At 73.8% G+C, this 56940-nt stretch carries 54 protein-coding genes and 1 pseudogene (1 of these 55 running past the window's edge); 34 read left to right on the forward strand and 21 right to left on the reverse strand.

Going from position 1 to position 56940, the window contains the following annotated elements; translation table 11 throughout:
* The 6 genes from whiA to ACVMYR_RS17995 form a co-directional block, all read left to right on the forward strand.
* Positions 1-651, forward strand: partial view of a DNA-binding protein WhiA gene (gene whiA / locus ACVMYR_RS17970; protein WP_043967505.1) — the 3' portion only. 330 nt of this gene lie to the left of the window's left edge; the window shows 651 of its 981 coding nt (coding positions 331-981); its start codon lies off the left edge, out of view; its stop codon occupies positions 649-651.
* Between the two features lie 315 nt (positions 652-966).
* Complete coding sequence (gap, locus tag ACVMYR_RS17975) at positions 967-1971, forward strand: type I glyceraldehyde-3-phosphate dehydrogenase (protein WP_043967506.1); 1005 nt, start codon at positions 967-969, stop codon at positions 1969-1971.
* The gene (locus ACVMYR_RS17980) at positions 1968-3167 is read left to right on the forward strand and encodes a phosphoglycerate kinase (RefSeq protein WP_077939158.1); all 1200 of its coding nucleotides are present in this window, start codon (positions 1968-1970) and stop codon (positions 3165-3167) included. Before gap ends, ACVMYR_RS17980 begins: the two co-directional genes overlap by 4 nt.
* Positions 3167-3958, forward strand: coding sequence for a triose-phosphate isomerase (gene tpiA / locus ACVMYR_RS17985; RefSeq protein WP_077939159.1), 792 nt, complete (start codon positions 3167-3169; stop codon positions 3956-3958). Before ACVMYR_RS17980 ends, tpiA begins: the two co-directional genes overlap by 1 nt.
* A 95-nt stretch (positions 3959-4053) precedes the next feature.
* Positions 4054-4320, forward strand: coding sequence for a preprotein translocase subunit SecG (secG, locus tag ACVMYR_RS17990; protein ID WP_043967510.1), 267 nt, complete (start codon positions 4054-4056; stop codon positions 4318-4320).
* Between the two features lie 133 nt (positions 4321-4453).
* On the forward strand, positions 4454-4798 hold the full coding sequence (locus ACVMYR_RS17995; protein WP_077939160.1) for an RNA polymerase-binding protein RbpA: 345 nt from the start codon (positions 4454-4456) through the stop codon (positions 4796-4798).
* 99 nt (positions 4799-4897) lie between these two features.
* Here ACVMYR_RS17995 and pgl read toward each other — a convergent pair whose 3' ends face one another.
* From pgl to tkt, 6 genes are all read right to left on the reverse strand, one after another.
* The gene (gene pgl / locus ACVMYR_RS18000; protein WP_457122268.1) at positions 4898-5668 is read right to left on the reverse strand and encodes a 6-phosphogluconolactonase; all 771 of its coding nucleotides are present in this window, start codon (positions 5666-5668) and stop codon (positions 4898-4900) included.
* A 122-nt stretch (positions 5669-5790) separates the two neighbouring features.
* Positions 5791-6807, reverse strand: a complete 1017-nt coding sequence (locus tag ACVMYR_RS18005) for a glucose-6-phosphate dehydrogenase assembly protein OpcA (protein WP_077939162.1) — start codon at positions 6805-6807, stop codon at positions 5791-5793.
* Positions 6808-6838: 31 nt separating this feature from the next.
* Positions 6839-8353, reverse strand: coding sequence for a glucose-6-phosphate dehydrogenase (zwf, locus tag ACVMYR_RS18010; protein ID WP_077939163.1), 1515 nt, complete (start codon positions 8351-8353; stop codon positions 6839-6841).
* Between the two features lie 124 nt (positions 8354-8477).
* Positions 8478-10118, reverse strand: a complete 1641-nt coding sequence (locus ACVMYR_RS18015; protein ID WP_457122269.1) for a glucose-6-phosphate isomerase — start codon at positions 10116-10118, stop codon at positions 8478-8480.
* Positions 10119-10239: 121 nt separating this feature from the next.
* On the reverse strand, positions 10240-11442 hold the full coding sequence (tal, locus tag ACVMYR_RS18020) for a transaldolase (protein ID WP_431898127.1): 1203 nt from the start codon (positions 11440-11442) through the stop codon (positions 10240-10242).
* Between the two features lie 17 nt (positions 11443-11459).
* A complete protein-coding gene (gene tkt, locus ACVMYR_RS18025) occupies positions 11460-13598 on the reverse strand; it encodes a transketolase (protein WP_363629761.1) in 2139 nt (712 codons plus the stop codon).
* Positions 13599-13862: 264 nt separating this feature from the next.
* Between tkt and ACVMYR_RS18030 the strand changes: the two genes are divergently transcribed.
* The 3 genes from ACVMYR_RS18030 (at position 13863) to ACVMYR_RS18040 (ending at position 16305) form a co-directional block, all read left to right on the forward strand.
* Positions 13863-14822, forward strand: a complete 960-nt coding sequence (locus ACVMYR_RS18030; protein WP_043967523.1) for a heme o synthase — start codon at positions 13863-13865, stop codon at positions 14820-14822.
* A gap of 209 nt (positions 14823-15031) precedes the next feature.
* The gene (locus ACVMYR_RS18035) at positions 15032-15367 is read left to right on the forward strand and encodes a hypothetical protein (protein WP_043967526.1); all 336 of its coding nucleotides are present in this window, start codon (positions 15032-15034) and stop codon (positions 15365-15367) included.
* Positions 15368-15375: 8 nt separating this feature from the next.
* Entirely contained in the window at positions 15376-16305 is a 930-nt protein-coding gene (locus ACVMYR_RS18040) for an ATP-grasp domain-containing protein (RefSeq protein ID WP_457122304.1), read from the forward strand.
* A gap of 19 nt (positions 16306-16324) precedes the next feature.
* On the opposite strand, the gene ACVMYR_RS18045 is transcribed toward ACVMYR_RS18040, so the two are convergent.
* The gene (locus ACVMYR_RS18045; protein WP_198956680.1) at positions 16325-17293 is read right to left on the reverse strand and encodes a COX15/CtaA family protein; all 969 of its coding nucleotides are present in this window, start codon (positions 17291-17293) and stop codon (positions 16325-16327) included.
* A 98-nt stretch (positions 17294-17391) separates the two neighbouring features.
* On the opposite strand from ACVMYR_RS18045, the gene ACVMYR_RS18050 reads away from it, so the two are divergent.
* The 10 genes from ACVMYR_RS18050 (at position 17392) to ACVMYR_RS18095 (ending at position 25944) form a co-directional block, all read left to right on the forward strand.
* On the forward strand, positions 17392-18180 hold the full coding sequence (locus ACVMYR_RS18050; protein WP_457122270.1) for a helix-turn-helix transcriptional regulator: 789 nt from the start codon (positions 17392-17394) through the stop codon (positions 18178-18180).
* A complete protein-coding gene (gene sufB, locus ACVMYR_RS18055) occupies positions 18177-19607 on the forward strand; it encodes a Fe-S cluster assembly protein SufB (RefSeq protein ID WP_077939169.1) in 1431 nt (476 codons plus the stop codon). The genes ACVMYR_RS18050 and sufB overlap by 4 nt, the downstream gene beginning before the upstream one ends.
* 49 nt (positions 19608-19656) lie before the next feature.
* Positions 19657-20802, forward strand: coding sequence for a Fe-S cluster assembly protein SufD (sufD, locus tag ACVMYR_RS18060; protein ID WP_457122271.1), 1146 nt, complete (start codon positions 19657-19659; stop codon positions 20800-20802).
* The gene (locus ACVMYR_RS18065; RefSeq protein ID WP_077939171.1) at positions 20802-21146 is read left to right on the forward strand and encodes a non-heme iron oxygenase ferredoxin subunit; all 345 of its coding nucleotides are present in this window, start codon (positions 20802-20804) and stop codon (positions 21144-21146) included. Before sufD ends, ACVMYR_RS18065 begins: the two co-directional genes overlap by 1 nt.
* Complete coding sequence (gene sufC / locus ACVMYR_RS18070) at positions 21146-21919, forward strand: Fe-S cluster assembly ATPase SufC (protein ID WP_074474328.1); 774 nt, start codon at positions 21146-21148, stop codon at positions 21917-21919. The genes ACVMYR_RS18065 and sufC overlap by 1 nt, the downstream gene beginning before the upstream one ends.
* Before the next feature lie 6 nt (positions 21920-21925).
* Positions 21926-23230: a cysteine desulfurase gene (locus ACVMYR_RS18075; RefSeq protein ID WP_457122272.1), complete on the forward strand. Its 1305-nt coding sequence runs from the start codon at positions 21926-21928 to the stop codon at positions 23228-23230.
* On the forward strand, positions 23230-23703 hold the full coding sequence (sufU, locus tag ACVMYR_RS18080; protein WP_043967542.1) for a Fe-S cluster assembly sulfur transfer protein SufU: 474 nt from the start codon (positions 23230-23232) through the stop codon (positions 23701-23703). The genes ACVMYR_RS18075 and sufU overlap by 1 nt, the downstream gene beginning before the upstream one ends.
* A complete protein-coding gene (locus ACVMYR_RS18085) occupies positions 23700-24179 on the forward strand; it encodes a metal-sulfur cluster assembly factor (RefSeq protein ID WP_228986978.1) in 480 nt (159 codons plus the stop codon). Before sufU ends, ACVMYR_RS18085 begins: the two co-directional genes overlap by 4 nt.
* 320 nt (positions 24180-24499) lie before the next feature.
* Entirely contained in the window at positions 24500-25123 is a 624-nt protein-coding gene (locus ACVMYR_RS18090) for a LysE family transporter (RefSeq protein WP_457122273.1), read from the forward strand.
* Between the two features lie 179 nt (positions 25124-25302).
* Positions 25303-25944, forward strand: a complete 642-nt coding sequence (locus tag ACVMYR_RS18095) for an acVLRF1 family peptidyl-tRNA hydrolase (protein WP_077939175.1) — start codon at positions 25303-25305, stop codon at positions 25942-25944.
* 109 nt (positions 25945-26053) lie between these two features.
* Here ACVMYR_RS18095 and ACVMYR_RS18100 read toward each other — a convergent pair whose 3' ends face one another.
* Both ACVMYR_RS18100 and ypfJ read right to left on the reverse strand, forming a co-directional pair.
* Positions 26054-27109 (reverse strand): polysaccharide deacetylase family protein, encoded by a 1056-nt coding sequence (locus ACVMYR_RS18100; protein ID WP_457122274.1) that lies wholly within the window; start codon positions 27107-27109, stop codon positions 26054-26056.
* Between the two features lie 227 nt (positions 27110-27336).
* On the reverse strand, positions 27337-28257 hold the full coding sequence (gene ypfJ / locus ACVMYR_RS18105) for a KPN_02809 family neutral zinc metallopeptidase (protein ID WP_077939187.1): 921 nt from the start codon (positions 28255-28257) through the stop codon (positions 27337-27339).
* Between the two features lie 243 nt (positions 28258-28500).
* Here ypfJ and ACVMYR_RS18110 point away from each other — a divergent pair, with 243 nt between their 5' ends.
* Positions 28501-30105, forward strand: coding sequence for an ABC-F family ATP-binding cassette domain-containing protein (locus tag ACVMYR_RS18110; protein ID WP_091278516.1), 1605 nt, complete (start codon positions 28501-28503; stop codon positions 30103-30105).
* 122 nt (positions 30106-30227) lie between these two features.
* Here ACVMYR_RS18110 and ACVMYR_RS18115 read toward each other — a convergent pair whose 3' ends face one another.
* Positions 30228-30830, reverse strand: coding sequence for a cadmium resistance transporter (locus ACVMYR_RS18115; protein ID WP_228986979.1), 603 nt, complete (start codon positions 30828-30830; stop codon positions 30228-30230).
* Between the two features lie 204 nt (positions 30831-31034).
* Here ACVMYR_RS18115 and ACVMYR_RS18120 point away from each other — a divergent pair, with 204 nt between their 5' ends.
* The 3 genes from ACVMYR_RS18120 to ACVMYR_RS18130 all read left to right on the forward strand — a co-directional run bounded on the left by ACVMYR_RS18120 (position 31035) and on the right by ACVMYR_RS18130 (position 34255).
* Positions 31035-31262, forward strand: a complete 228-nt coding sequence (locus ACVMYR_RS18120; protein WP_007072022.1) for a helix-turn-helix domain-containing protein — start codon at positions 31035-31037, stop codon at positions 31260-31262.
* Between the two features lie 46 nt (positions 31263-31308).
* Positions 31309-32076: an enoyl-CoA hydratase/isomerase family protein gene (locus ACVMYR_RS18125; protein ID WP_043967551.1), complete on the forward strand. Its 768-nt coding sequence runs from the start codon at positions 31309-31311 to the stop codon at positions 32074-32076.
* A gap of 199 nt (positions 32077-32275) precedes the next feature.
* A complete protein-coding gene (locus tag ACVMYR_RS18130; protein WP_077939179.1) occupies positions 32276-34255 on the forward strand; it encodes an ABC transporter ATP-binding protein in 1980 nt (659 codons plus the stop codon).
* A 29-nt stretch (positions 34256-34284) separates the two neighbouring features.
* Here the strand turns inward: ACVMYR_RS18130 and mug are convergent, their stop codons facing one another.
* From mug to ACVMYR_RS18160, 6 genes are all read right to left on the reverse strand, one after another.
* Complete coding sequence (gene mug, locus ACVMYR_RS18135; protein ID WP_256091887.1) at positions 34285-34932, reverse strand: G/U mismatch-specific DNA glycosylase; 648 nt, start codon at positions 34930-34932, stop codon at positions 34285-34287.
* Positions 34932-35693, reverse strand: coding sequence for an SDR family oxidoreductase (locus ACVMYR_RS18140; protein WP_457122275.1), 762 nt, complete (start codon positions 35691-35693; stop codon positions 34932-34934). Before ACVMYR_RS18140 ends, mug begins: the two co-directional genes overlap by 1 nt.
* Before the next feature lie 51 nt (positions 35694-35744).
* Positions 35745-36236 (reverse strand): hypothetical protein, encoded by a 492-nt coding sequence (locus ACVMYR_RS18145; protein ID WP_457122276.1) that lies wholly within the window; start codon positions 36234-36236, stop codon positions 35745-35747.
* Positions 36233-37057, reverse strand: coding sequence for a DUF692 domain-containing protein (locus ACVMYR_RS18150; RefSeq protein ID WP_457122277.1), 825 nt, complete (start codon positions 37055-37057; stop codon positions 36233-36235). The genes ACVMYR_RS18145 and ACVMYR_RS18150 overlap by 4 nt, the downstream gene beginning before the upstream one ends.
* Positions 37054-37986 carry a TIGR04222 domain-containing membrane protein gene (locus tag ACVMYR_RS18155; protein ID WP_457122278.1) on the reverse strand — a complete coding sequence of 311 codons (933 nt, stop codon included), beginning with the start codon at positions 37984-37986 and terminating at the stop codon, positions 37054-37056. The genes ACVMYR_RS18150 and ACVMYR_RS18155 overlap by 4 nt, the downstream gene beginning before the upstream one ends.
* 64 nt (positions 37987-38050) lie before the next feature.
* Positions 38051-38623 (reverse strand): TetR/AcrR family transcriptional regulator, encoded by a 573-nt coding sequence (locus ACVMYR_RS18160; protein WP_043967560.1) that lies wholly within the window; start codon positions 38621-38623, stop codon positions 38051-38053.
* Between the two features lie 253 nt (positions 38624-38876).
* Here ACVMYR_RS18160 and ACVMYR_RS18165 point away from each other — a divergent pair, with 253 nt between their 5' ends.
* The gene (locus tag ACVMYR_RS18165) at positions 38877-39521 is read left to right on the forward strand and encodes an HAD family hydrolase (RefSeq protein WP_043967562.1); all 645 of its coding nucleotides are present in this window, start codon (positions 38877-38879) and stop codon (positions 39519-39521) included.
* A gap of 335 nt (positions 39522-39856) precedes the next feature.
* Positions 39857-40798 carry a serine protein kinase RIO gene (locus ACVMYR_RS18170; RefSeq protein WP_457122279.1) on the forward strand — a complete coding sequence of 314 codons (942 nt, stop codon included), beginning with the start codon at positions 39857-39859 and terminating at the stop codon, positions 40796-40798.
* A gap of 102 nt (positions 40799-40900) precedes the next feature.
* On the opposite strand, the gene ACVMYR_RS18175 is transcribed toward ACVMYR_RS18170, so the two are convergent.
* Positions 40901-41146, reverse strand: coding sequence for a DUF2630 family protein (locus tag ACVMYR_RS18175; protein WP_077939191.1), 246 nt, complete (start codon positions 41144-41146; stop codon positions 40901-40903).
* Positions 41147-41251: 105 nt separating this feature from the next.
* On the opposite strand from ACVMYR_RS18175, the gene ACVMYR_RS18180 reads away from it, so the two are divergent.
* The 8 genes and pseudogenes from ACVMYR_RS18180 (at position 41252) to ACVMYR_RS18215 (ending at position 50530) form a co-directional block, all read left to right on the forward strand.
* Positions 41252-42166, forward strand: coding sequence for a GNAT family N-acetyltransferase (locus tag ACVMYR_RS18180; RefSeq protein ID WP_457122280.1), 915 nt, complete (start codon positions 41252-41254; stop codon positions 42164-42166).
* Between the two features lie 162 nt (positions 42167-42328).
* Positions 42329-43708 (forward strand): cytochrome P450, encoded by a 1380-nt coding sequence (locus ACVMYR_RS18185; RefSeq protein WP_457122281.1) that lies wholly within the window; start codon positions 42329-42331, stop codon positions 43706-43708.
* On the forward strand, positions 43705-44619 hold the full coding sequence (locus tag ACVMYR_RS18190) for a terpene synthase family protein (RefSeq protein ID WP_457122282.1): 915 nt from the start codon (positions 43705-43707) through the stop codon (positions 44617-44619). The genes ACVMYR_RS18185 and ACVMYR_RS18190 overlap by 4 nt, the downstream gene beginning before the upstream one ends.
* Positions 44616-46324, forward strand: a pseudogene (locus ACVMYR_RS18195) (prenyltransferase). Before ACVMYR_RS18190 ends, ACVMYR_RS18195 begins: the two are co-directional and overlap by 4 nt.
* Before the next feature lie 97 nt (positions 46325-46421).
* A complete protein-coding gene (locus tag ACVMYR_RS18200; protein ID WP_077939194.1) occupies positions 46422-49016 on the forward strand; it encodes a sensor histidine kinase in 2595 nt (864 codons plus the stop codon).
* A gap of 110 nt (positions 49017-49126) precedes the next feature.
* Positions 49127-49549 (forward strand): roadblock/LC7 domain-containing protein, encoded by a 423-nt coding sequence (locus tag ACVMYR_RS18205; protein ID WP_007072006.1) that lies wholly within the window; start codon positions 49127-49129, stop codon positions 49547-49549.
* Between the two features lie 5 nt (positions 49550-49554).
* Positions 49555-49941, forward strand: coding sequence for a DUF742 domain-containing protein (locus ACVMYR_RS18210; protein WP_043967572.1), 387 nt, complete (start codon positions 49555-49557; stop codon positions 49939-49941).
* Complete coding sequence (locus ACVMYR_RS18215) at positions 49922-50530, forward strand: GTP-binding protein (RefSeq protein WP_043967574.1); 609 nt, start codon at positions 49922-49924, stop codon at positions 50528-50530. The genes ACVMYR_RS18210 and ACVMYR_RS18215 overlap by 20 nt, the downstream gene beginning before the upstream one ends.
* 62 nt (positions 50531-50592) lie before the next feature.
* On the opposite strand, the gene ACVMYR_RS18220 is transcribed toward ACVMYR_RS18215, so the two are convergent.
* A complete protein-coding gene (locus tag ACVMYR_RS18220) occupies positions 50593-53436 on the reverse strand; it encodes an aconitate hydratase (protein ID WP_077939195.1) in 2844 nt (947 codons plus the stop codon).
* 241 nt (positions 53437-53677) lie between these two features.
* Here ACVMYR_RS18220 and ACVMYR_RS18225 point away from each other — a divergent pair, with 241 nt between their 5' ends.
* Positions 53678-54337 carry a DedA family protein gene (locus ACVMYR_RS18225; RefSeq protein WP_396787940.1) on the forward strand — a complete coding sequence of 220 codons (660 nt, stop codon included), beginning with the start codon at positions 53678-53680 and terminating at the stop codon, positions 54335-54337.
* Positions 54338-54365: 28 nt separating this feature from the next.
* Here ACVMYR_RS18225 and ACVMYR_RS18230 read toward each other — a convergent pair whose 3' ends face one another.
* The 3 genes from ACVMYR_RS18230 to ACVMYR_RS18240 are packed head-to-tail and all read right to left on the reverse strand — an operon-like array spanning position 54366 to position 56915.
* On the reverse strand, positions 54366-54965 hold the full coding sequence (locus ACVMYR_RS18230) for a hypothetical protein (protein ID WP_077939197.1): 600 nt from the start codon (positions 54963-54965) through the stop codon (positions 54366-54368).
* A complete protein-coding gene (locus ACVMYR_RS18235) occupies positions 54962-55870 on the reverse strand; it encodes an ATP-binding cassette domain-containing protein (RefSeq protein ID WP_077939198.1) in 909 nt (302 codons plus the stop codon). Before ACVMYR_RS18235 ends, ACVMYR_RS18230 begins: the two co-directional genes overlap by 4 nt.
* Positions 55871-55874: 4 nt before the next feature.
* The gene (locus ACVMYR_RS18240) at positions 55875-56915 is read right to left on the reverse strand and encodes a glycerophosphodiester phosphodiesterase family protein (RefSeq protein ID WP_457122283.1); all 1041 of its coding nucleotides are present in this window, start codon (positions 56913-56915) and stop codon (positions 55875-55877) included.
* Between the last annotated feature and the right edge of the window lie 25 nt (positions 56916-56940).

A 56940-nucleotide genomic window follows, 5' to 3' on the forward strand; every position in this document is an offset into this window, starting at 1 on the left:
GTGCGCGGCCTGCCGCCGCACGTGGTGGCCGCGAACGTCTGCTGCGCGGTCTCCGCGTGGCGGGGGGCGTTCATGGCGCACGGCTCGCTGACCGAGCCGGGGCGCTCCAGTGCGTTGGAGATCACCTGCCCGGGCCCGGAGTCGGCGCTGGCGCTGGTCGGCGCGGCCCGGCGGATCGGCATCACCGCGAAGAACCGCGAGGTGCGCGGGGTCGACCGGGTGGTGGTCAAAGACGGTGACGCCATCGCGGCGCTGCTCACCCGCATAGGAGCACACTCCAGCGTGCTGGCCTGGGAGGAGCGCCGGGTGCGCCGCGAGGTGCGGGCCACCGCCAACCGGCTGGCCAACTTCGACGACGCCAACCTGCGCCGCTCGGCGCGGGCGGCCGTGGCCGCCGCCGCCCGGGTGACGCGGGCGCTGGAGATCCTCGCCGACGACGCGCCCAACCATCTCACCTCCGCCGGCCGGCTGCGCCTGGAGCACCGGCAGGCGTCCCTGGAGGAGCTGGGCGCGCTCGCCGACCCGCCGCTGACCAAGGACGCCATCGCCGGGCGGATCCGCCGGCTGCTGGCCCTGGCCGACAAGCGGGCCCGTGACCTGGGCATCCCGGATACGGAAGCGGCCGTCACGCCCGACATGCTCGTGGTCTGATAGGACGGTGGCGGTGGGCGGGCGGCGGGCCCGTCCCGCCGCGCGTCAACCGGAGCGCGCGCCGGCCCCGGGAGCGCGCAGCGGATCACCACCCGGCGCACCGCGCCGCCACGCGCTCGGATAGGGTCGTTGCGTACGGCAAGGGGGCCGGCACCGGCACTCTCGCCGTGCACACCGCCTCCGGCGGTCAGGTTCTCTCGGGCCGCGGCGGGGTGGCCGACACGAACTGTCAACGGCCGACTCCAACGGTCGGCGCACACCACTTCGCCGGTCCGATTCCACGCCGGCGGATCAGAACGCGAGGAGATGGGACCTGTGACCATCCGGGTTGGCATCAACGGCTTCGGCCGCATCGGCCGTAACTTCTTCCGGGCCGTGCTGGCGTCCGGCGCGGACATCGAGGTCGTGGCCGTCAACGACCTGACCGACAACGCGACGCTCGCCCACCTGCTCAAGTACGACAGCATCCTGGGTCGCCTCCCGCACGAGGTCAAGGCGACGGCCGACGAGATCACCGTCGGTGGCAAGACCATCAAGGCGTTCGCCGAGCGCGACCCGGCCAAGCTGGCGTGGGGCGAGGTCGGGGCCGACGTGGTCATCGAGTCGACCGGCTTCTTCACCGACGGCACCAAGGCGAAGGCGCACGTCGACGGCGGGGCCAAGAAGGTCATCATCTCCGCCCCGGCGAAGAACGAGGACGTCACGGTCGTCATGGGCGTCAACCACGACCAGTACGACCCGGCCAAGCACACGATCATCTCGAACGCCTCCTGCACCACCAACTGCCTCGCCCCGATGGCGAAGGTGCTGCACGACACGTTCGGCATCACCAAGGGTCTGATGACCACCATCCACGCGTACACCCAGGACCAGAACCTCCAGGACGCGCCGCACAAGGACCTGCGTCGCGCCCGGGCCGCCGCGCTGAACATCGTCCCGACCTCCACGGGCGCCGCGAAGGCCATCGGCCTGGTGCTGCCGGAGCTGAAGGGCAAGCTGGACGGGTACGCGCTGCGGGTGCCGATCCCCACCGGCTCGGCCACCGACCTCACCGTCGAGGTGGGCCGGGAGACCTCGGTCGACGAGGTCAACGCCGCGCTGAAGGCCGCCGCCGAGGGCCCGCTCAAGGGCGTCCTGGTCTACAACGAGGACCCGATCGTCTCCGCCGACATCGTCACCGACCCGGCGTCGTGCATCTTCGACGCGCCGCTGACCAAGGTCATCGGCAACCAGGTCAAGGTCGTCGGCTGGTACGACAACGAGTGGGGCTACTCGAACCGCCTGGTGGACCTGGTCAAGCTGGTGGGTCAGTCGCTGTGACCATCCGCAACCTCGACGACCTGCTCGCCGAGGGGGTGTCGGGTCGGCGCGTGCTCGTGCGCGCCGACCTGAACGTCCCGCTCGACAAGCAGACCGGCGCGATCACCGACGACGGCCGCATCCGCGCGGTGCTGCCGACGTTGACCGCCCTGACCGGGGCGGGCGCGAAGGTCGTGGTCTTCTCGCACCTGGGCCGCCCGAAGGGCGCGCCCGACCCGCAGTTCAGCCTGCGTCCGGTCGCGGCCCGCCTCGGCGAGCTGCTCGGCGCGCAGGTGCGGTTCGCCGAGGACACCGTCGGCGAGTCCGCCCGGTCCACGGTCGACGCGCTCGCCGACGGCGAGGTCGCCCTGCTGGAGAACCTGCGCTTCAACAAGGGCGAGACCAGCAAGGACGAGGCGGAGCGCGGCGCGTTCGCCGACCAGCTCGCCGCGCTCGGCGAGGCGTACGTCGACGACGCGTTCGGCGCGGTGCACCGCAAGCACGCCAGCGTCTTCGACGTGCCGGCCCGGCTGCCGCACGTCGCGGGCCGCTTGGTGCTGCGCGAGGTGGAGGTGCTGGCCAAGCTGACCGGCGAGCCGGAGCGCCCGTACGTGGTGGTGCTCGGCGGCTCGAAGGTCTCCGACAAGCTCGCGGTGATCGAGGCGCTGCTGCCGAAGGTCGACCGGCTGCTCATCGGCGGCGGGATGTGCTTCACGTTCCTCAAGGCCCAGGGCCACGAGGTGGGCACGTCGCTGCTGGAGGAGGAGATGGTCGAGACCTGCCGCAACCTCCTGGAGCGCGCCGACGGCAAGATCCTGCTCCCGGTCGACGTGGTGGCGGCGGACGCCTTCGCCCCCGACGCGGCGCACGACACGGTCCGCGCGGACGCCATCCCGAGTCACCGGCTCGGGCTGGACATCGGCCCGGAGACGGTGGCCGGCTTCGCCGCCGCCCTCGCCGACGCGAAGACGATCTTCTGGAACGGCCCGATGGGCGTGTTCGAGATGGCGGCGTTCGCGAACGGCACCCGGGGCGTCGCCGAGGCGATCACCAAGGCCGACGCGTTCAGCGTGGTCGGCGGCGGCGACAGCGCGGCGGCGGTCCGCGCGCTGGGGCTCGACGAGTCGTCGTTCGGGCACATCTCCACCGGCGGCGGCGCGTCGCTGGAATACCTGGAGGGCAAGACCCTCCCCGGCATCGCGGCGCTGGAGGACTGATGGCGGCGATCACCCGCCGGCCGCTGATGGCCGGCAACTGGAAGATGAACCTCAACCACTTCGAGGCCAACCTGCTGGTGCAGAAGCTGGCCGCGAGCCTCACCGCGCAGCAGCTCACCGACGTCGAGTGCGTCGTGCTGCCGCCCTTCACCGACCTGCGCACCGTGCAGACCGCGATCGAGGGCGACAAGCTGCTCATCGGCTACGGCGGGCAGGACCTGTCGCCGTACCCGTCGGGGGCGTACACCGGGGACATCTCCGGGGCGATGCTGGCGAAGCTCGGCTGCACGTACGTGGTGGTCGGCCACTCCGAGCGGCGGCAGTACCACCACGAGGACGACGCGCTGGTCAACGACAAGGTGACCGCCGCGCTGTCCCACGGGCTCACCCCGATCCTGTGCATCGGTGAGGGCCTGGAGGTGCGCGAGCAGCTGCGGCACGTGCCGCACTGCTGCGACCAGCTCGACGGCGCGCTGCGGGGGCTCACCCCGGAGCAGGTCACCAAGGTCGTCGTTGCGTACGAGCCGGTCTGGGCGATCGGGACGGGCAAGACCGCCACCCCGGAGGACGCCCAGGAGGTGTGCGGGGAGGTGCGCAAGCGCCTCGTCGAGACCTACGACCAGGCGACCGCCGACCAGGTGCGCATCCTCTACGGCGGCTCGGTGAAGTCCTCGAACGTGGCCTCGATCATGGCCCAGCCGGACGTGGACGGGGCCCTGGTGGGCGGCGCGAGCCTCGACGGCGAGGAATTCGCGAAGATCTGCCGGTTCCCGGAGCACATCAGCCGCTGAAGGCTCGCTATCCTTGACTCCGCCCGTCCACCGGCCGGTGCCGCAGTGCCCGACCTGTCCGGGCGAGGATCGCTACGAGAGGACTGACCCCAGCCATGCCGATCTGGTTCGCATACACGTTGATCGTGTTGCTGACGATCACGAGCATCATGCTCACCATGCTGATCCTGCTGCACCGCGGCAAGGGCGGCGGTATGTCGAGCATGTTCGGCGGCGGGGTCAGCTCCAGCCTTGCCGGCTCGTCCGTGGCCGAGAAGAACCTCGACCGCTACACGGTCCTGGTGGGCATCGTCTGGTTCGCCTGCATCGTCGGGCTGGGGCTCTGGTTGCGCCTCCAGGTCGGCAGCGGCAGCGGGGCCTGAGAGCGAGCCCGCCGAGTCGTACAATCTGCGCGCGGTCCGTCACCGACGGACCGCGCGCAGTTGTTTGTGTGCTGCACCGCGTCGCCGCCGCCCGCCCGCGCGGTGGTCCCCTCCGACGACAGGAGCGAGCAGCGTGACGAGTGGCAACGTCATCCGGGGCACCCGGGTCGGTTCGGGGCCGGAGCGTTTCGGCGAGCGGCACGTGCCCGCCCCGCGCCGGCCGGTCAGCTACTGGTGCCGCAACGACCACCGGGTCGACGTGCCCATCGCGGCCGACGCGGCGCCGCCGACGCTGTGGGACTGCCCGCGCTGCGGGCTCCCCGCCGGTCAGGATCCGGCGGACCCGCCGGGTCGGGCCCGCCCCGAGCCCTACAAGACCCACCTGGCGTACGTGAAGGAGCGGCGCACCCCCGAGCAGGGGGAGGCGCTGCTGGCGGAGGCCCTGGCCGCCCTGCGCCGCCGCAGGGGCGGCTCCTGAGCGGGGCCCCGCCGCGCCCGGCCGGTTGCCGGGCCGGGAGCGTTAAGAAGGGCCCCCTGCTATGCGGAAAGCGTTAACAGGGGGCCCTTCCTTACCGCCTCAGCGGAGGCTGCGCAGGCGCGGCGGCACCTCGGCCGCCGCCGCCCGGTCCAGCAGCCACAGGGTGCGGCTGACGCCCTGCACCCCGGCCGCCGGGAGCTGCACCGGGCCGGCCCCGGCCAGCGCCATGCCCACCGCGCGGGCCTTGTCCGCGCCACTGGCGACCAGCCAGACCTCCTCGGCCGTGTTGATCGTCGGCAGGGTCAGCGTGGTGCGCACCGGCGGCGGCTTGGGGCTGCCCCGCACGGCGCTCACCGGCCGCGTGTCGTGGTGCACCGGGTGCTCGGGGAAGACCGAGGCGACGTGCCCGTCCTCGCCCACCCCGAGCATCAGCACGTCGAAGTGGGGGAGCGCGGCGTGCCCCGGGCGGGCCGCGCGGGCCAGCTCGGCGGCGTACCCGGCGGCCCCGGCCTCCGGGTCGTCGCCGGTCGGGCCGTCCGAGGCGGGCATCGGGTGCACCCGGGCCGGGTCCAGCGGCAGCGCGTCCAGCAGCGCCGCGCGGGCCTGCGTCTCGTTGCGCTCCGGGTCGCCGGCGGGCAGGAACCGCTCGTCGCCCCACCAGACGTCGACGCGGGACCAGTCGATCGCGTCCCGGGCCGGCAGCGCGGCCACCGCGCGGTAGACGGCCGCGGCGATCCGCCCGCCGGTCAGCACCATCGACGCCTGGTCCCGGTCCGCCTGCGCGTCGAGCAGCCTCACCACCAGCCGGGCCGCCACCGCCTGCGCCAGCAGGTCGGCATCGGCGTGCACGGCGACACTCGCCTCACTCATCTATGTGCCTTCGCCTCCCGACCGCCCTCGCGGTCCGTCGTGCCCTCGGGCCGCACGGCCCTTTGTCGTGTCGGCGACGGCGTGGCCCGGGCCGACCGCCGTGGTCGACCCGGGCCACCCCGTCACTCGTTGGTGCTCGTGCCGGCGTGGGCGGTGACGCCCGCCTCGGCCCGCTTCGCCGTCGCCGGGTCCTTCCAGACGTGCACCCGCTGGGCGGGTCGCTGCTGCAACCCCCGGAGGCCGGCCATCGCCCCCAGCGCCTCGGCGTAGACCTGGTCGGCGTCGAGCCGGCGCAGCTCCTCGGCCAGCTCGTCGCCGAGCGGCCGGCGGGTCAGCGGCAGCTGCCGGTCGTCCTGCCCGGTGCGCCGGAAGGTCGCCACGCTGTCGTCCCGGGTGAGGGTCAGCTCGTCGCCGTTGGCGCACCTGAGCTGCACCTCGCGCATCCTGGGTGCCTCCGGCGCGGGCTCCCAGCGCGGGGCGATGCCGAGCCGGCTGTTCAGCCAGCCGCACATCAGCGCCGCCGTCGGGTCGGTCGGCGGGGCCACCACCCGGGCCTCGGTCACCCGCTCCTCGGTGGTGTCGAACGCCCCCGCGACCAGGGTGCGCCACGGGGTGATCCGGGTCCACGCCAGGTCCGTGTCGCCCGGCGCGTAGTCGCGGGCCCGCTGGCGCAGCGCCGCGATCGGGTCGTCGGCCTGCGCCGAGTCGGTGATCCGCCGGTCGGCGACCACGCCGAGGAAGTCCGTCGCGATCTCGGCCGGCGGCTCGCCGTGCCACCACGTCACCACGGGCACGTCCGGCACCAGCAGCGGCATCACCACCGACTCGGCGTGCAGCGCCAGCCGGCCGTACATCCGGGTGACCACGGCCTCGCACGGGCCGAGCCGCCCGCCGACGACGATCTCCGCGTCGAGGCGGTTGCGGTCCCGCTCGACGTCGGAGCGCACCACCACGAGCAGCCGGCACGGGTGGGCGGCGGCGGCGATGGTCGCCGCCGCCTCCGCCTCGCGGACCCGCTTCTCGTCGACCACCACGATCAGGGTGAGCGCCATGCCGCTGGCCACCCCGCCCGCGCTGCGCCGCTCGGCGGCGAGCGCCTTGACCACCTCGTTGCCGGTGGTGTCCCACAGCCCGATCAATGGAGCCTCCTGGTTCGCTCGCTGTGCTCGCTCACGCTCTGCGCCACGCCCGGCCCTCGCGGGCCAGCATCTCGTCGGCGGCGCGCGGACCCCACTCACCGGACCGGTACGGCTCCGGCTTCGTGCCCTCCCAGGCGTGCTCCAGCGGGTCCACCACCGCCCAGCTCTGCTCGACCTCGGCGGCGTCCGGGAAGAGGGTACGGTCGCCGATCAGCACGTCCAGCACCAGCCGCTCGTACGCCTCGGGGCTGGACTCGGTGAACGCCTCGCCGTACTGGAAGTCCATCGCGATGTCGCGGACCTCCATCGTGGTGCCCGGCACCTTGGAGCCGAACTTGAGCACCACGCCCTCGTCGGGCTGTACCCGGATGACGAGCTGGTTGGGGCCGAGGGACTCCATGTCGGCCGGGTTGAACGGCAGGTGGGGGGCCTTCTTGAACATGATGGCGACCTCGGTGACCCGCCGGGGCAGCCGCTTGCCGGCCCGGATGTAGAACGGCACCCCGGCCCAGCGTCGGTTCTGGATGCCCAGCTCCACGGCCACGTACGTCTCGGTGGTCGAGTCGGCCGGCACGCCGTCCTCGTCGAGGTAGCCGACGGCCCGCTGGCCGCCCACCCAGCCGGGCAGGTACTGGCCGCGCACGGTGCCCCGCGAGACGTCCTTCGGCAGGGTGATCGCCTTGAGCACCTTCAGCTTCTCGGCGCGGATCTCGTCGGCGTCGAAGCTGGTCGGCTCCTCCATCGCCACCAGCGCGAGAAGCTGGAGCAGGTGGTTCTGGAGCACGTCGCGGGCCGTGCCGACCGAGTCGTAGAAGCCGGCCCGACTGCCGATGCCGACGTCCTCGGCCATCGTGATCTGCACCGAGTCGACGTACTTGGAGTTCCACAGCGGCTCGAACAGGCTGTTGGCGAACCGCAGGGCCAGGATGTTCTGGACGGTCTCCTTGCCCAGGTAGTGGTCGATCCGGAAGACGTCCTGCCGGGTGAAGACGTCGTCGACGAGGTCGTTGAGCTCCTTGGCCGACGGCAGGTCGTGCCCGAACGGCTTCTCCACCACCACCCGACGCCAGCCGCCGCACTTCTCGTTGTCGGCCATCCCGGTGCGGGCGAGCTGCTTGAGCACCACGGGGAACGCCGCCGGGGGGATCGAGAAGTAGAACGCCGCGTTGCCGTGGATGCCGTGGCTGTCGCGCAGGTTGTTCAGGGTCTGGGCGAGCTTGTCGAAGGCGGCGTCGTCGTCGAACGAGCCGCCGACGAACTTGATGTTGCCGGCCAGCCGGCCCCAGACCTCCTCCCGCCACGGTGTCCGGGCGTGTTCCTTCGCCGCGTCGTGGGCCAGCGACTCGAAGTCGCCGTCGCACCAGTCGCGCCGGGCGAAGCCCAGCACCACGAAGCCGGGCGGCAGCAGCCCCCGGTTCGCCAGGTCGTAGACCGCCGGCAGCAGCTTCTTCCGCGCCAGGTCACCGGTCACGCCGAAGATCACCAGAGCGCAGGGCTCCGGGATCCGCGGCAGCCGCCGGTCCTGTGGGTCGCGCAGCGGGTTCACCGGATCACCTCCGGACCCACCAGGGTCACCTCGGTCCGCGACTGCGGGGCTCGCAAGACCGGCCCACTCCTCGCACGCACGGTGCCTCCTAGCTCCGCTGATTCCACATCGTCCATCGTCACGCTCACAGTTGCCGGGCCGCGTCGAGCAGCTGGGCCACCCCCGCCGACCGGTCGGTCAGGTGCAGCCGCAGCACCGGGCGGCCCCGGCGGGCCAGGGCCCGCCGATCGCCGGCGGCCTGGGCTTCCTGGAGCCTCCCGAGGGAGTACGGTTTTCCGGGCACCGGCAGATCATCCCCGACCGTACCGGTCAACTGAAGGAAACTCCCTACCTGTGGACCACCCTTGTGGTACTGGCCGGTGGCGTGCAGGTAGCGCGGCCCCCAACCGAACGTCACCGGCCGGGCGGTCAGCCCGGCGAGCAACGCTCGCAGCCCGGCGACGTCGGCGTCGCCGATCCGGTCCAGGTACGCCAGGACCGCAAGATATCCGCCGGCGTCGATTCCGTCGACGAGCTGGCGCAGCGCGCCGGCCAGGTCGGCCGGGCCGCCCGCCGGGGCGTAGACCTCGATCGCGCCCTCGGTCGCCGACGGTGGCCCGGCCGGCGCGGCCGAGGCGAGGAACCGGTCGGCCTGCTCCCCGCCCTCGGCGGCCGGCTGGTCGAACGGGTTCACCCCGAGCGTCACCCCGGCGATCGCCGTGGCGTACTCCCAGGTCAGGAACTGGGCACCCAGCGGGCCGTTGACCGCCACGTCGGGCGCGCGGCCTGCGCCGGGCACCGCGCCGGGGGCCAGCGACCCGCCGTAGCTGACGGTGAGCACGTCGGGCCCCGCGCCGCCGGGTGCGGTGGGGGACTCCAGCACCACCGGCAGGAGGCCGAGCCCCGCCTTGCCGGTCGACTCGGCGAGGAGCTGCTCGATCCAGTCGCCGAGCCCGTCGAGCCCCGTGCCGTCGGGCACGAGGGCCACCTTGTCCCGCCCGCCGGTGGCCGCCGCGCCGAGGGCGGCGCCGAGCGCCAGCCCGGGGTTGTCGGCGTCGCGGCCCAGCGAGGCGGCGAGCGCCTCGGCCTGCTCCAGCAGCTCGTCGACGGCCACGCCGGCCAGCGCCGCCGGCACCAGCCCGAACGCGGTCAGCGCCGCGTACCGGCCGCCCACCCGAGGGTCCGCGGGCACGGTGACCGCGCCCAGCTCGGCGGCCACCGCCTCCAGCGGGGAACCGGGGTCGGTGACCACCACGAAGTGCCGGCCGGCCTCCGCCGCGGTCAGCCCGGAATCCAGGAACGCCTGCCGGTAGACCCGCCAGTGGCTGTCGGTCTCCACGGTGCGGCCGGACTTGCCGGCCAGCACCACCACCGTGCGGTCGAGGCGGTCGGTCAGCGCCCGGCGGACTTGGCCCGCGTCGGTGGTGTCGAGCACGGTCAGCGGCCGGCCCAGGGCCCGGGTGACCACCTCGGCGGCCAGCGAGGAGCCGCCCATCCCGGCGACCACCACGTGGTCGAGGTCGCCCAGCTCGGCGGTCAGCTCGGCGAGCTGGGGCAGCAGCTCGACGCTGCGCCGGTGGGTGTCCAGCCAGCCGAGCCGGGTCCGCGCCGTCGCCTCGGCCGCCGGCCCCCACAGCGTGGGGTCCTGCGCCGCCAGCCGCGCCGGCACGCCCCCGGTGACGAGGGCCTGCCGGACGGACGCGGGCGCGGACCGGTCGACCGGGTCCGCACCGTGCACGACCAGCCCGGCGGACGCGTCCGCCGGGCCGGTCAGCGCGTCGCTCACGTCGCCACCCCGGCCCACCACGGGCACGCCGGGGGAGGGCCGCCGGGGCGACCCGGAGGGGACGGGTCGACGGCGCGGGACGCCCCGGGGTAGTGCCCCGGGGCGTCGCCACGACCGTCGGTCACGCGTTGCCCCCCACCTTCTGTGCCTTGTCCGCGTTGCCCTGGGCGGCCTGGCCGGGCCGCCCGGTGCCCTGGCCCGCCGCGGCGAGCGACTTGCGCACCCCGTCGAGCAGCTCCTGCCAGCTCGCCTCGAACTTCTCCACGCCCTCGCGCTCCAGGACGGCGATCACGTCGGACATGTCGACGCCGACCGACTCCAGGTCGGTGAAGACCTGGCGGGCCGCCTCGTACGCCCCGGTGACGGTGTCCCCGCGCGTCTCGCCGTGGTCGGCGTACGCGTGGATCACCGACTCCGGCATCGTGTTGACCGTGCCGGGGGCGATCAGCTCCTCGACGTAGATGACGTCCCGGTAGTCCGGGTTCTTCGTCGAGGTGGACGCCCACAGCGGGCGCTGCGGGTGCGCCCCGGCGTCGGCGAGGGCCCGCCACCGGTCGGAGGAGAACACCTCGCTGTAGCGCTCGTAGGCGAGCTGGGCGTTGGCCACGGCGGCCCGGCCCTTCAGTCCCAGCGCGCGTTCTTTGCCTGCGGGGTCGGAAGCCTCACCGGCCATCCGATCCAATCGCTTGTCGACCTCGCTGTCGACGCGGGAGACGAAGAACGACGCCACCGAGCCGATCTTCGACAGGTCGTGGCCGTTGGCCTTCGCCTGCTCCAGGCCGGCGAGGAACGCCTCCATGACCTGCGAGTAGCGGTCCAGGCCGAAGATCAGCGTGACGTTGACGCTGATCCCCTCGGCCAGGGTCGCGGTGATCGCCGGCAGGCCCGCCTCGGTGGCCGGGATCTTGATGAAGAGGTTGGGCCGGTCGACCAGCCACCACAGGGCCTTGGCCTCGGCGACCGTCTTCTCCGTCTCGTGCGCCAGCCGCGGGTCCACCTCGATGGAGACCCGGCCGTCGACGCCCTGGCTGCCGTCGTACGACGGGCGCATCACGTCGCACGCCCACCGCACGTCGTACGTGGTGAGCATGCGCACCGCCTCCTCCACCTCCACCCCACGGGTGGCGAGGTCGCGCAGCTGCCCGTCGTAGGTGTCGGCGTCGGCGAGCGCCTTCGCGAAGATCGTCGGGTTGGTGGTGACCCCGGCCACGTGCTGCTCCCGGCGGAGCTGGTCCAGCCCGCCGGAGCTCAGCCGTACGCGGGAGAGGTCGTCGAGCCAGACCGCCACCCCGGCGGCGGTGAGTTCGCTGAGCCTGTCCGTCATGTCGTCCTCGCTCCCCTTCAGTTGCCGGTCGTGAAACCGGTGATGTCGCCCACCCGGGTGAGCGCCGCGTGCGCGGCGGCCACGATCCGGTCGGGGGTGAAGCCGAACTGCTCGAAGAGCACGGTGTGCGGGGCGCTCGCGCCGTAGTGCTCGATGCTGACGCTCTCGCCGGAGTCGCCGACGATGCCGCGCCAGGACATCGCGATGCCCGCCTCCACGCTCACCCGGGCCTTTACCCCGCGCGGCAGGACCGACTCGCGGTACGCCTCGTCCTGCTCGTAGAACCACTCCTGGCACGGCATCGACACCACCCGGGTGGGGGTGCCGTCGGCCTCCAGCCGCTCCCGGGCGGTGAGGCAGAGCTGCACCTCCGAGCCGGTGCCGATGATGATCACCTGCGGCTTGCCGTTGGACGCCTCGGCCAGCACGTAGCCGCCCTTGGCGACGCCCTCGGCGCCGGCCAGGGTCGACCGGTCCAGCGTCGGCAGGGCCTGCCGGCTCAGCGCCAGCGCGGTCGGCCGGTCGGTGTGCTCCAGGGCCTGCCGCCACGCCCACGCGGTCTCGTTGGCGTCGGCCGGGCGGACCACGTCCAGGCCGGGGATGGCGCGCAGCGCGGTCAGGTGCTCCACCGGCTGGTGGGTCGGGCCGTCCTCGCCGAGGCCGATCGAGTCGTGCGTCCAGACGTAGACCACCGGCAGCTTCATCAGCGCGGCGAGCCGCACCGACGGGCGCATGTAGTCGCTGAACACCAGGAACGTGCCGCCGTACGGGCGGGTCCCGCCGTGCAGGGCGATGCCGTTGAGGATCGCGCCCATCGCGTGCTCGCGGATGCCGAAGTGCAGCGTACGGCCGTACTCGTGGCCCGGGAAGTCCTTGGTGGCGTGCACCGCCGGGACGAACGACGGCTCGCCCTTCATGGTGGTGTTGTTGCTCTCGGCCAGGTCGGCCGAGCCGCCCCACAGCTCCGGCAGCACCGGGGCGAGGGCCTCCAGCACCTTGCCGGACGCGGCCCGGGTGGCCACGCCCTTGGCGTCGGCCGGGAACGTCGGCAGCGCCTCGGTCCAGCCCTCCGGCAGCACCCGCTGCGACATCCGGTCCCACAGCGCCTTGCGCTCCGGGTTGGCCTTGGCCCAGCCCTCGTACGTCCGCTCCCACTCCTGCTGCGCCGCCGCGCCGCGCTCCAGGACCCGGCGGGCCTGCCCGAGGACGTCCTCGTCGACCTGGAAGCTCTGCGCCGGGTCGAAGCCGAGCAGCTCCTTGGTGGCGGCCACCTCGCTCGCGCCGAGCGCCGAGCCGTGGATCTTGCCGGTGTTCTTCTTGTTCGGCGCGGGCCAGCCGATGATGGTGCGCAGCGCGATGAAGGAGGGCCGGCCGGTCTCGGCCTTCGCCGCCAGCAGCGCCCGGTGCAGCGCCTCGACGTCCTCGTGGTAGTCGCCCTGGTCGGCGTCGCCGGCCCGCCAGTCGACGGTCTGCACGTGCCAGCCGTACGCCTCGTAGCGGGCCGCGACGTCCTCGCTCTTGGCGATGCGGGTGTCGTCCTCGATCGAGATCTCGTTGTCGTCGTAGATCACGCAGAGGTTGCCCAGCTGCTGGTGCCCCGCGAGGGCGCTGGCCTCGTGGGTGATGCCCTCCTCGATGTCGCCGTCGGAGGCGATGCACCACACGTCGTGGTCGAAGACCGACGCGCCCGGCTCGGTCTCCGGGTCGAACAGGCCGCGCTCGCGGCGGGCGGCCATGGCCATGCCGACCGCGTTGCCCAGGCCCTGGCCGAGCGGGCCGGTGGTGGTCTCCACGCCCGGGGTGTGCCCGTGCTCGGGGTGGCCCGGGGTGAGCGAGCCCCACTGCCGCAGCGACTTGAGGTCGTCCAGGGCCAGCGGGTAGCCGGCGAGGAAGAGCTGGATGTAGAGGGTGAGGCTGGAGTGGCCGGCGGAGAGCACGAACCGGTCCCGGCCCGGCCAGTTCGGGTCGGCCGGGTTGTGCCGCATCACGCGGTTGAACAGCAGGTAGGCCGCGGGCGCGAGGCTCATCGCGGTGCCCGGGTGACCGTTGCCGGACTTCTCCACGGCGTCCATGGCCAGCACGCGGACGAGGTCCACGGCCCGGCGGTCGAGGTCGGACCAGTTGAGTGCGGGTTGCTCAGGTCGGTTGGCAGCCACGATGTGTCGTACTCCTCGGCAGTTGGGCGGAACCCTCTCGGATGACCCTATCGAGCGGGGGTAAACCCCCGCCCCGGGATCTGTGCATGCTCTTCTTTACGCGGTTGGGCGTTTCCGCCGTTCAACCGGGGGTGTGACGGTCCGCACCGTGGTCGGGTCGCGCGGGCAGCGAAAACGACGACGCGTAGTGTGTGGGGACGGTGTGTGGGCCCCGACGGGTCCGACCGACCCGACTCCCCCTGCCGACGCCGGAAGGTGGCATCCGTGAGCATGATCACCGAGCGCCCCGTCAGCAACTCTGCCGGGCAACCGCCGGTGCGCACGGTGACCGGCGCCCCGGTGGCGCCCCGGCGGGACGTCCGGGCGGTGGTCTCGGCGTACGTCTCGCTGACCAAGCCGCGGATCGTCGAGCTGTTGCTGGTGACCACCGTCCCGGCGATGATGCTCGCCGAGGGCGGGCTGCCGTCGCTGTGGCTGATGGCGGTGGTCCTGGTGGGCGGCTCGCTCGCCGCCGGTGCGGCCAGCGTGCTCAACTGCTACATCGACCGGGACATCGACCAGCTCATGCGGCGCACCAAGCGGCGTCCGCTGCCGACGCACACGGTGTCCCCGCGCAACGCGCTGGTCTTCGGCCTGGTGCTCGCGGTGGTCTCGGTGACGCTGATGGCGGTGTTCACCAACCTGCTGGCCGCGGGGCTCACCCTGGCCGCGATCGCCTACTACGACCTGGTCTACACGCTGTGGTTGAAGCGGACCACGCCGCAGAACACCTTCTGGGGCGGCGCGTGCGGGGCCGCGCCGGTGCTGATCGGCTGGGCGGCGGTGACCGGCTCGCTGGCCCCGGCGGCGTGGGCGCTGTTCGCGGTGGTCTTCTTCTGGCAGATGCCGCACTTCTACCCGCTCGCGATGAAATACAAGGCGGACTACGCCCGCGCCGGCATCCCGATGCTGCCGGTGGTGGCCTCGGCCCGCCGGGTCAACGCCGAGATCATCGGCTTCGCCTGGCTGACGCTGCTCTCCTCGCTGGCCGTCTGGCCGCTCGGGATGAGCGCGATCTACGGCGTGACCGCGCTGCTGTCGGGCGGGGTCTTCGTGTACGAGGCGCACCGGCTGTGCCGCCAGGTGGCCCGGGGCGGCGCGGTCCGCCCGATGCGGCTGTTCCACTGGTCGTACGTCTACCTCACCATCCTGTTCGCGGCCGTCGCCGTCGACGCGCTGGTCTGATCCATCGATCCTGGGCGACATTCCCGACTTGCGTCGGGCGCGCGCGAGTTGTGACGATCGTGTAACTTCGACCGGCCGCTTTGGTGCCCTGAGTCCTCATATAACCGGGCAAAATACCTGTGGGTTTGCTTAAACGCAGGGGTAATTGGCATCACAAATAGTTCATGGTTCTCGCACGTCCGGATGCAACTCTGCTTAGGCTTCGCGTCATGGCAGATGGTTCCGATACGACGCTGACGGCTCAGCAGACCGTCGCCGACCAGACCCCTGACGGCCTGGTCGCGGGCATCAAGTCGTTCGCCGCCGGGCACGGCGGGGCGAAGGCGGTCATCGAGTACGTCGGCAAGCGCGGCGCGCGCATCGTCCTCGTCGGGTCCGACGGGGCCTGGGGCGACCAGTTCGCGGACGACACCGTCGTCGCGCGGGAGGCATGCGCCAAGGCGGGAGTCACCGTCGAGAACGCCTGGGAGCGCGAGCTGATGGACCAGATGCGCCCGAGCAACGACCTCTGGCGGTCGATGGCCCGGCGCACGATGGCCCGTTGACCGATAACTTGACCGACCACCACCAGTCGACCCGGGGGGAACCCCGGGTCGCTATCGTCACCTGCGCCGACCTGCCCGACCTGGAGCCCGACGACCGGCTGCTGCTGGCCCCGCTCGCCGGGCGGGGGATCGCGGCCACCGTCGCCGCCTGGGACGACCCGGCAGTCGACTGGGCCGCGTACGACCTGGTCGTGCTCCGGTCGCCGTGGGACTACGCGCTGCGCCGCGACGAGTTCGTGGCCTGGGCCGACACCGTCCCCCGGCTGGTCAACCCGGCCGACGTGGTGCGCTGGAACACCGACAAGCGCTACCTCGACGAGCTGTCGGCCGCCCGCGTGCCCACGGTGCCGACCGGCTGGGTGGCGCCGTGGCAGCCCTGGACGCCGCCCGCCACCGGCGGCGAACACGTGATCAAGCCGGCGGTCAGCGCCGGCAGCCAGGACACCGGCCGCTACGACCTCGCCGACCCGGAGCACCGCGAGCTGGCCCTGGCCCACCTGCGCCGCCTGTCGGACGCCGGCCGGGTCGCGATGGTCCAGCCGTACCTCGCGGCGGTGGACACCGCCGGGGAGACGGCCCTGCTGTTCCTGGCCGGCCCCGACGGGCTCGCCTTCAGCCACGCGATCCGCAAGGGCCCGATGCTCACCGGCCCCGACCTCGGCCCCGACGGGCTCTACAAGGCCGAGGAGATCACCCCCCGCACGGCCACCCCCGCGCAGCTCGCCGTCGCCGAGCGGGTGCTCGCGGCGGTCCCCGGCGGCACGCGGCGGCTGCTCTATGCCCGGGTGGACCTGATCCCGGGCCCGGACGGCGCGCCCGTCCTGGTCGAGCTGGAGCTGACCGAGCCGTCGCTGTTCCTCGGGTACGCCGACGGGGCCCCCGAGCGCCTCGCCGACGCCGTCGTCACCCACCTCACCCGCCTGCCCCGTCCCCGCTAGGGCGGCCGGGGCGGGGGCGTCAGGCGCCGACCGGGACGGGGGCCTCGGCCGGCGGCGTCGCGGTCTCCCACGCAGGCTGGACCGGCCGGCGCTCCCGGGTCGACCACTGCACGGCGAGGGTGGCCAGCAGGACCAGGCACGAGCCGAGCATGTGCGCGCCGACCAGCACGGCGGGCAGGTGGGTGAAGTACTGCACGAAGCCGATCACGCCCTGCCCCAGCTCCACGGCGACCAGCACGACGGCGGCCCGTTCCGCCCGGCGCGCGCCGACCGCGCGGAACGCGAAGACCAGCGCCACCGACAGCCCGACCAGCAGGAACACCCCGTCGGCGTGCACCTGGGAGATCGCCTCCGGGTCGAGGCCGTTGCGGGCCGCGCCGTGGTCGCCCGCGTGCGGGCCGCTGCCGGTGACCCAGGTGCCGATCACCAGCACCGCGGCGCTGACGACGGTGGTGACCAGCGCCAGCGCCCGCAGCGGCCCCGGCACGGTGGGCACCACGGGGCCGTCCGGCTCGCCGACGCGCCGCCAGAGCGCGTACGCGGCCGCGATCACCACCATCGAGGCGAGGAAGTGCAGCCCCACCACCCACGGGTTGAGGTTGGTCAGCACGGTGATCCCGCCGATCACGGCCTGCAACGGGATGCCGAACAGCACCGCCACCGCGAGCGGCAGCAGCTCCCGCCGCCGTGCGCCGTGCAGCAGCACCCCCACCACCACGGCGAGGGCGATGAGGCCCACGGCGAAGGTGAGCAGCCGGTTGCCGAACTCGATCACCCCGTGCACGCCCATCTCCTGGGTCGTCGTGTACGACGCGTCGGTGCACCGGGGCCAGGTGGGGCAGCCGAGGCCGGAGGCGGTCAGCCGGACCGCCCCGCCGGTGACCACGATGGCCACGTTCGCGATGATCGAGGCGAGCGCGAGGCGGCGCAGCAGGGTGGCGGAGACCGGGAACCGGACGGATCGCTTCACGGAGCGAATCCTACGCACCGTAGTGGAACCCGATCGGGTGACTCTGGCGCTGCGGTGGTTCGGATCACCGGCACCCGGGTTTGCGGCCCCCCGGCGAATTACGTAACGTGGGCGTTGTGAAAAACGCGGCGGCGCTCTCCGGGCAGCAGCCGGCGGCCGGTCCGGTCGCCGGTGCGTCCGCGTCCGCCCGCCCGGAGTCTGCTCCGCCCGCGCCCGCGGCCGGTTCCGCCGCGGCCGACCTGTCGACCCGGGACCGGGTCACCCAGCTGCTGCTGGAGCGCGGGGCGACCACCGCCGGGCAGCTCGGCTCGGCGCTGGGCCTGAGCCCGGCGGCGATCCGCCGGCACCTCGACGCGATGCTCGCTGACGGTGACGTGATCGCCCGCGAGCAGACCGTCCGGGGCAGCCGGGGGCGGGGCCGCCCGGCGAAGGTCTTCGTGCTGACCGACGCGGCCCGGGGCCGCTGCGGCACCCACCACTACGACAACATCGCCACCGCCGCGCTGCGCTGGATCTCCCGCAACGGCGGCTCGGCGGCGGTGGAGGCGTTCGCCGCCGACCAGGTCGCCGCCCTGGAGGACCGCTGCCGCGCGGCCATGGAGGACGCCGGCGACGATCCCCTGGCGCGGGCCGAGGCGCTCGCCGGGGCGCTGACCGCCGAGGGCTACGCTGCCAACGCGTCCACGATCGCCTCCGGCGGCCAGCTCTGCCAGCACCATTGCCCGGTGGCGCACGTGGCCGCCGAGTTCCCCCAGCTGTGCGAGGCCGAGACGGCGGTGATCTCCCGCCTGGTCGGCACCCACGTGCAGCGTTTGGCCACCATCGCGCACGGCGACGGGGTGTGCACCACGCACATCCCGGCCCAGTCCCGTAACACCGTCACCACTGTGAGGACAGATAGATGACCGAGCAGATCGTCCAGCCCCTGACCCAGGAGGAGCAGCTCGCCGCCCTCGGTCGCTACGAGTACGGCTGGGCCGACCCCGACGTCGCCGGGGCCGCCGCCCAGCGCGGCCTCAACGAGGCGGTGGTGCGGGACATCTCGGCGAAGAAGAACGAGCCCGCCTGGATGCTCGACCTGCGCCTGAAGGGCCTGCGGCTGTTCGGCCGCAAGCCGATGCCGGCGTGGGGGGCCGACCTCACCGGGATCGACTTCGACAACATCAAGTACTTCGTGCGTTCCACCGAGAAGCAGGCCACCAGCTGGGAGGACCTGCCCGAGGACATCAAGAACACCTACGACCGGCTGGGCATCCCCGAGGCGGAGAAGCAGCGGCTGGTCGCCGGCGTCGCGGCGCAGTACGAGTCCGAGGTCGTCTACCACAAGATCCGCGAGGACCTGGAGGAGCAGGGTGTCCTCTTCCTGGACACCGACACCGCCCTCAAGGAGCACGAGGACGTCTTCAAGGAATACTTCGGCACGGTGATCCCGGTCGGCGACAACAAGTTCGCCGCGCTGAACACGTCCGTGTGGTCCGGCGGCTCGTTCATCTACGTGCCGAAGGGCGTGCACGTGGAGATCCCGCTGCAGGCGTACTTCCGGATCAACACCGAGAACATGGGCCAGTTCGAGCGGACCCTGATCATCGTCGACGAGGGCGCGTACGTGCACTACGTCGAGGGCTGCACCGCGCCGCTCTACTCGTCCGACTCGCTGCACAGCGCGGTCGTGGAGATCATCGTCAAGAAGAACGCCCGGTGCCGCTACACGACCATCCAGAACTGGTCGAACAACGTCTACAACCTCGTCACCAAGCGCGCCGTGTGCCACGAGGGCGCGACGATGGAGTGGGTCGACGGCAACATCGGCTCCAAGGTCACCATGAAGTACCCGGCGGTCTACATGACCGGCGAGCACGCCAAGGGCGAGGTGCTCTCGGTGGCCATGGCCGGTGAGGGCCAGCACCAGGACGCGGGCGCCAAGATGGTGCACGCCGCGCCGCACACCAGCAGCACCATCGTGTCGAAGTCGATCGCCCGGGGCGGCGGCCGCACGTCCTACCGGGGCCTGGTGCAGGTGCTGGAGGGCTCGCACAGCAGCCGCAGCACGGTCAAGTGCGACGCGCTGCTGGTCGACACCATCTCCCGCTCCGACACCTACCCGTACGTCGACATCCGCGAGGACGACGTGTCGATGGGGCACGAGGCGACCGTCTCCAAGATCAGCGACGACCAGCTCTTCTACCTGATGAGCCGGGGCCTGAGCGAGGACGAGGCGATGGCGATGATCGTCCGCGGCTTCATCGAGCCGATCGCCAAGGAACTCCCGATGGAGTACGCCCTGGAGCTCAACCGCCTGATCGAGCTCCAGATGGAGGGCGCGGTCGGCTGACGCCGCCGCCCAGCCAGACACCGTCGCCTTAGAACAGACCAAGGAAGAGATGACTACCCAGGCTTCCGCGCCGCCCAGCACCAAGTCGCAGGCGCTCCGCTCGTACGACGTCGCCGACTTCCCGGCCCTGACGGGCCTGGAGGAGGAGTGGCGCTTCACCCCGCTCAAGCGCCTGCGCGGCCTGGTCGGCGGCGACGCGCAGGCCGCCACCGGCGTCGTCCGGCACGAGCACGGCGACCTGCCGGCCGGCGTCACCGTGTCCCGGGCCGGCTCCGACGACCCCCGGGTGGGCAGCGTGCTCACCCCGGTCGACCGGGTCAGCGCCCTGGCGTACGGCGGGGCCGGGCAGGCGCTGCTGGTCGAGGTGGCCCGCGAGGCGGTCGTCGCCGAGCCGGTGCGCCTGCGGGTGGTCGGCGACTCCGCCGAGGGGCTCGCGTTCGGCCACACCTTCGTCGAGGTGGGCCGGTTCGCCGAGGTGACCCTGGTGCTGGAGCACGCCGGCTCGGCCACCCTGGCCGACAACGTCGAGGTGTCGGTGGCCGACGGTGCGAAGCTGACCCTGGTCACGGTGGCCGACTGGGCCGCCGACGCCGTGCAGGCCCAGCACCTGAAGGTCCGGCTGGGCCGGGACGCCAGGGTCGTGCACGTCCAGGTCACCCTCGGCGGCGACCTGGTCCGGCAGTACACCTCGGTGGAGTACACGGGCCGGGGCGGCGAGGCCGAGCTGTACGGGCTCTACTTCGCCGGCGGCGGCCAGCACCTGGAGCACCGCCAGCTCGTCGACCACAACGTGCCCGACTGCCGCAGCTACGTCGGCTACCGGGGCGCGTTGCAGGGCGCCGACGCGCACACCGTCTGGGTGGGCGACGTGCTGATCCGCGCCGAGGCGACCGGCACCGAGACGTACGAGATCAACCGGAACCTGCTGCTCAGCGACGGCGCGCGGGCCGACTCGGTGCCCAACCTGGAGATCGAGACCGGCGAGATCGCCGGCGCCGGGCACGCGAGCGCGACCGGCCGGTTCGACGACGAGCAGCTGTTCTACCTGATGGCGCGCGGCATCCCGGAGACCGAGGCCCGCCGCCTCGTGGTCCGCGGCTTCTTCGCCGAGCTGATCAACAAGATCCCGGTCGAGGAGCTGCGCGACCGGCTCGGCGACGCCATCGAGGCCCGGCTGGCCAAGGGCGGCGTCTGATGATCAGGATCTGCGCGGCCGACGACGTGCCGAAGGGCACCGTGGTCAGCGCCGACGTCGACGGCACCCCGATCGCGCTGGTGCACGGCGAGGACGGGGAGTTCTACGCCGCGTACGACGAGTGCTCGCACGCAGCTGTGGCCCTGTCGGAGGGCGAGGTCGAGGGCTGCACGCTGGAGTGCTGGCTGCACGGCTCCCGCTTCGACCTGCGCACCGGCGAGCCCACCGGGCTGCCCGCCACCGAACCCGTTCCGGTCTATGCCGTCGAGGTCCGCGACGGCGACATCTACCTTCCCGTGGGCGCCGACGGCCGCCCGACGCCGAGCAATGGAGTGACCCGATAATGAGCACCCTGGAGATCCGCGACCTGAAGGTGTCGGTCAAGCTGCCCGAGGGTGAGCTCAAGCCGATCCTGTCCGGCGTCGACCTGACCGTGCGGTCGGGGGAGACCCACGCGATCATGGGCCCCAACGGCTCCGGCAAGTCCACCCTGGCCTACTCGATCGCCGGCCACCCGAAGTACGAGATCACCGGCGGCTCGGTGACCCTCGACGGCGTCGACGTGCTGGCCATGTCCGTCGACGAGCGGGCCCGCGCCGGCCTCTTCCTGGCCATGCAGTACCCGGTCGAGGTGCCCGGCGTGTCGGTGGCCAACTTCCTGCGCACCGCCAAGACCGCGATCGACGGCGAGGCGCCGAAGCTGCGCACCTGGGGCGGCGAGCTGCGCGGCGCGATGCAGCGCCTCCAGATGGACCCGGCCTTCGCCCAGCGCAACGTCAACGAGGGCTTCTCCGGCGGCGAGAAGAAGCGGCACGAGATCGTGCAGCTGGAGCTGCTCAAGCCGAAGGTGGCGATCCTCGACGAGACCGACTCGGGCCTCGACGTCGACGCGCTGCGCGTGGTCAGCGAGGGGGTCAACCGGGTCCGCGACACCGGGGACACCGGCCTGCTGCTGATCACCCACTACACCCGCATCCTGCGCTACATCAAGCCCGATTTCGTGCACGTCTTCGTCGCCGGGCGGATCGTCGAGCAGGGCGGCCCGGAGCTGGCCGACAAGCTCGAGGACGAGGGCTACGAGCGGTACGTCGCCGGGGCCGGCGCGGCGCGGGCCTGACCGACGATGTCCTCTCTGACCATCCCGGCCGGCATGCCGCAGTTCGACGACGTGCCGCGCTTCGACGTGGCGGCGGTGCGCGCGGACTTCCCGATCCTCGACCGGGAGGTCAACGGGCACCCGCTGGTCTATCTCGACAGCGCGAACACCTCGCACAAGCCGCGGCAGGTGCTCGACGTCCTCGCCGAGCACTACGCGCGGCACAACGCCAACGTTTCGCGCTCGGTGCACACCCTGGGCACCGAGGCGACGGAGGCGTACGAGGGGGCCCGGGCCAAGATCGCCCGGTTCGTCAACGCGCCCAGCGTGGACGAGGTGGTGTTCACCAAGAACTCGACCGAGGCGATCAACCTCGTGGCGTACGCGTTCTCCAACGCGTCGCTGCGCGCGGACGCCGACCCCCGGTTCCGGCTGGGCCCCGGCGACGAGATCGTGATCTCCGAGATGGAGCACCACTCCAACATCGTCCCGTGGCAGCTCCTCGCGGAGCGCACCGGCGCGACCCTGCGCTGGTTCCCGGTCACCGACGCCGGGCGGCTCGACGAGTCCGGGCTGGACGACCTGGTCACCGAGCGGACGAAGATCGTCTCGCTGGTGCACATGTCCAACATCCTCGGCACCGTCAACGCCACCGCCCGGATCACCGCCCGGGTGCGCGAGGTGGGCGCGCTGCTGCTGCTGGACTGCTCGCAGTCCGTGCCGCACCTGCCCATCGACGTGGTTGACCTCGACGCCGACTTCGTCGTCTTCACCGGGCACAAGATGTGCGGCCCGACCGGCATCGGGGTGCTGTGGGGCCGCGGCGAGCTGCTCGCGGCGATGCCCCCGGTCATGGGCGGCGGCTCGATGATCGAGACGGTCACCATGGCCCGGTCGACGTTCGCCGCGCCGCCGGCCCGGTTCGAGGCGGGCACCCCGCCGATCGCCGAGGCGGTGGCGCTCGGCGCGGCGGTGGACTACCTCACCGGCCTGGACATGCGGGCGATCCAGTGGCACGAGAAGGAGCTGACGGCGTACGCGCTGGACGCCCTCGCCACCGTGCCCGGCCTGCGGATCTTCGGGCCGACCGTGCCGGTGGGCCGGGGCGGGACGATCTCGTTCGCGCTCGGCGACATCCACCCGCACGACGTCGGGCAGGTCCTCGACTCGCTCGGCGTGCAGGTGCGGGTCGGGCACCACTGCGCGAAGCCGGTGTGCACCCGGTTCGGCGTGCCGGCCATGACGCGGGCCTCGTTCTACCTCTACACCACCACCGGCGAGATCGACGCCCTGGTGGGCGGCCTGGAGCAGGTGCGGAAGGTGTTCGACTGATGCAGCTCGACCAGCTCTACCAGGAGATCATCCTGGACCACTACAAGCGCCCCCACGGCCGTGGCCTGCGCGACGCCGACGACCCGACGGACCGGGTCGCCGAGGCGCACCACGTCAACCCGACCTGCGGCGACGAGGTGACCGTCCGGGTCGCCACCGACGGCGTCGTGCTGCACGACGTCTCGTACGACGGCATGGGCTGCTCGATCAGCCAGGCGTCGGCGAGCGTGCTGCACGAGCTGCTGCGCGGCCGGGAGGCGGGGGAGGCGTTCGCCGTGCACGAGGCGTTCGTCGAGTTGATGTCCGGCCGTGGCCAGGTCACGCCGGATGAGGACGTGCTCGGTGACGGGGTGGCGTTCGCGGGTGTCGCGCGCTACCCCGCCCGGGTCAAGTGCGCGCTGCTGCCGTGGATGGCGTTCAAGGACGCGGCGGCGCGCGCCGGGGTGGGCGCGAGCCCGGAGGTGAAGGCATGAGTTCTGACCAGACCGCCGGCGCGCCGCAGGACGGCGCCGTGGCGACCGACGCCGCGACCCCGGCCACCGAGGGCACGGCCCCGTCGGCCGCCGGCAGCGGTGGTGACGCCGGTGCGGCCGGCGTCGCCGACGCCGGCAGCGGCGCGGGCGGGAAGGCCGCCGTCGCCGACGTCGAGGAGGCGATGAAGGACGTCGTCGACCCCGAGCTGGGCATCAACGTGGTCGACCTCGGCCTGGTATACGGCGTGCACGTCGACGACGAGAACGTCGCCACCCTGGACATGACGCTGACCTCGGCGGCCTGCCCGCTGACCGACGTGATCGAGGACCAGGCCAGGCAGGCGCTGACCACCGGCCCCGGCGGGGGACTGGTGAACGACATCCGGATCAACTGGGTCTGGCTGCCGCCGTGGGGCCCTGACAAGATCACCGACGAGGGGCGCGACCAGCTCCGCTCCCTCGGCTTCAACGTCTGATCCCCGTCGAGGTCCGACGCTCGCCTGCGTCGTTGCTTCCCGTCGAGCGCGGCACCCGCCCGGGTGCCGCGCTCGACCCGTTCCGGACCGGGGACTCCCGATCGGGGGTCGAGCGGCCGCCGACTGCGCCCGAGGGCCACTCGACCCATGATCGGCACGGTCTCGGCCCGCGATAAACCGCTGGTCAGGCGGGTGGGCGCGACGCACCATGGGCGGATGATCGAGACGTACCGGATGATGCCTGCCCCTGTCCCCACGGCCGTGGCCGGCGGTCGACAGCGGGCGGTGCCGCCGGCCGCCCCGGTCCTGCGCCGACCGTCGTGACCGGGGCGTTCCTGGCCGGTCTCGCGGCCGGCTACGGCGTCGCCGTGCCCGTGGGCGCGATCGCCGTGCTGATCATGGGGCTGAGCGCGCGGACCTCGTTCCGGGTCGGTGCCGCCGCCGCCCTCGGGGTGGCCACCGCCGACGGCGTCTACGCGGCCGTGGCCACCCTCGGCGGGGCGGCGGTCGCCGGCCTCGTCGCCCCGGTCGCCGGGCCGCTGCGGCTGGTGGCGGCGGCCGTGCTGCTCGCCATCGCGGTGCGTGGCGCGTGGCAGGCGCTGCATCCCCGCCCGGTGGGTGCGGCGGGTCGGCGGCGCGGCCTGGAGAGCCCGGGCCGCGCCTTCGCCGGGTTGCTGGCGCTGACGATGCTCAACCCGGCGACCGTGGTCTACTTCGCCGCGCTCGTGCTCGCCCGCAACGACGGCCACGGGGTCGGCCCGGCCGCGGCGGCGGCCTTCGTGGCCGGCGCCTTCCTCGCCTCGGCGAGCTGGCAGCTGCTGGTCGCCGGCGGTGGCAGCGTGGTCGGCCGGGCCCTCACGGGCCCGCGCGGTCGCCGGGTGACCGGCCTGGTGTCCAGCGCGATCATCGCCGCGCTGGCCGTCGTCATCCTGCTGACCGCCTGACCGCACTTTCGGCTCCGCCGGCTGCGCCGCCCCGTCTCCCGCCGCCCCGTCTCCCCGCCGGCTGCGCCGGCGTGATGCTCCGGACCTTGGACAGTTGACGTTCGAGCGGAACGGTGATTGTCCAAGGGCCGGGGCGGGTGGGGCGGACGGTCGGCTGCCGGTGCCGTAGGTTCGGGGCCATGAGCAGCAGACCGGCGGCCGGCGGCGGACGCTGGGTCGAGGTGGCACCGGCCCGCGTCGACCGCTGGGTGGACGGCTTCGCCGACCGGCACGGCCCACCCACCGCGACGGCCCAGGAGTACGGCCTGCTGCTCACCGCCCCGGACGGGGCCACCGCCGCCCTGCACACCCCGCCGGGCGCGCCGCCCGGGGCCGACGTGCCCGGGTTCGTGGCCGCCGCCCGCGCGCCGCGCCGGATCGGCCTGCTGCTCGCCCGCAAGGGCGCGGTGGCCGTCGGTGTCGCCGAGGGGGAGAAGCTGGTCGTGTCGAAGGTGGACACCCGCTACGTGCAGGGCCGCACCGCCGCCGGCGGATGGTCCCAGCAGCGGTTCGCCCGGCGGCGGGACAACCAGGCGAAGGCGGCCCTCGGCGACGCGGCCGAGCTGGCCGTCCGGCTGCTCCTGCCGGAGGCGGCCCACCTCGCCGCCGTGGTCTGCGGTGGCGACCGCCGGGCGGTGGACGGTGTGCTGGCCGACCGGCGGCTCGCCCCGCTCGCCGAGTTGCGCGCCGACCGCCTCCTCGACGTCCCCGAGCCCCGCCTCGCGGTGCTGGTCGACGCGATCGCCGCCGCCCGCGCCGTCCGAATCCTGGTCCGGGGGTAAGGAAGGGCACCTTGTTAACGCATTCTGCATAGGAAGGGGCCCCTGCAATCACCCCGCGCCGGCTTCCCGCCCGGGCCGACGGGAACGGCCCGGGCGGGAAGCTCCGGGGTCAACCGGTGGTGCAGGAACGGATCTGCGGCCGGGCGCTGCTGTTGCCGTTCATCATCGTGGTGAAGCCGAACGTGTTGCCGCTGCCGTTGGACCGCATCGTCATCACGTAGCCGGTGCTGTCCCAGCTGGCGGTGCCGTTCCAGGTGGTGCTGACGCGCTGCGGCGCGGTCACCGCCACGACCACCGTCCAGTTGCTGGCCCCCTGGACCGTCACCGAGGTGTTGTACCGGTCGCCCCAGACGTTGGGGAAGGTCGCCGTCGCGGTGCATCCGCCGCCGGGCGGCGGCGTGGTCGGGGAGCCGGTCGGCGGCGCGGTGGTCGGCGGCGGGGTGCCGTCGGGGGCCACCGCCCGGCCGGTGCTCGGGGAGATCATGCCGGGGCAGAGGCCGCGGCTGTTCAGGTTTGCCATGATCTGCGGGATCGCGTCGCGGGTGTTCTGGATGCCGTCGTGCATCAGGATGACCTGGCCGTCCTGGAGCCGGCTGGCGTTGGAGACGATCTGGCTGACGCTGGCACCGTTCCAGTCCTGGGAGTCGACGTCCCAGATCACCTGGCGCAGGCCGAGCGAGGAGGCGACCGACTGGAGGGTCGAGTTGGTCTCCCCGTAGGGCGGGCGGAACAACTGCGGCCGGACGCCGGTCGCCGACTGGATCGCCGAGTTGGTCTGGGAGAGGTCCGACTGCATCTGGCTCTGGTTCATCGAGGTCATGTGGGCGTGGTTCCAACTGTGGTTGGCGACCCACATGCCGGCGTCGACCTGGGCCCGCGCGGCGGACGGATTGCCCTGCACGTTCTGCCCGACATTGAACATGGTCGCCCGGACGTTGTTGGCCCGGAGCACGGACAGCAGGGCATTGGTGCTGCCCGTCGGCCCGTCGTCGAAGGTGAGGCCGACGTAGCCGTTGCAGGCTGCGGCGCTGGACGGGGTGGCGGCGACCGCGAGACCGGTCGCTGCCAGCGCCACGGCGGCGGTGGCGAGCACCGCCAGTCGGTGGGCGTGGCGCGCTGCTCGGGGTGGTGACGGGCGGCGGGGGCCGCTGATGCTGGCGAACATGCGCAGGTCCTCCCGGGGGCGGTGACGTTCGACGATGCCCGACATCAATAGGTGTAGATGGATGCCGTGGTGGCACGGAGTATTGCAGCGGCATTTCGAACGGGTCAACGAATTCCGGAAGTTTTCGGAAACTTTTCGAACGGGTGGCCCGGAGGGGAGCTCGACCCGGCCGGCGACGGCCGTCGGCCGGGTCGGGCTCCGCTGCGCTGGCTCGCCGGGTACGAGGGTCAGGCGCCGCCGCCGAAGGTGTCGCACTGCTTCGGGTCGCCGGTCTCGTACCCCTTGGTGAACCACTGCCGGCGCTGCTCGGAGGTGCCGTGGGTGAACTCGTCCGGGTTGACGGGGCGTCCCGAGCGCTGCTGGATGGCGTCGTCGCCGATCTTCTCGGCGGTGTCGATGGCCTGCTGGATGTCCTGCTCCGAGATGCTCTTGAAGATCTTCTGGCCCTGCTCGTCGGCGGTGCCGGTGGCGTTCTTGGCCCATGCGCCCGCGTAGCAGTCGGCCTGGAGTTCCAGCTTCACCGACAGGGCGTTGGCGTTGGCCGGGTCGCGCTGCTGCTGGCGGCGCATCTGCGCCTCGGTGCCGAGCAGGTCCTGCACGTGGTGGCCGTACTCGTGGGCCAGCACGTACGGCTGGGCGAACTCGCCCTTGGCCCCGAGCTGGTCGGCGAGCAGGTTGTAGAAGGTCAGGTCGATGTAGACCAGGTCGTCGGCCGGGCAGTAGAACGGGCCGACGCCCGAGTCGGCCTGGCCGCAGGCGGTGTTGACGCCCTGGCTGAAGAAGACGGTCTTCGACGGCTGGTACTGCTCGCCGAAGGTCTCCGGCAGGGCGGTGCGCCAGTACGCCTGGATCGAGTTGACGTAGAGGGTGTTGCGGCAGTCGAGCTGCTTGAGGGCGTCGTCGGCGGAGCACTTCTGCTCCAGCGAGGTGTTGTCGCCCTGCCCGGACCCGTCGCCGTCGAAGGCCGCGTTCAGGCCGAAGCCGCCGCCGACCAGGGCGACCAGCACGGCGACGATGATGCCGACGATGCCGCCGCGTCCCCCGCCGATCGGGATCGGGATCCCGCCCAGGCCGCCGCCGCCTCCGCCGGACCCCCGCCGGTCGTCCACCTGGCTGGTGTCGATCCGCGCGTTCTCGTTCAGCTCCATGTTGACCCCGATCACCGATTCGTCACGTGTGGTGGTTGCGGTGCCGGACCGGGTCCGGACGACGCCTCCGTACCCGATGATCTTGACCGGTAATCCGGGCGGCGCGCATCGGGCGGCCCGGTACACTTGCCCCGTGCTGCGCTGCGAAGGCTGAACCGCCCCGCGCCGACGGGAACATCGACCCGCCGGCGCTTTCGCGTGCCCTGAGTCAGCCCTTCCAGACCCCGAGAGCGAGTCCCCGACATGATCACTGCCACCGGCCTGGAGTTGCGCGCCGGCGCCCGGATCCTGCTGTCCGACACCACGCTGCGGGTGCAGCCGGGCGACCGCATCGGCCTGGTCGGCCGCAACGGCGCCGGCAAGACCACCACGCTGAAGGTGCTCGCGGGGGAGGGGCAGCCCTACGCCGGGCAGATCGACCGGCGCAGCGCCATCGGCTACCTCCCGCAGGACCCGCGCACGGGCGACCTGGAGGTCACCGGCCGCGACCGGGTGCTCTCCGCCCGGGGGCTGGACGTGCTGATGGCCCAGATGCAGGAGGTCGAGGCCCAGCTCGCCGAGAACGCCGACGACCGGCTGGTCCGCCGCTACGGCGCGCTGGAGGACCAGTTCGCCGCCCTCGGCGGGTACGCGGCCGAGGCCGAGGCCGCCCGCATCTGCGCCAACCTCGGCCTGCCCGACCGGGCCCTCGCCCAGACCATCGGCACCCTCTCCGGCGGCCAGCGTCGCCGCGTCGAGCTGGCCCGGATCCTGTTCCGCGACGCCGGCGAGAACGGCGGCGGCATCCTGCTGCTCGACGAGCCCACCAACCACCTCGACGCCGACTCGATCACCTGGCTGCGCGGGTTCCTCGCCAACCACAAGGGCGGGCTGATCGTGATCTCCCACGACGGTTCGCTGCTGGAGTCGGTGGTCAACAAGGTCTGGTTCCTCGACGCGACCCGCTCGGTGGTCGACGTCTACAACCTGGGCTGGAAGGCGTACCTGGAGGCGCGGGAGACCGACGAGCGCCGCCGCCGCCGGGAGCGGGCCAACGCCGAGAAGAAGGCCGGCGCGCTGATGGCCCAGGCCGACAAGATGCGGGCCAAGGCCACCAAGACCGTCGCCGCGCAGAACATGGCCCGCCGGGCCGAGAAGCTGATCTCCGGGCTGGAGGAGGTCCGGGTCTCCGACAAGGTGGCCAAGGTCCGCTTCCCGAACCCGGCGCCGTGCGGCAAGACGCCGCTCACGGCGACCGGCCTGTCCAAGTCGTACGGGTCGCTGGAGATCTTCACCGACGTCAACGTGGCGGTGGACCGCGGGTCGCGGGTGGCCATCCTCGGCCTCAACGGCGCGGGCAAGACCACCCTGCTGCGGATGCTCGGCGGCCTGCTGGAGCCGGACACCGGCGAGGTGCACGCCGGGCACGGGCTGCGGCTGGGCTACTACGCCCAGGAGCACGAGACCCTGGACGTGGAGCGGACGGTGCTGGAGAACATGCGGGCCGCCGCGATCGAGCAGACCGACACCGAGCTGCGGAAGATCCTCGGCGCGTTCCTCTTCTCCGGCGAGGACGTCGACAAGCCGGCCGGCGTGCTCTCGGGTGGGGAGAAGACCCGGCTGGCCCTGTCCACCCTCGTCTGCTCCGGCGCCAACGTGCTGCTGCTCGACGAGCCGACCAACAACCTCGACCCCGTCAGCCGGGAGCAGGTGCTGGACGCGATCGCCCGCTATCCGGGGGCGATCGTCCTGGTCACCCACGACCCGGGCGCGGTGCTGGCGCTCAAGCCGGACCGGGCGATCCTGCTCCCCGACGGCGACGAGGACGCCTGGAGCGACGACCTGCTCGAACTGGTCGAGCTGGCCTGACCGGCCGGCGCGCCCCGGCGACCGCTCCGGGAGGGGGTCGCCGGAGCTGCGGGCGAAATGGGAATTTCCGCGCCTTTTGCGGTGGGCCGTCACTCTCTGCACCGTGCGTGCCCTCGGCGCGCTCAGCCGAGGATGCCGCCCAGCCGGGTGAGGACCCCGGAGGTGACCAGGATCAGGGCGCCGATCGCGACGAAGACGACGGGGACCAGCCAGTGGCCGACCCGGCCGACCCACCGGACCACGGCCGGATGGCCGCCGAGGCCGGCGGCGACGGCGCACCAGAGGCCGACCAGCGCCGCGAACACCACCAGCCAGACCAGGGCGTCGGCCGGGGCGAGGGAGCGGAACACCGGCACGTAGACGGCGATGTTGTCGGCGCCGTTGGCGATGGTCACCCCGGCCACACCGAGCAGCCCGCCCACCACGGCGGGCGGCCCGTCGTCGTCCGAGCGGGCCAGCAGGGCGCGCACGCCGAGCGCGATCGGGAGCAGGCCGAGCAGCCCGGTCCACGGATCGGGCACCACGAGCAGCCCGGCGGCGGCGACCGCGGCGGCGGCGACCAGGGCGCCGATGCCCAGGTACTGCCCGGCGACGATGTGCCCGGGGCGGGGTCGGCCGGTGCTCCGGGCGGCCACGAACAGCACGGTCAGCACCACGACGTCGTCGATGTTGGTGGCGGCGAACACCAGCGCCGCGCCGGCGGCGGTCGCGATCAGGTCGGTCACGCCAGGCAGGGTACGGCCGCCGCGCCCGCCGCCCCGGCCCGCCCGAACGGGGTACGGCGACCGGCCGACGTCACCCTATCGGGTAGCTGACAATGCATAGCGTGTCGGTTGGCGAATAGTTGATATCTGGCGCATGATCGTTCGAGGCGGTCTAATAGGTGGGACCGTATCCGAACCGCACAGTCTGGGACGTGAGGAATCAGCATGGCAGCCACTGGCACAGCCACCAGCACTGAGAAGGGTCGCCGGATCGTCGGAGCCGAGCGTCAGACGCTCGCCAAGGACCTGGTAAAGCGGTACACCGGCGGAGAGAGCATCCGGGCGCTCGCGGCCTCCACCGGCCGTTCCTACGGGTTCATCCACCGGGTGCTCACCGAGTCCGGCGTGCAGCTGCGTCAGCGCGGCGGCGCGCGGCGCCGCAAGAAGGCGTGACCCGCCCACCGACGTCGTCCATCAGCGCCGTCCCCCGGGCCGCCCGGTGACCCCTGGCGCGGTCGGGGTACGACTCGACTGCGACGGGCCGGTGGCGACGGTGACGTTGTGCCGGCCCGACGTGCTCAACGCGCAGACCCCGGCGATGTGGCGCGCGATGAGCGACTTCTCCCGTGACCTGCCCGGCGACGTGCGCGTCGTCGTGGTGCGCGGCGAGGGGCGGGCCTTCTCCGCCGGCCTCGACCTGTCGGTGGCCGGCGCGTCCGGCCCCGGCTCGTTCGCCGAGCTGGCGACCCTGCCCGAGCAGGAGTGCGCCGACCGGATCGCCGACTTCCAGGCCGGCTTCACCTGGCTGCACCGGCCCGACGTGGTGTCGGTGGCCGCCGTGCAGGGCCACGCCATCGGCGCCGGCTTCCAGCTCGCGCTCGCCTGCGACCTGCGGGTGCTGGCGACCGACGCCAAGCTCTCCATGGCCGAGGTGACCCTCGGCCTGGTTCCCGACCTGGCCGGCACGAAGCGCCTCGTCGAGCTGGTCGGCTATGCCCGCGCCCTGGAGATCTGCGCCACCGGCCGGCGGATGGACGCCGCCGAGGCCGACCGGCTGGGCCTGGCCACCCTGGTGGTGCCCAACGCCGAGCTGGACGCCACGGTGCGCGACCTGACCGCGGGGCTGCTCGCCCACCCCCGGGACGCGGTGGTGGAGATCAAGGCGCTGCTCGCCGGTGCCGCCGGCCGGTCCCACGCCGAGCAGCAGCGGGCCGAGCGCGAGGCGCAGACCCGCCGGCTCCGTGACCTCGCCGGCCGGGGCGAATAGCCGGCCCCTCGGCAGAGCGCACCAACCGGACCCTCGGCAGGGGGACAGCCGGACCGTCGGCCAGCGGGCCGGCCCACCACCCGGTGGGAAGAACGGTAAGGACTTTCCGGGAAGAACCGGCTTACGGCCAAGGTTGTCGTAGCCGTCGGGACAATCGACCTGACGGCACGAGCCGACCACGACCCGGAGGTGACGCGTGATGTCCGACGGTGGCATGGCCGGCTGGAGCATGATCCGGTCGATGCGCAACCAGGACGAGGTCTCCGCCCACCGGCTCAGCCGCGGCACCGCCCGGCGGATCGTCGAGTTCGCCCGGCCCTACCGCCGCGACATCGTCGTCTTCCTGGTCACGGTGGTGATCGCCGCGGTGATCGGCGTGGCCACCCCGGTGCTCGCCGGCGACGTGATCAACGCGATCAGCCGGGGCGGCGCGGAGGCCGGTTCGACCGTGGTCCGCCTCGCGCTGGTCATCGCCGTGCTCGCCGTCGCCGACGCGCTGTTCTCGCTGGTCCAGCGGTGGTATTCGGCGCGCATCGGCGAGGGCATCATCCTCGACCTGCGCACCCGGGTCTACGACCACGTGCAGCGGATGCCGTTGCAGTTCTTCACCCGCACCCAGACGGGCGCGCTGGTCAGCCGGCTCAACAACGACGTGATGGGCGCCCAGCGGGCGTTCACCTCCACCCTGTCCGGGGTGGTCAGCAACGTCATCCAGCTCGTGCTCACCGCCGGGGTGATGCTCACCCTCTCCTGGCAGATCACCGTGCTGTCGCTGGTCATGCTGCCGATCTTCATCGTCCCGGCCCGCCGGGTCGGCCGGCGGCTGGCCGACATCACCCGCGAGTCGTACAACCTCAACGCCAACATGAACGCCACGATGACCGAGCGGTTCGGGGTCGCCGGGGCGCTGCTGGTCAAGCTGTTCGGCGCGCCCGAGGTGGAGGCGCGCCGGTTCGCCGGCCGGGCCGAGCGGGTCCGCGACATCGGCATCCAGTCCGCGATGTACTCGCGGACGTTCTTCGTGGCGATGCTGCTGGTCGCGTCCCTGGCCCAGGCGCTGACCTACGGCCTCGGCGGCTGGCTCGCGGTCACCGGCAGCGTCAGCGCCGGCACCGTGGTCACCCTCGCCCTGCTGCTCACCCGGCTGTACGGCCCGCTGACCGCGCTGTCCAACGTCCGGGTGGACGTGATGAGCGCGCTGGTCTCCTTCGACCGGGTCTTCGAGGTGCTCGACCTGCGTCCCGGCATCGCGGAGAAGCCGGACGCCGTCGCCGTGCCGCGCGGCAACGGCCGGGTGGAGTTCCGCGACGTGCGGTTCCGCTACCCCGCCGCCGCCGAGGTGTCCCTGGCCTCGCTGGAGGAGGTCACCACCCTCGACCGCACCGTCAACGAGCCGGTGCTGCGGGGGGTCTCGTTCGCCGTCGAGCCCGGGCAGATGATTGCCCTGGTCGGCCCGTCCGGTGCGGGCAAGTCCACCCTGTCCATGCTGATCCCCCGGGTCTACGACGTCACCGACGGCCAGGTGCTCGTCGGCGGCGTCGACGTGCGCGACGCCACGCTCGCCTCCCTGCGCGACGAGATCGGTGTGGTCACCCAGGACTCCCACCTGTTCCACGAGACGATCGCCGAGAACCTGCGCTACGCCAAGCCGGACGCCACCGACGACGAGATCTGGGCGGCCCTCGCCGGCGCGCAGGTCGCCGACCTGGTGCGGTCCCTGCCCGACGGGCTCGACACGACCGTCGGCGAGCGGGGCTACCGCTTCTCCGGCGGGGAGAAGCAGCGCATCGCGATCGCCCGGCTGCTGCTGAAGGCCCCGTCGATCGTGATCCTCGACGAGGCGACCGCGCACCTGGACTCGGAGAGCGAGGCGGCGGTGCAGCGGGCCCTGGCGGTGGCGCTGACGGGGCGTACGGCGCTGGTCATCGCGCACCGGCTCTCCACGGTCCGCGACGCCGACCAGATCCTCGTCCTCGACGAGGGGCGGATCGTCGAGCGGGGCCGGCACGAGGAGCTGGTCGCCGTGGGCGGCCTCTACGCCGAGCTGTACCGCACCCAGTTCGCGGTGGCCGACTCGCCCACCCCGTACGTGGACGCGACCGGCCCCGAGACCGTGATCACCATGCCGATGGCCACCTACGTCGCCGACGAGGCGATGCCCCCGGCCGCCGCGAACTGACCCCGGTGGCCGGCGTGCCCACCCGCCGGTCAGGCCGGCGCGGCGGTGGCGGCGCGCAGCTCGCCGAACGCCGCGCCCAGCGTCTCGGCGGTGAAGTGGGCGTTGAGCCCGCTCGGGTTGGGCAGCACCCACAGCCGGGCGTCGCCGAGCAGCTCCGGCTGCGGCCCGAAGGCCGCCTTCGGCCGGCCGAACCCGATCCGGTACGCGGTCACCCCGACCACCGCCACCCATGCCGGCCGGTGCCGGCGCACCTTCGCCGTCAGGATCCGCGCGCCCTCGACCAGTTCGTCCGCGGTCAGCTCGTCGGCCCGGGCGCTGGCCCGTGCCACCATGTTGGTGATGCCCAGCCCATACCCGGGCAGCGCGTCCTGCTCGCTCGGGTGCAGCTGGCGGGGGGTGAAGCCGCCCCGGTGCAGGGCCGGCCAGAACCGGTTGCCCGGCCGGGCGAAGTGCCACCCGGTGGCCGCCGACCACAGCCCCGGGTTGATGCCGACGAAGAGCACGGTCAGCCCCGGCCCGATGACGTCCGGGATGGTCCGCTCCGCCGCCGCGGCCAGCTCCTCGCGCGTCGGCCGGCGACGCTCCGGCCCGCCGGTCACCCCTGCCGGCCCGCCGGTCAGCCCAGCTCGTGTGTCGAGGCGGTCCGCCGCGCCGGGACCACCCGTCGGGGCGGCCATCACAGGCCGCGCAGCGCGCCGCCGTCGACCGGGAGGGTGATCCCGGTCAGGTAGCCGGCGGCGGGGGAGAGGACGAACGCGGCGACCCGGCCGAACTCGGCGGGATCGCCGATGCGGCGCAGCGGGATGCCCGCCTCGGCCTCGACCCGGGCCCGCTCGGCGTCCCCGGAGGCGGCCAGGAGCTGCCGGTTGCGGTCGGTCATGATCCGCCCCGGGAGCAGCCCGAGCACGCGCACGCCGCGCGGGCCGTACTCGTCGGCCATGTCCTTGGCCACCCCGGCCAGGCCGGGGCGCAGCCCGTTGGAGATGCCCAGCCCGGCCAGCGGGGCGCGGGCCGAGGTGGACAGGACCAGCCCGATCGCGCCGCCGTCGGTCAGCGCCTCGGCGACCGTGCGGGCGGTGCGGACGGTGCCGAGGAAGACCGTCTCGAAGGACTCGCGCCACTGCGCGTCGGTCGTACCCGCCGCGGTGCCCGGCGGCGGCCCGCCGACGGAGACCAGCGCGCCGTCGAGCCGGCCGAACTGCTCCCGGGCGGCGGCGACCAGCCGCTGCGGGGTGGCCGGGTCGCTCAGGTCGCCGGCCAGCCCGATCGCCCGCTCGGGGCCGCCGAGCCGCCGTACCGCCTCCGCCACCTGCTCGGGGGCCCGGGCGGAGACGACCACCCGCGCCCCGTCGGCGACGAGGCACTCGGCGGTGGCGAAGCCCAACCCCCGGGAGGCCCCGGTCAGCACGTACACCCGGTCGGTGAGTCCCAGATCCATGCGCCGATCCTGCCGTACGCCGGTGGGGGCGGCCACCGGTGGGCCGGGCGGCTACCGGTGGGCCGGACGCAGCAGGCGTACCCGGCCGGCGAGCCGCACCGCGACGGCGCCGCCGGCGCGGGCCAGGGACGGCAGGCGGCGTGGTCGCGGCGGTGTCGCGCCGTCGTAGCGGCTGGCCGCCTCCCGCACCGCCAGCTCCTCCGCGCCCAGCGGCGGCAGCTCACCCCGGCGGTGCAGCTCGCGGGCCAGGTCCCAGCCGTCGCGCAGCGAGCCGTTGGTGGGCCGGCCGTCGGCCCAGCCGGCGAACGTCGCCGGCCAGGCGTCGCCGAGGCCGGCGGCCAGCAGCGGCCAGTGCCGGGCCACGTCGCCGGCCCGCTTGCGCAGCAGGGCGCGGCGGGCGGCGTCGACGGGGGCCGGGGCGAACCCGGCCGGCAGCGGCCCGCCGGCGACGAGCGCCGCCACCAGCTCCGCCTGCCGGGCGGCCAGGTCGCCGCCGCCGGCGCCGGGCGCGATCACGTCGCCACCGCCCCCTGGCGCGCTCACGTCACCGCCGGGTATCCGGACGCCGCGGCGATCGCGTCCAGCTCGGCCCGCAGCGCCGACGCGGGCGGCCAGTGGCCGTCGCGTTCCAGCAGCAGCGCGGGCGGGCGGTGCCGGGCGCACAGCTCGCCGACCAGGTCGAGCACGGCCGGCGGCACCGGGTCGGTGTGCGTGTCGTGATAGAAGCCGCCCTGCTCGGCGCCCCCGGCGACGTGCACGTACGCCACCCGGTCCAGCGGCAGCCGGTCCAGCAGGGCGAGCGGGTCGGCGCCCCGGTTGCGGGCGTTGGCGTGCACGTTGGCGATGTCCAGCAGCAGCGTCGCGCCGGTCGCGTCGAGGATCTCGGTGAGGAAGTCGGCCTCGTCCAGCTCGTCGTCGGGCCAGTCGAACAGCGCCGCGATCGGCTCCAGCGCCAGCGGCACCGGCAGGTCGGCCTGGGCGCGGCGCACGTTGGCCACCACCGCCGCCACGGCCTCCCGGCTGCGCGGCAGCGGCAGCAGGTGCCCCGCCTCCAGGCCGCCGGCCCGCACGAACGCGATGTGCTCGCTGACCAGCGGCGCGCCGACCAACTCGGCCACCCGCGCGAGGTGGGCCACCCGGGCCGGGTCGACCGGCTCCGCGCCGCCGAGGGAGAGCTTCACCCCGTGCGGTACGACGGTGACCCCGCGCTCGACCAGGGCGGCGAGGCCGGGCGGCGGTGGCCCGTGCGGGGCGACCGCCTCGGCCACCACCTCGACGAACCGCAGCCCCGGCAGCTCGGCCACGAACCCGGCGATCTCGGGCCGCCAGCCGATGCCGACGCCGGTGGGACCCGGGCCGGTCATCCGCCGCAGCCCCCGCCGCAGCCGCCGCCACCGCAGGAGCTGCCCCCGCTGCACGAACTGCCGCTGCAGGAACTGCCGCTGTCCGACGAGCCGCCGCTGCACCCGCCGACCGAGGTGCTGCCGGTGCCGGACAGCGCCTGCCGCTGGATCTCGGCCTGCTCGGCGAAGCCCGGGTCCATGGCCCACAGGGTGGCGGTGCCGAACAGGGCCACGCCCATCGCCGCGCCGGCCGCCCCGTAGGTCGCGTACGCCGGGCCGGAGGCGGGGGCGAGGTGCACGTTGGTGCGGCGCAGCTCGCGCAGGGCCCGCTCGGCCGCCCTGGTCCGCCACGGCACCCGGGCCAGCAGCGCGGAGGCGATGGCCAGGGGGATCACGGCGAGCACCAGGAAGGCGACCGGCCGGCCGTTGGACAGTCCCGCGAAGATCCGGAACCCGCCGAGCAGGACGAGGAGGAACACCGGGAACGACCCGCGCTGGGCGGACTGGCGTCGGGCCGCGCTCAGCGCGAGGCCCTGCTGCTCGAGGCCCTGGCGCAGCTGGTCGAGGGCCTGCTGCACCCAGCGGTCGCGGCCCAGCTCGCGGGCGTACAGGCCCTGGTTGGCGGCGTGGTGGACCGCCCGGTCCAGCGGGGTCGCCCCCGCCGGCAGGGAGCCGCCGACGGCGAGCCGCCGGTCGGTGCGTACGCCGACGACGCCGGTGCCGCGCAGCCCGCCCAGCGAGGTCCAGATCGCGAGCTGGTTGCCGCCGTTGAGGTAGGCCACCTGCTGGGGGCCGAGCTGGGCGCCGCCGACGGACGACGGGCCGGCGAGGACCCGCCGCCGGTGGACGATCGCGCCGATCACGACGACGAGGCCGGCCAACAGGTAGAAACCGAGGAAGGTGGGCCCGGGGATGCCCCAGGTGTCACCGGGCGCCGCGAGGACTCTCATGCTGCTGCTCCTGTCGCGCGAGGGGGTCGCGGGCCCATTGTGGGACAGGCCCGCCACGCGGCCGTCAGCGGCGGCGGACGGCCTCCTCGACCAGGTCGAGCACCGGGCCGAGGTCGCCGGCCGGGCGGCCCATCGCCAGGTGCAGCACCAGGCCGTCGTAGGCGAGTTCGAGGAACCGGGCCAGCACGTCGATGGGTACGTCCTCGCGGAGCACCCCGGCCTCCCGCTGCCGTGCCAGCCGGTCCCGGGTGGCCTCGGCGATGGCGGCGGAGCGTTCGGCCCAGCGGCGGGCGAACGCCGGGTCGGTGCGCAGTCGCCGGGACACCTCCAGTTGGCTGCCCAGCCAGCCGGTGGTGTCCGGGGAGACGGCGCGGGCCAGCAGGTCCCGCATCACCTGGACCAGGCCGTTGCGGGCGACCGTCTCCACCATGGCCGCCGCGTCGTCCTCGGCGACGGCGAGGAACAGCGAGTCCTTGTCCCGGAAGTGGTGGAAGATCGCGCCCCGGGACAGGCCGGTGGCCTCCTCCAGCCGCCGCACGGTGGCGCCCTCGTAGCCGTGCCGGGCGAAACAGGCCCGCGCCGCGGCGAGAATCTCCTGCCGGCGGGCGTCGAGCTGGTCCTGACTTACTCTGGGCACGGCACGATCGTGTCAGGTGGCCCGCCGCCACGCAAACCGTACGTACGGCTTGTAACGTGCCGGCAATGTGGCCGTGCCTGATCGTGGGGCGCCGGCCCCGGCGCCGGCTCTGCCGTGGCCCGGCGCTGGCCACGGGTGGTGCCGGCGGGGACCCGATGCGTGATCGGCCGACGGGTGGCCGGCTACCATCGCCCGGTGACGCCGTGCCTGCCGGCCCTGTCGGCTGGCGGCCCGTCTCCCTTAAGGTGCCCGAGTGCCGCTGCTCCTGCTGGATCTGGACAACACCCTGCTCGACCGGGCCGGGTCGTTCCGTGCCTGGGGTGAGCGCTTCCTGGACGGCATCGGCGCGCCGGCCACCGACATCGACTGGCTGGTGTCGATCGACGCCGACGGGCTGACCGACCGGTGGGACGTGGCGGACGCGATCCGCGACCGGTACGGGCTGCTCATCTCCTCCCTGGACCTGGTGGAGGAACTGCACGACGGGGTGGTGGTCAACAGCCGGCTCGACCCGCTGGTGGCCTGCGCCCTGCGGATCGCCGACGACGCCGGCTGGGTGCCGGTGGTGGTGAGCAACGGCAGTGTCCGCCAGCAGGACGCGAAGATCCGCCGCACCGGCCTGGACCGGTACGTGGCCGACTGGGTCATCTCCGAGGAGGCCGGGGTCAGCAAGCCCAACCCGAGGATCTTCGCGCTGGCGGCCCGGCGGGTCCGGATGCCGCTGCGCGGCGCGTGGGTGGTGGGGGACAGTCCGGAGGCCGACATCGGCGGTGCGGCGGCAGTGGGCCTGCCCAGCGTCTGGCTGCACCGGGGACGGGTCTGGACGGACACCCGGTTCGCCCCCACCTTCACCGTCGACGGGCTGATCGCCGCCGTAGCCACCGTCCTCGCCGCCTGACACCCCCGACCCCCCACCCCCCGACCTCCCACCCCCACCCACCCCGGTCCGGGCTCACGCCCGGCCCGCTTCGGTGATCAAGAGGTTCGCGTCACCGTAGAGATCAACTCAGACGCTTCTCTCTTGATCACCGGGGCCGGCGGGGGTGGGGGTGGGGGCTGGCGGGGTGGAGCGGGGGTTAATTGGTTGCGGGGTGGGGGTGGGTGGGTCAGCATGGTGCCGCGCGTCGGGCGCAGCCGGGTCGTCCCGGTCGAGGAGGGGAGGTCGGTCATGGCCGTCTTCGCAGGGCTCTTCCACCTGCCTTCACCAGCCTCGATCAAGGGATCACCAGCACAGTGCGTGACGACGACTTCCCGGCGCGCGGGCGCCGTGGCCGCGGCAAGGGCCGCTTCGACGACGACGAACCCCAGTTCCTGAAGCGTGGCCGGCCCGCCGAGCCGGTCCTGACCGACCCGGACCCGGGTCCGGACGACGACGCCCCCGGCGGCGACGCCTGGTCCACCTGGGATCAGGCCGTGCACGGCCCCGAGCCGCACCCCGCCTGGCTCGTCACCGAGCCGGCCGCCCGGGACACCGACCTCGGGGTGCTCAAGACCGGCAAGGAGGCGGACGTCCACCTGGTCCGCCGGGCTGTGCCGGACACCGACCGGTCGTGCCTGCTGGCGGTCAAGCGCTACCGCGACGCCCAGCATCGGCTGTTCCACCGCGACGCCGGCTACCTGGAGGGTCGCCGGGTGCGCCGGTCCCGGGAGAACCGGGCGATGGCCGGGCGCACCGCCTTCGGCCGGCAGATGATCGCCGGGCAGTGGGCGGCCGCCGAGTTCGCCGCCCTCTCCCGGCTCTGGGAGATCGGCGCGGAGCACGGCCGGATCTCCGTGCCGTACCCCGTGCAACTGCTCGGCACCGAGCTGATGCTGGAGTTCGTCGGCGACCCCGACGAGGGGCTGGCCGCGCCCCGGCTGGCCCAGTGCCGGCCCGAGCCGGCCGAGCTGCGCTCGCTGTGGGAGCAACTGGTCGACGCCCTGGTGGTGCTGGCCCGGGCCGGCTACGCCCACGGTGACCTGTCGCCGTACAACCTGCTGGTGCACGCGGGGCGGCTGGTCATGATCGACCTGCCGCAGGTGGTCGACGTGGTGGCCAACCCGCAGGGCCCCGAGTTCCTGGCCCGCGACGTGCGGGTGGTGGGGGCCTGGTTCACCGCGCGTGGCCTGCCGGCCGACGACACCGATCCGGCGGCGCTGACCGCGCTGCTGCTGCGCGAGGCCGGCATCCGCTGAGCCGCGTCGGGTGGGCATCGGGCCGGTCCCGGTGCCCACCCGGGTCGGCCGCCCGGGGGCACCGGGCCCGGGGCGGCCCGCAGTCGCCGGCCGCCCCGCCGGTCACTGGAGGTAGCGCTCCACCTCCGGCACGGGGCGTACGCCCTGGGCCTCGGGGTCGCCGTGGGCCTGGCGGGCGGCCCGCCGCCGGCGCAGCAGGTCCCAGCACTGGTCCAGGGACTCCTCCAGGTCGCGCAGCCGATCCTGCTCGTCGGCGGTGCCGGACTCCTTCGTCTGCGCGGCCGCGCGGAGCCGGTGCTCCTCGTCGACCAGTTCGGAGATCCGGTTCAGGATGGTCTTGTCGTCCATGCCCCTGAGCCTGGCACAGCGGGTCGGGCCGCGCCCGCTTCTCCCGCGCGTCGGGCCGACGGACGGGGTCGCGGAGCCCGGAACGCTGCGGTACGTTGCCACGCGATGACGCTGACCGTACGGCCGTTCGCCGACGCCGATGCCGACGCCGTGAGCGAGGTGCTGCGGTCGGGCCTGCCGCACCTGCTGGCCACCCCGGAGCTGCTGCGCTGGCAGGCTGCCCGGGCGCAGGGCCCCGAGCGGTTCGGCGCGCTGGTGGCCGAGGTCGACGGGGAGCCGGCCGGGGTGGCCCGCACCGGGCTGCTGCACGAGAGCGCGGAGCCGGGGCTGGGCTTCGTCAACCTGACGGTCCGGCCGGAGCGGCGCGGCCGGGGCGCGGGGGCGGCCCTGCTCGCCGCCGCCGAGCAGCGGCTCGCGGGGCTCGGCGCGACCACGGCGTACGCGATGGTCGACGACACCCCGGCGGACCTGGCCTTCGCCGAGCGGCACGGCTACCGGCGGGGCCGGCGGTCCCTGCTGCTGCGGTGCGACCTGGCCGCAGCGCCGCCGCCCCCGGAGCCGGGGCCCGGCGTCCGGCTGCTCGCCGCCGCCGACCTGCCCGACCCGCGCCTGCTCTACGAGGCCGATCTGGACGTCTCGCGCGACGAGCCGGGCGAGGTCGGCATGGACGAGATCGCGTACGCGGACTGGCTGGCGGCGTACTGGCACCGCCCGGACCTGGACCGGGAGCTGACCACGGTGGCCATGGTGGACGGCGAGGTGGCCGCGTTCACGGTGGGGCTGACCGACAGCCGCCACGACCACCGGTGCGGGATGACCGGCACCCGGCGGCCGCACCGCCGGCGGGGGCTGGCCCGGCTGGTCAAGCAGGCCGCCCTGCGGCGGGCGGCGGCGGCCGGGTTCCGGCACTCGGTGACCGTGAACGACGCCGGCAACGCCGCGATGCTCGGCCTCAATGCCACGCTCGGTTACCGGACGATCGCGGCGCAGTGGCGGTATCGGCGGGATCTGCCCAGCTAGGAGGCCCGCGGCGGGTCCCTTGTGGCGGCGGGGAATGTCGCCCGCGAAAATTATTCCTCTCTCCCCTGGAGAAGTTGACCTGCTCAATGGCATGCTCGGGCGGGACCGTTACTTTCCACGGTCGTTCCGCGACGCACAGTTGATCAGGGGAGTGCACCACACGTGGTAACCCCACACCCGGCCCCCACCCGTGCTCGGCGAGCGAGATCCGTTCCGCTGCGGCACGTCGCGCCCGGCCTGCTCCGCGACCCCGTCCGCGCTCTCGTCGGGTTCGGCGAGCGGGCCGACGGCGAGGTGGTCCGGCTCAACGTCGGCGCGTTCCGGCCCTACCTGGTCACCGACCCCGACCACGTGCAGCAGGTGCTGGGCGACCGGGCCGACAACTTCGGCCGGTCCGGCGGCGGCGCGTTCTGGGGCCCGCTGCGCCGGCTGTTCGGCGACGGCATCCTCGGCGACGGTCCCGTGTGGTCGGACAGCCGGCGCATCCTCCAGCCGCTGTTCACCGCCCGGCGGGTCGAGTCGGTGCTGCACCGGATGGCCGCCACGATCGCCGACGCGGTCGCCGAGCTGGACGCGCCGGCCCGCGCCGGCCGGCCCGTCGACATCGGCGCCGAGCAGGCCCGGATCGTGTGCCGGGCGATCATGGAGACGTTCTTCGGCGACCGGATCTCGGTCGCCGACGCGCTGCGCCTCATCCGGGCGCAGGACGCGATCGCCACCTCGGTGATCCCCCGGGTGCTGGCGCCGTTCGTCCCGCTGGCGCTGCCGATGCCCGGCGACCGGGCGTTCCGCGACGCCGCCCGGCGCATCGACGACGTGCTGGTGCCGATCGTCCGGTCGGCGCGGGGCAGCGACGGCGACGACGTCATCGCCACGCTGTGGCGCGGCGCCACCGCCGACGGCCGACCGCTGGACGAGCGGCAGGTCCGCAACGACACCGTGGCCATGGTCGCCGTGACCACCGAGACCACCGTCAACGTGCTGACCTGGCTCTGGCCGCACCTGGCCCGCGCGCCCGAGGTCGCGGCCCGGTTGCAGGAGGAGATCGACTCGGTGGCGGGCGGCCACCCGGTCGGCCCCGAGCACCTGCCGCGGCTGCGCTACACCCGGATGGTGCTCGACGAGCTGATCCGGCTCTACCCGGTGGCCTGGCTGGCGCCCCGGCAGGTGCTGCGGCCGACGACGCTCGGCGGCGTACGCCTGCCGGCCGGGGCGACGCTGCTGGTCAGCCCGCTGGTCACCCATCGGCTGGCCCGCTACTGGGACGACCCCGGCGCCTTCGACCCGGAGCGGTTCACCCCGGATCGGGTCCGGGCCCGGCACCGCTACGCCTTCTTCCCCTTCGGCGGCGGCCCGCACCAGTGCCTGGGGATGCACCTGTTCTATCTGGAGGCGCAACTCATCGTGGCGAACCTGTTGGCCCGCTACCGGCTGCGGGTGCGCAGCCCCCGGCTGCCCGCCGTGCAGCTCGCCGCCGCCCTGCGCACGCGGGACCGGGTGGAGCTGGACGTGCGCCCCGCCCGCACCGGGGCCGTCGCGTGAACGTCGTCACGCCACCGTCCACGGTGCTGCCCGACCAGCTCTCCGCCGCCGCCGAGCAGGGCCGCATCTGCGCGCTCGCCGCGCAGGGGCAGCGCGACCTGCAACGGCAGGCGGCCCGCTACCCGGACCTGTTCGCCGGCCGGGCCTTCGACGCCGCGCTGTTCAGCAACATCGCCCTGGCCATCGCCTTCGGCGCACCCTGGTGCACCGCCGAGCAGCTGCGGCTGACCAACCGGATGGTGCTCTGGGGCTTCGCCCTCGACTGGCGGATCGACTACCTGGCGAAGTCCCGGGCGGACGTCGACCGGGTGGTGGCCGGCGCCCTCGCGGTCGTCGAGGGGGCCAGCCCCGACGCCGACGACCCGCTCGGCCGCCTGCTCGCCGAGCTGCGCGACGACCTCGCGGCGGTGCCGGCCTTCGCCGAGCTGGGCGGTGCCTGGCGGGCGGCGGTGCGCCGCACCGTGACGGCGATGGCCCGGGAGTGGGAGTGGAAGACCGCGCGGGAGCGCGACGGCGTGCCGCTGCCCGGCTTCACCGAATACCTCGCCAACGCCGACAACCTCGCCTGCACCGTGGTCAACGTCGCGCACTGGATCTGGACGGGCGACGCGGAGACCCACCGGCGGCTGGACCGGCTGGTGACCGTCAGCGACGAGGTGCAGCGGGTGCTGCGGCTCGTCAACGACCTCGCCACCTACGAGCGGGACCTCGAATGGGGCGACCTGAACGCGCTGCTGCTGGTCGACGACCGCGCCGAGGTCGACCAGCGCATCGTCGAGCTGGTCGAGCGGTGCACCGAGCTGCTGGCCCCGCTGTCGGGCGGCTGCCCGCTCCAGGCGGCGTACCTGGCCCGGCAGATCGGATTCAGCAGCGGCTTCTACCGCTCCGCCGACTTCTGGGGGCAGCGGTGACGATCTTCCGGGGGCGGCGGTGACGCTCGCCCGGCAGCGGGCCGCCGCCTGCGGCCGCGCCGACCGGCCGGCCCGGGATCCGGAGTCCGCCGCGGACGCCCGCGAGCTGGTCGCCGCGATGACCCTCACCCCGGGCGGGCAGTCCTCCGCGTCGGTGTACGAGACGGCGCGCCTGGTCAGCCTCGCGCCGTGGCTGACGCACCACGCCGAGCGGGTCGCGTACCTGCTCGCCGGCCAGCGTCCCGACGGCGCGTGGGGCGGCCCGCAGGGGTACGCCCTGGTGCCGACGCTGAGCGCCACCGAGGCACTGCTGACCGCGCTGCGCCGCCGGGACGCCGACGTGCTCGCGGGCGCCCGCGCCGCCGAGCGGCTGGGCCGGGCCGTCGACGGCGGGCTGCGGGCCCTGCACCGGTGGCTCGCCGGCCCGGCCCCGTTCTCCGCGCCCGACCTGCCGGCCGCCGACCTGACCGTCCCGGCGCTGGTCGGCTCGGTCGCCGCGCACCTCGACGCGGTGCGCGCCGACCCGCCGCCCGGCCTCGCCGCCTGGCGCGACGCCGGCCCGCTGCCCCTGCCGTCCGGGCTGGACCACACCCGGCTCGACCGGGTCCGCGCGCTGGTCGCCTCGGGCGGCCCGCTGCCGGAGAAGCTGCTGCACGCCCTGGAGGTAGCCGGCCCGGCGGCCCGCCGGGCCGCCGGGGTGACCCCGGTCGGGCCCGGCACCGTGGGCGCGTCCCCGGCGGCGACGGCCGCCTGGCTCGGTGGGCCCGGGCCGGAACCCGGCGCCGCCGCCGCGGTGTCCTACCTGGAGGACGTCGCCCGCCAGCAGGGCGGCCCGGTGCCGTGCGCGACCGGGATCACCGTCTTCGAACGGGCCTGGTCGCTGAGCACCCTGAGCCGGGCGGGCATGACGCTGCCCGTGCCGCCCCGGCTGCTCGCCGGGCTCGCGGCCACCGTCGGCCCCGCCGGCACCGCCACCGCGCCCGGCCTGCCCGCCGACGCCGACACCACGGCGGTGACCCTCTACGCGCTGGCCCGCCTCGGCCGCCCCGTCGACCCGGCCAGCCTCTGGGGGTACGACACCGGCGAGCACTTCTGCACCTGGCCGGGGGAGGACGGCGCGTCGGTCACCACCAACGCCCACGTGCTCGACGCGTTCGGCTGGCACCTGGCCCACCGCGCGCCGGCCGACGCCCGGCTCACCGCCGTGACGCGGCGGCTCACCCGCTGGCTCGCCGACCGGCAGTCGTCCGACGGGGCGTGGACCGACCGCTGGCACGCCTCGCCCTACTACGCCACGAGCTGCGCGGTGCTCGCCCTGGCCGGTCACGGCCGGGGCCCGGCCGCCGTGGGCGCGGTGACCCGGGCCGCCGACTGGGTGCTCGCCGGGCAGCGCGCCGACGGCTCCTGGGGGCGGTGGGGCGGCACGGTCGAGGAGACCGCGTACGCGGTGCAGGTCCTGCGCGCCGCCCGGTCCGCCGCGCCGGCCGCCGTCGAGGCGGCGCTGGGGCGGGCCCGGCGCTACCTGGCCACGATGGAGGGACGCGACGGCGCGCCCGCGCTCTGGCACGACAAGGACCTCTACCGCCCCGTCGTGATCGTCCGCGCCGCCGTCGCCGCGGCCCGTCATCTCGTCCGCGCCGGGGCCTCTGGTGACGCCTTCACCGGGCCCGGGTACGGCAGGACCCCCTTGATCAGTGCCGCTTGAGTGAACAAACCGACACTGCTAGCGTGCGCGCGTGGTCGACGGTGTACCGGCCACACGCGCTCCGGCAGCCCCCCGAACAGCCGGCCAGGACGGTGTGATGCGTTCCCGCAGTACGAATCTCCGTACGAAAATCGTCGCTCTGCTGGCGTCGCTCGTCGCGCTCTGGGCCTTCGCGGCGTGGGTGACCCTGCGGGACGGCGCCAACCTGCTCGGGGTGCAGGCGCTCAACGAGTCGGTGTCCGAGCCGAGCGAGGCGCTGGTGCTCCAGCTCCAGCGGGAACGGAAGCTGTCGCTGGCCTACCTGGGGCGGCCGGACGAGACGCGGCGGGAGGCGCTCGGCGCGGAACGGCGGCGCACCGACGAGCTGGCGTCGACGTTCCGCGAGTCGTCCAGCAGTTGGCGGGCCACCGTCGCCGCCAGCGACACGCTGAAGCAGCGCCTCGACGCGGTCTACGGGCAGCTGTCCCGGCTGGGCGAGACCCGTTCCGGGGTGGACGCCCGCAGCGTCGACCGGTCGTCGACCCTCGCCGCGTACGGGCAGGTGGTGCGGTCCATCTTCGACGTCTACTCGGCCCTCGGCCTCCTCGACGACCAGCAGGTGGGCGAGGACACCACCGCCCTGATCGAGCTCAACCGCGCCCGTGAGCTGCTGTCCCAGGAGGACGCCATGCTCACCGGCGCGCTCTCGGCGGGACGGATGACCGCGGCGGAACGGTCCCAGCTCGCCCAGCTCATCGGCGCGCAGCGGTTCGCGGCCGACCTGGCGGTGAGCCGGCTGCCCGCCGCCGACCGGGAACGCTACGACGCGATGGTCGGCGGCGAGGCGTTCGAGAACCTGCGCGACCTGGAGGACGGCATCCTGGAGGGCCGGGGCGCCGACCCCCGGCTGGGCTTCGAGGCCGCCGACTGGGACGCGGCGGTGGCACCCGCGTTGGCCCAGTGGAGCGAGGTCGTGATCGCCGGCGGCGACGACGTGGTGGAGCGGGCCACCCCGGTCGCCGTCACGGTGATCATCCGCCTGGTGCTCGCCACGGGCCTGGGCCTGCTCGCCGTCGTCGCGTCGATCATCGTGTCGATCACCACCGCCCGGGTGCTGCTGCGGCAGCTGGAGCGGCTGCGCGACGCGGCGTTCACCCTGGCCAACGACCGGCTGCCCAGCGTGGTGGAGCGGCTCGGTCACGGCGAGGACGTGGACGTGGCCCGGGAGGCCCCACCGCTGGAGTTCGGCGACGACGAAGTCGGCCAGGTGGGCAAGGCGTTCAACGCGGTCCAGGAGACCGCGCTGCGCACCGCCGTCGAGCAGGCGGAGCTGCGCCGCAACGTCCGCGAGGTCTTCCTCAGCCTGGCCCGGCGCACGCAGGCGCTGGTGCACCGCCAGCTCACCCTGCTCGACGCGATGGAGCGCCGGGAGCAGGACGCCGAGGAACTGGAGGACCTGTTCCGGGTCGACCACCTCGCCACCCGGATGCGACGCAACGCCGAGAACCTGATCGTGCTCTCCGGCTCCACGCCGGGCCGGGCCTGGCGGCGCAACGTCCCGATGGTCGACGTGGTCCGCGGCGCGGTCGCCGAGGTGGAGGACTACACCCGGGTCAACGTGCTGCCGCTGGGCAACGTCTCGCTGGCGGGCCGGGCGGTCGGCGACATCATCCACCTGCTGGCCGAGCTGATCGAGAACGGGCTGTCGTTCTCGCCGCCGCACACCACCGTGGAGGTGCGCGGCCAGGCCGTGGCCAACGGCTTCGTCATCGAGATCGAGGACCGGGGCCTCGGCATGAGCGAGGAGGACCTCGCCGCCGCGAACCACCGGATCGTGGACCGCTCCGAACTCAACCTGGCCAACGCCGCCCGGCTCGGCCTCTACGTGGTCAGCCGCCTCACCGACCGGCACGGCGTGCGGGTGCAGCTGAAGGAGTCGGCGTACGGGGGCACCACCGCGGTCGTGCTGATCCCGGCGGAGCTGGTGACCGACTCCGGTGGGGCCGGCGGACCCGGGCGCACCGGCAGGACCGACCCGTCCGCGCCGGTCGTGGCGGCCCGGCCGGGCCCGTCGGGCGACCGGCCGGCGGCCCGCCCGGTCGCACCGGTGGCCCTGGCGGAGGCCCCGACGGCCCCGGCCGCCGGGCCGTCCGTCGAGGACGACGGCACGCCGGGCCTGCCCACCCGCGCCCGGCCCCGCACCGCCGGCCCGGCACCGGCCGCCCCGGGCGGGGAGACCGAGCTTCCGGTACGCCCACGGCGTCCCGCCGGGCAGTCGGCGCTGGACGCGCCGACCGTGCCGACCGGGCTCCCGATCACCACGCCCCGGCCGGCCGGCGGCGGTGCGGCACCGGGCTCCACGGTGGAGCGCCCGGAGCCGGCCGAGCGGCCAGACGGGACCACCACCGACGGCGAGACCGCGCCCGACACCCCGGCCCCGGCGCCCGCGCCGGTGCAGCGGACCAGCACCGGGCTGCCCGTGCGCGTGCGACAGGCCAACATCGTGCCGGAGTTGCGCGAGGACCCGGCCGCGCAGCCCGACGAGGAGGAGGACACGGTCCGCGTGCCGGAGCAGGTCCTCAAGATGATGAGCTCCTACCAGCGCGGCACCCGACGGGGCCGCACCGACGCGGCCCGCCTGCTCGGTGGTGCCGGCGGCGCGGAACCCACCGGCGGTTCCGGCGACGACGCCGACGGGCACGAGGCGACCTGAGGACGAGCACGAGGCGACGTGAGGGCGGCGCGGACGACCCGCGCCCGTGGCGGGACGGCAGGTCCCAGACGACAAACGGCGACACCAGCCGGGGGAGAAGAGGACGACGAGTGGGGCAGAAGACGGCTTCGAGTGCCGATCTGACGTGGTTGCTGGATGATCTGGTCGGCCGGGTGAAGCAGGCCGAGCACGCGGTCGCGCTCTCCACAGACGGCCTGCTGATGGCCTCGTCGCAGGGCCTGAGCCGGGACGACGGGGAGCACCTCGCCGCGATGGCGGCCGGCATCCAGAGCCTGGCCCGGGGCGCGGGGAAGCGGTTCGGCGGCGGCCAGGTGCAGCAGACCATCATCGAGATGCAGTCGTCGTTCCTGTTCGTCACCGCCGCCGGCCGCAACGCGTGCCTCGCGGTGCTGGCCTCCGAGGACGCCGACGTCGGCCTCATCGCCTACGAGATGGCCATGCTGGTGACCCGGGTCGGCAAGTACGTGGCCTCCCCGACCCGGCTTCCCGAGCAGCCGGTCGGCGAGAAGTAGCCGCCATGACGGTGCCGGGGGAGTCCACGGAGGAACGGTGGGTCGACGACCACGCCGGGCCGGTGGTCCGACCGTACGCGGTGACCGGTGGCCGGGCGCGCCCGGTCACCGGCACGTTCGACCTGATCTCCCTGGTGACGGCCACCCGGTCGGAGGTGTCGCCGGAGGTCGGGCTGGGCCCGGAGCACCTGGCCATCGTCGCGCTCTGCCAGCGGATCCAGTCCGTGGCGGAGGTCGCCGCCCATCTGGACCTGCCGGTGGGTACGATCCGGGTTCTGCTCGGCGACCTGATGGCGCGCGACCTCGTGCAGGTACGCGAGCCGCGGACGACTGCGGGCCTTCCCGACGACAGCATCTTCGAGGCGGTTATCAATGGACTACGGGCCCTCTGAGCGGCCGGCGGGAGCCGTGCCGCTGCCCACCGCGATCAAGATCCTGGTCGCGGGCGGCTTCGGCGTCGGCAAGACCACGATGGTCGGTGCGGTCAGCGAGACGCGACCGTTGCGGACGGAGGAGGTGCTCACCGAGACCGGGGTCGGCATCGACGACCTGTCCGGGGTGGAGGGCAAGACGACCACCACCGTCGCGATGGACTTCGGCCGGATCACGATCAGCGACGACCTGGTGCTCTACCTGTTCGGCACGCCGGGTCAGGACCGGTTCTGGTTCGTCTGGGACGAGCTGGCGCTCGGCGCGCTCGGCGCGGTGGTGCTCGCCGACACCCGGCGGCTGGCCGACTGCTTCCCGTCGATCGACTACTTCGAGGGGCGCGGCACCCCGTTCGTGGTCGCGGTGAACTGCTTCGAGGGCGCCCGACGCTACCGGCTCGACGAGGTGCAGGCCGCCCTCAACCTCGACCCGGGGGTGCCGGTGCTGCTCTGTGACGCGCGGCAGCGGGAGTCGAGCAAGGAGGTGCTCATCACGCTGATGGAGCACGCGCTGAAGATCCGCGAGTCCCGCCGCCGCGCCGCCGGCGGCTGACCGTATGCAAGGAAGGGCCCCTTGTTAACAGACGTCTGTTAACAAGGGGCCCTTCCTTACGCTCAGCTGGCGATCATGCGGCGCAGGACGTACTGCAGGATGCCGCCGTGGCGGTAGTAGTCGGCCTCGCCCGGGGTGTCGATGCGGACCACCGCGTCGAACTCGACGCCGGTGTCGGTGCTGACCTTCACCGTGCGCGGGGTCTCGCCGTCGTTCAGCGCGGTCACGCCGCTGATCGAGAACGTCTCCGTGCCGGTCAGGCCCAGCGACTCGGCGGTGGTGTCCACCGGGAACTGCAGCGGCAGGACGCCCATGCCGATCAGGTTCGACCGGTGGATCCGCTCGTACGACTCGGCGATGACCGCCCGCACGCCGAGCAGCATGGTGCCCTTGGCCGCCCAGTCCCGCGACGAGCCGGAGCCGTATTCCTTGCCGGCCAGGATGACCAGCGGGACGCCCGCCTCCTGGTAGGCGGTGGAGGCGTCGTAGATGGTGGTCTGCTCGCCGGTGAGGTGGTTGACGGTGAAGCCGCCCTCGACGCCCGGCACGAGCTGGTTGCGCAGCCGGATGTTGGCGAACGTGCCCCGGATCATCACCTCGTGGTTGCCCCGGCGTGAGCCGTACGAGTTGAACTCGTGGCGCGGCACGCCGTGCTCGGCCAGGTATTTCCCGGCGGGGGAGTCGGCCTTGATCGAGCCGGCCGGGGAGATGTGGTCGGTGGTGACCGAGTCGCCCAGCTTGGCCAGCACCCGCGCGTCGGCGATGTCCTGCACCGGGGTCGGCTCCTGCTGCATGCCCTCGAAGTACGGGGGCTTGCGCACGTAGGTGCTCTCGCCCTCCCAGGCGAACGTGTCGCCCGTCGGGGTCGGCAGCGACTGCCACCGCTCGTCGCCGGCGAACACGTCGGCGTACGCGGCGCTGAAGCCGGTCGCGCCGATCGCCTGGGCGATGACGTCCTGGATCTCGGCGCTGTTGGGCCAGATGTCGCGCAGGTAGACGGGCTCGCCCGCGCTGTCCTCGCCGATCGGCTCGTTGGCCAGGTCGATGTCCATCGTGCCGGCCAGCGCGTACGCCACCACCAGCGGCGGGGACGCCAGGTAGTTCATCTTCACGTCCGGGTTGATCCGGCCCTCGAAGTTGCGGTTGCCGGACAGCACCGAGACGACGGCGAGGTCGCCCTCGTTGACGGCGGCGGAGACCTCCTCCGGCAGCGGGCCGGAGTTGCCGATGCAGGTGGTGCAGCCGTAGCCGACCAGGTTGAAGCCGAGCTTCTCCAGGTAGGGCGTGAGGCCGGCGCGGTCGTAGTAGTCCATGACGACCTTCGAGCCCGGCGCGAGGGTGGTCTTCACCCACGGCTTGCGGGCCAGGCCCTTGTCGACGGCGTTGCGGGCCAGCAGCGCCGCCCCGATCATCACCTGCGGGTTGGAGGTGTTGGTGCAGGAGGTGATCGCGGCGATCACCACCGCGCCGTGGTCCAGCTCGTACTCCACGCCGTCGGTGCCGGTGACGCGCACCGGGTTGCTGGCCCGGCCGCCCGCGCCCACGGCGGCGGTGACCAGGTCGCGCGGCGCGTCGGCCGGGTCGTTGACCCCGTTGGCCGGGGCGTCGCTGGCCGGGAAGGACTCGGCGGACGCCTCGTCGGCCGGGCCGGCGGTGCCGAGCGGCTTCTCCTGCTGCGGCACGCCGGGCTTGCGGCCGGTGGCGTCGGCGGCCACGTAGTCGGTCAGCGCCGAGCGGAACAGCGTCTTGGCGCTGCCCAGCGGCACCCGGTCCTGCGGGCGCTTCGGCCCGGCCAGGGACGGCTCGATGGTGCCCAGGTCCAGCTCCAGGCGCTCCGAGTAGTCCGGCTCGGCGGCCGGGTCGTGCCAGAGGCCCTGCTCCTTGGCGTACGCCTCGACGAGCGCGACCTGCTGCGGGTCGCGCCCGGTCAGCTCCAGGTAGCGGACGGTCTCGGCGTCGATCGGGAAGATCGCCACGGTGGAGCCGTACTCGGGCGACATGTTGCCGATGGTGGCCCGGTTGGCCAGCGGCACGGCGCTCACGCCGGGGCCGTAGAACTCGACGAACTTGCCGACGACGCCGTGCTTGCGCAGCATCTCGGTGATGGTGAGCACCAGGTCGGTGGCGGTGGTGCCGGCGGGCATCTCGCCGTGCAGCTTGAAGCCGACGACCCGGGGGATCAGCATGCTGACCGGCTGGCCGAGCATCGCGGCCTCGGCCTCGATGCCGCCGACGCCCCAGCCCAGCACGCCCAGGCCGTTGACCATCGTGGTGTGCGAGTCGGTGCCGACGACGGTGTCCGGGTACGCCTGGCCGCCGCGCTCCATGATCGTGCGGGCCAGGTACTCGATGTTGACCTGGTGCACGATGCCGGTGCCCGGCGGGACGACCTTGAACTCGTTGAACGCGGTCTGGCCCCAGCGTAGGAACTGGTAGCGCTCCTTGTTGCGCTCGTACTCCAGCTCGACGTTGCGCTCGAAGGCGTCCTCACGGCCGAACAGGTCGGCGATGACCGAGTGGTCGATGACCAGCTCGGCGGGCGCGAGCGGGTTGACCTTGGTGGCGTCGCCGCCGAGGTCGCGGACCGCCTCGCGCATGGTGGCCAGGTCGACCACGCAGGGTACGCCCGTGAAGTCCTGCATCAGCACCCGCGCCGGGGTGAACTGGATCTCCACGCTCGGGTCGGCGGTCGCGTCCCAGCCGCCGAGCTGGCGGATGTGGTCGGCGGTGATGTTCGCGCCGTCCTCGGTCCGCAGCAGGTTCTCCAGCAGGATCTTCAGGCTGTAGGGGAGCCGTTCGTGCCCCTCCACCTTGCTGATCTTGAAAATCTCGTAGCTCGCGTCTCCGACGCGTAGCTGGGTCTTCGCACCGAAGGTGTCGAGGCTCGCCACGTCGTACTCCTTCACACCAGCGACCGTGAGTAGTCCTGAGCAGTCTGTCGCACCGGCCGGGGCGACGCCCCGGTTAGGTGACACTTACCGCGATTCCCGTTTCAACAAAACCGTACGTCCGTCTTGCTAGTCGCGCAACCTCGCGCCAGGCTTCGGGACGCGCCCGCACCGCCCGCCCGGGTGGCCCGGCGGCGGAGGGGCCGCCGCGCCCCGGCAACCCGGGTAGGGTTCGAGGCCGGACCTGAAGGGATGCGCCGTGGTCGACGTACAGCACTGGCTGACCGCGCTGCCCCCGGTCGCGGTCTACCTGATCGTCGCCGGGGTGATCGGCGTGGAGAGCATGGGCGTCCCGCTGCCCGGCGAGATCGTCCTGGTCAGCTCCGCCCTGCTCGCCGCCACCGGCGTCGTGCAACCCGAGTGGGTGGCCGTCGCCGCGGCGTTCGGCGCGATCGTCGGCGACTCCATCGGGTACGCGGTGGGCCGCCGGGGCGGCCGACCCCTGCTCGCCCGGATCGGCCGGCGCTTCCCGAAACACCTCGGCCCCGCCCAGCTCGCCCGCGCCGAACAGAGCTTCGCCCGGCACGGCGTGTGGGCCGTCTTCTTCGGCCGGTTCGTGGCGCTGCTGCGCATCCTCGCCGGCCCCCTCGCCGGCGCGCTGCACGTGCCGTACCGGCGGTTTCTGCTGGCCAACGCGGCCGGCGGCCTGGTCTGGGCCTTCGGCACCACCTACCTGCTCTACAGCGTCGGGCGGGCCGCCGAGCACTGGCTCAAGGACATCTCCTGGGCGGGGCTGGTCCTCGCCGTCCTCGCCGGCCTCGGCAGCACCTGGTGGCTGCGGCGGCGGGCCCGCCGCCTGGAGCAGGCGGACGCCTCCGGCGAGGCCGAGCCCGTCGGCGCGACCGCCGGCGACCGCTGACTCCACCGGCGACGTCCACCTGTGGCGGTCACTCGCCGGTCACGTCCCGGCCCACCCCCCACCCGGCGGCGACCAGCGCCGTCGCCGTCCATCCGGCCAGGACCAGCAGGGCGGCCCGGTCCCCGGCGGTGCCGTCGAGGAACGCCGAGAACGGCAGCGGCGCGCGCAGCTTTCCCAGCAGCCCCTCGACGAACACCAGCCAGCCCGCCCCGCCGAGGAACACCCAGATCGGCCGCCGGACCACGGCGGCGCTGGCGACGCCGAACGCCGCCATCGCCGGCACCGCGACCAGCGTCGCGACGTACGTGCCGGTCGCGCCGACCGCAACCATGACCCCGCTGACCGCCGCGACCGCCGTCGCCGTCAGCGCGTACGCGAGCACCTGGCCGGCGAGCACGGTCAGCCGGCGAGGCTGCCCCAGGTAGAGCAGGACGGCGGTGCGGTGCGGGAAGTGCTGCGCGGTGCCGACGACGCTCAGCGCGAACGCCGACAGGCCGACGAGCAGCGCCCAGGACGCCTCGTCGACCGTGCCAAGGAGCAGCCCGAAGAGCGTCAGGACGAGCACCGACAGCCAGCCCGACCGGATCGTGGCGAGCCGGTGCAGCTCGGCGCGCGCGACGGCGGTCACGCCGGGCCGACCAGGTCGAGGAACACCTGCTCGACGTCCCGGGCGAGCGGGGTCAGCTCGTGTACGGGCACCCCGGCCCGGAACGCCAGCTCGCCGAGGTGCTCGGCGGTCAGGCCCACCACCTCCAGCGCCTGGTCGTCGGCCCTCGCCTGGCCGAGGCGATCCACGTCGGCCGTGACCGTCGCTCCGGCGGCGGTGAAGACGTGCCACAGCCGCTGCGGGTCCCGGCCGCGCACCCGGACCCGGGGCGTGGCCGCGCCGGTGAAGCGCGCCAGCGGCGCCTGCCGCAGCACCCGCCCCCGGGCGATCACCACCACGTCGTCGACGAGCTGCGCCACCTCGGCCAGCAGGTGGCTGGAGACCAGCACGGTGCCGCCGGCCCGGGCGTGGTCGCGCAGCAGCCCGCGCAGCCACGCGATCCCCGCCGGGTCCAGCCCGTTGCCCGGCTCGTCGAGCACCAGCACCGGCGGGTCGCCGAGCAGGGCCGTCGCGATCGAGAGCCGCTGCCGCATCCCCAGGGAGTAGCCGCCGGCCCGCCGGTCGGCGGCCTCGGCCAACCCGACCCGCTCCAGCAGCAGATCGGCGCGCGCCTGCCCGGCCCCGGCCAGGATCGCCTGGGTACGCAGGTGCGCCCGCCCGGTCTGCCCGGGATGGCACGCGCCCTGCTCCACCACCGCGCCGACCTGGCGCAGCGGATGGACCAGCTCGCGGTACGGCCGGCCGTCGACCAGCGCCACGCCTGAGGTGGGCCTGACCAGGCCGAGCAGCATCCGCAGGGTCGTGGTCTTGCCTGACCCGTTGAGCCCGAGGAAGCCGGTGACCCGGCCGGGCTCGACGGTGAACGTCACCGTGTCCACGACCGGCCGACCGCCGTAGACCCGGGTGAGTCGGCGTGCCTCGATCATCCGTTCACCTGCCCAGCAGGGGCGCGACCACGTCGATCCGGTTGGTCCACACCCCGCCCGTCCAGCCCGCCGGGATCGCGTCGACGTCGTCGGCGTCGTCGAAGCCCTCCGAGAACCCGCCCGACCCGTTCACCACGATCACCCGCGTATCCGCCTCCCGCATCCGGGCGACGAACCGGTTCGGCCACCCCCACATCAGCCGCCCGTAGCGCTGCGGCAGGTGCAACTGCCGGTGGTGGCAGGCGTCGGGGACGTGCCCCGTCCAGCCGACCGCCAGGTACGCCACCATGCAGTCCTGCACGATCTTTTTCGAGGTGACCCGGACGTCGGGCAGCCGGGCGGCGAACGTGCCCACTGCCTGGTCACCCCCGTACACGGTGAGGGTGTCGCGCCGCTGCCGCGGCAGCGGCGCCAGGAGGTCGGCCAGCGCCTCGCCCTCGGCGGCCCCCTCGACCTTCAGGTGGATCAGCAGCTCCCGGTCGGGGAACTCGGCCAGCACCTCCTCGACCGTCGGCAGCAGGCCCACCCCCTTGCCCCGGAACGGGAACGTCCGCCCGCCGTCGCTGGTGTAGCCGTAACCGAGGTCGAGCCCGCGCAGCTCGGCGAGGGTGTGGTCGCCGACCGTCCCCGTGCCGTCGGTGCGGCACTGCAACGTCGCGTCGTGGAAGACCGCCAGGCGGCCGTCGCGGGTGACCTGCACGTCGAACTCCACCAGGTCGGCCCCCGCCGCGAACGCCGCCCGCATCGACGCGAGCGTGTTCTCCAGGTACGGATGCTCAGGCGGGTGGATGCGCTCGGCGGTGCAGGTGTCGTTGGTGACGCCGGCCAGGTCGAACGTCTGGGCCAGCCCCCGGTGGGCCAGCAGGAACGGCCCGCCCGGCGGCGTGCCGGCCAGCGTGGAGCTGTTGCCGACGTACAGGCCGGCGGCGGCGAGCAGCACGACGGCCAGCGCGATCGTGAGCCGCCGTCGCCACCGCCGGCCCCGGCCCGGCGGCTTCTCCGGTGCGTTGTCGCTTACGGCAGTTCCCGTTCCCCGTTCGGTCACCGGGGCAGCCTGCCAGCGGCGGGGA

It is taken from the genome of Micromonospora sp. PTRAS2 (assembly GCF_054052245.1).

Bases quoted from the DNA above. Each gene is read 5' to 3' on its own strand.
- ACVMYR_RS18140 (WP_457122275.1), bottom strand. From the start codon at position 35,693: ATGGATCTGGGACTCACCGACCGGGTGTACGTGCTGACCGGGGCCTCC.
- ACVMYR_RS18095 (WP_077939175.1), top strand. From the start codon at position 25,303: ATGAGCAGCAGACCGGCGGCCGGCGGCGGACGCTGGGTCGAGGTGGCA.
- ACVMYR_RS18235 (WP_077939198.1), bottom strand. From the start codon at position 55,870: ATGATCGAGGCACGCCGACTCACCCGGGTCTACGGCGGTCGGCCGGTC.
- tal (WP_431898127.1), bottom strand. From the start codon at position 11,442: ATGACGGACAGGCTCAGCGAACTCACCGCCGCCGGGGTGGCGGTCTGG.
- tpiA (WP_077939159.1), top strand. From the start codon at position 3,167: ATGGCGGCGATCACCCGCCGGCCGCTGATGGCCGGCAACTGGAAGATG.
- sufU (WP_043967542.1), top strand. From the start codon at position 23,230: ATGCAGCTCGACCAGCTCTACCAGGAGATCATCCTGGACCACTACAAG.
- ACVMYR_RS18035 (WP_043967526.1), top strand. From the start codon at position 15,032: ATGGCAGATGGTTCCGATACGACGCTGACGGCTCAGCAGACCGTCGCC.
- ACVMYR_RS18215 (WP_043967574.1), top strand. From the start codon at position 49,922: ATGGACTACGGGCCCTCTGAGCGGCCGGCGGGAGCCGTGCCGCTGCCC.
- ACVMYR_RS18150 (WP_457122277.1), bottom strand. From the start codon at position 37,057: ATGACCGGCCCGGGTCCCACCGGCGTCGGCATCGGCTGGCGGCCCGAG.
- pgl (WP_457122268.1), bottom strand. From the start codon at position 5,668: ATGAGTGAGGCGAGTGTCGCCGTGCACGCCGATGCCGACCTGCTGGCG.
- mug (WP_256091887.1), bottom strand. From the start codon at position 34,932: ATGGCCGCCCCGACGGGTGGTCCCGGCGCGGCGGACCGCCTCGACACA.
- secG (WP_043967510.1), top strand. From the start codon at position 4,054: ATGCCGATCTGGTTCGCATACACGTTGATCGTGTTGCTGACGATCACG.
- ACVMYR_RS18180 (WP_457122280.1), top strand. From the start codon at position 41,252: ATGACGCTGACCGTACGGCCGTTCGCCGACGCCGATGCCGACGCCGTG.
- sufB (WP_077939169.1), top strand. From the start codon at position 18,177: ATGACCGAGCAGATCGTCCAGCCCCTGACCCAGGAGGAGCAGCTCGCC.
- ACVMYR_RS18075 (WP_457122272.1), top strand. From the start codon at position 21,926: ATGTCCTCTCTGACCATCCCGGCCGGCATGCCGCAGTTCGACGACGTG.
- ACVMYR_RS18210 (WP_043967572.1), top strand. From the start codon at position 49,555: ATGACGGTGCCGGGGGAGTCCACGGAGGAACGGTGGGTCGACGACCAC.
- sufC (WP_074474328.1), top strand. From the start codon at position 21,146: ATGAGCACCCTGGAGATCCGCGACCTGAAGGTGTCGGTCAAGCTGCCC.
- ACVMYR_RS18100 (WP_457122274.1), bottom strand. From the start codon at position 27,109: ATGTTCGCCAGCATCAGCGGCCCCCGCCGCCCGTCACCACCCCGAGCA.
- ACVMYR_RS18085 (WP_228986978.1), top strand. From the start codon at position 23,700: ATGAGTTCTGACCAGACCGCCGGCGCGCCGCAGGACGGCGCCGTGGCG.
- ACVMYR_RS18155 (WP_457122278.1), bottom strand. From the start codon at position 37,986: ATGAGAGTCCTCGCGGCGCCCGGTGACACCTGGGGCATCCCCGGGCCC.
- ACVMYR_RS18200 (WP_077939194.1), top strand. From the start codon at position 46,422: ATGCGTTCCCGCAGTACGAATCTCCGTACGAAAATCGTCGCTCTGCTG.
- ACVMYR_RS18130 (WP_077939179.1), top strand. From the start codon at position 32,276: ATGTCCGACGGTGGCATGGCCGGCTGGAGCATGATCCGGTCGATGCGC.
- ACVMYR_RS18120 (WP_007072022.1), top strand. From the start codon at position 31,035: ATGGCAGCCACTGGCACAGCCACCAGCACTGAGAAGGGTCGCCGGATC.
- ACVMYR_RS18175 (WP_077939191.1), bottom strand. From the start codon at position 41,146: ATGGACGACAAGACCATCCTGAACCGGATCTCCGAACTGGTCGACGAG.
- ACVMYR_RS18065 (WP_077939171.1), top strand. From the start codon at position 20,802: ATGATCAGGATCTGCGCGGCCGACGACGTGCCGAAGGGCACCGTGGTC.
- sufD (WP_457122271.1), top strand. From the start codon at position 19,657: ATGACTACCCAGGCTTCCGCGCCGCCCAGCACCAAGTCGCAGGCGCTC.
- ypfJ (WP_077939187.1), bottom strand. From the start codon at position 28,257: ATGGAGCTGAACGAGAACGCGCGGATCGACACCAGCCAGGTGGACGAC.
- ACVMYR_RS18110 (WP_091278516.1), top strand. From the start codon at position 28,501: ATGATCACTGCCACCGGCCTGGAGTTGCGCGCCGGCGCCCGGATCCTG.